The 57671-nt window shown below is 55.5% G+C and carries 46 protein-coding genes and 1 pseudogene (1 of these 47 running past the window's edge); 26 read left to right on the forward strand and 21 right to left on the reverse strand.

Annotated features, from left to right (window positions below):
* Positions 1-460: 460 nt before the first annotated feature.
* From rsgA to VV869_RS13935, 3 genes are all read right to left on the reverse strand, one after another.
* The gene (rsgA, locus tag VV869_RS13925; protein WP_337735521.1) at positions 461-1504 is read right to left on the reverse strand and encodes a ribosome small subunit-dependent GTPase A; all 1044 of its coding nucleotides are present in this window, start codon (positions 1502-1504) and stop codon (positions 461-463) included.
* Between the two features lie 502 nt (positions 1505-2006).
* Entirely contained in the window at positions 2007-2990 is a 984-nt protein-coding gene (locus tag VV869_RS13930) for a DUF2860 domain-containing protein (protein ID WP_337735522.1), read from the reverse strand.
* 387 nt (positions 2991-3377) lie between these two features.
* Positions 3378-4109 carry a glutamine amidotransferase-related protein gene (locus VV869_RS13935; RefSeq protein ID WP_337735523.1) on the reverse strand — a complete coding sequence of 244 codons (732 nt, stop codon included), beginning with the start codon at positions 4107-4109 and terminating at the stop codon, positions 3378-3380.
* Positions 4110-4207: 98 nt separating this feature from the next.
* Between VV869_RS13935 and VV869_RS13940 the strand changes: the two genes are divergently transcribed.
* A complete protein-coding gene (locus VV869_RS13940) occupies positions 4208-5104 on the forward strand; it encodes an AraC family transcriptional regulator (RefSeq protein WP_337735524.1) in 897 nt (298 codons plus the stop codon).
* A gap of 231 nt (positions 5105-5335) precedes the next feature.
* Here VV869_RS13940 and katG read toward each other — a convergent pair whose 3' ends face one another.
* Together katG and VV869_RS13950 are read right to left on the reverse strand one after the other, a co-directional pair.
* Positions 5336-7528, reverse strand: coding sequence for a catalase/peroxidase HPI (gene katG, locus VV869_RS13945; protein WP_337735525.1), 2193 nt, complete (start codon positions 7526-7528; stop codon positions 5336-5338).
* Between the two features lie 148 nt (positions 7529-7676).
* Positions 7677-9407: an ABC transporter substrate-binding protein gene (locus VV869_RS13950; protein WP_337735526.1), complete on the reverse strand. Its 1731-nt coding sequence runs from the start codon at positions 9405-9407 to the stop codon at positions 7677-7679.
* A 91-nt stretch (positions 9408-9498) separates the two neighbouring features.
* Between VV869_RS13950 and VV869_RS13955 the strand changes: the two genes are divergently transcribed.
* Positions 9499-10710, forward strand: coding sequence for an MFS transporter (locus VV869_RS13955; RefSeq protein WP_337735527.1), 1212 nt, complete (start codon positions 9499-9501; stop codon positions 10708-10710).
* A 51-nt stretch (positions 10711-10761) separates the two neighbouring features.
* On the opposite strand, the gene VV869_RS13960 is transcribed toward VV869_RS13955, so the two are convergent.
* Entirely contained in the window at positions 10762-12153 is a 1392-nt protein-coding gene (locus VV869_RS13960; RefSeq protein ID WP_337735528.1) for an aminotransferase-like domain-containing protein, read from the reverse strand.
* Between the two features lie 102 nt (positions 12154-12255).
* Here VV869_RS13960 and VV869_RS13965 point away from each other — a divergent pair, with 102 nt between their 5' ends.
* Positions 12256-13167: an EamA family transporter gene (locus VV869_RS13965; protein ID WP_337735529.1), complete on the forward strand. Its 912-nt coding sequence runs from the start codon at positions 12256-12258 to the stop codon at positions 13165-13167.
* A 117-nt stretch (positions 13168-13284) separates the two neighbouring features.
* A complete protein-coding gene (locus VV869_RS13970; protein WP_337735530.1) occupies positions 13285-14199 on the forward strand; it encodes a DMT family transporter in 915 nt (304 codons plus the stop codon).
* Positions 14200-14354: 155 nt separating this feature from the next.
* On the opposite strand, the gene VV869_RS13975 is transcribed toward VV869_RS13970, so the two are convergent.
* From VV869_RS13975 to VV869_RS14010, 8 genes are all read right to left on the reverse strand, one after another.
* The gene (locus tag VV869_RS13975; RefSeq protein ID WP_337735531.1) at positions 14355-15002 is read right to left on the reverse strand and encodes a DsbA family oxidoreductase; all 648 of its coding nucleotides are present in this window, start codon (positions 15000-15002) and stop codon (positions 14355-14357) included.
* A gap of 192 nt (positions 15003-15194) precedes the next feature.
* Positions 15195-16172: a nucleoside hydrolase gene (locus VV869_RS13980; RefSeq protein WP_337735532.1), complete on the reverse strand. Its 978-nt coding sequence runs from the start codon at positions 16170-16172 to the stop codon at positions 15195-15197.
* Positions 16173-16438: 266 nt separating this feature from the next.
* Positions 16439-17866, reverse strand: coding sequence for an aspartate kinase (locus VV869_RS13985; protein ID WP_337735686.1), 1428 nt, complete (start codon positions 17864-17866; stop codon positions 16439-16441).
* 48 nt (positions 17867-17914) lie between these two features.
* On the reverse strand, positions 17915-18304 hold the full coding sequence (locus VV869_RS13990; protein ID WP_337735533.1) for an ectoine synthase: 390 nt from the start codon (positions 18302-18304) through the stop codon (positions 17915-17917).
* 15 nt (positions 18305-18319) lie between these two features.
* On the reverse strand, positions 18320-19585 hold the full coding sequence (gene ectB / locus VV869_RS13995) for a diaminobutyrate--2-oxoglutarate transaminase (protein ID WP_337735534.1): 1266 nt from the start codon (positions 19583-19585) through the stop codon (positions 18320-18322).
* A gap of 19 nt (positions 19586-19604) precedes the next feature.
* Positions 19605-20153, reverse strand: a complete 549-nt coding sequence (ectA, locus tag VV869_RS14000; protein WP_337735535.1) for a diaminobutyrate acetyltransferase — start codon at positions 20151-20153, stop codon at positions 19605-19607.
* Between the two features lie 169 nt (positions 20154-20322).
* Positions 20323-20940, reverse strand: coding sequence for a DUF502 domain-containing protein (locus VV869_RS14005; RefSeq protein WP_337735536.1), 618 nt, complete (start codon positions 20938-20940; stop codon positions 20323-20325).
* A gap of 394 nt (positions 20941-21334) precedes the next feature.
* Positions 21335-23353: a hypothetical protein gene (locus tag VV869_RS14010; RefSeq protein ID WP_337735537.1), complete on the reverse strand. Its 2019-nt coding sequence runs from the start codon at positions 23351-23353 to the stop codon at positions 21335-21337.
* 179 nt (positions 23354-23532) lie between these two features.
* On the opposite strand from VV869_RS14010, the gene VV869_RS14015 reads away from it, so the two are divergent.
* The 18 genes from VV869_RS14015 (at position 23533) to dsbD (ending at position 43959) form a co-directional block, all read left to right on the forward strand.
* Positions 23533-28452, forward strand: a complete 4920-nt coding sequence (locus VV869_RS14015) for a hypothetical protein (protein WP_337735538.1) — start codon at positions 23533-23535, stop codon at positions 28450-28452.
* A gap of 95 nt (positions 28453-28547) precedes the next feature.
* Positions 28548-28724: a Flp family type IVb pilin gene (locus VV869_RS14020; RefSeq protein ID WP_337735539.1), complete on the forward strand. Its 177-nt coding sequence runs from the start codon at positions 28548-28550 to the stop codon at positions 28722-28724.
* Between the two features lie 43 nt (positions 28725-28767).
* Positions 28768-29637 (forward strand): Flp pilus assembly protein CpaB, encoded by an 870-nt coding sequence (gene cpaB, locus VV869_RS14025; protein ID WP_337735540.1) that lies wholly within the window; start codon positions 28768-28770, stop codon positions 29635-29637.
* Positions 29630-31045 (forward strand): type II and III secretion system protein family protein, encoded by a 1416-nt coding sequence (locus VV869_RS14030; RefSeq protein ID WP_443147319.1) that lies wholly within the window; start codon positions 29630-29632, stop codon positions 31043-31045. Before cpaB ends, VV869_RS14030 begins: the two co-directional genes overlap by 8 nt.
* 7 nt (positions 31046-31052) lie before the next feature.
* The gene (locus tag VV869_RS14035; RefSeq protein ID WP_337735541.1) at positions 31053-31679 is read left to right on the forward strand and encodes a CpaD family pilus assembly lipoprotein; all 627 of its coding nucleotides are present in this window, start codon (positions 31053-31055) and stop codon (positions 31677-31679) included.
* An 11-nt stretch (positions 31680-31690) separates the two neighbouring features.
* Positions 31691-32506, forward strand: coding sequence for an AAA family ATPase (locus VV869_RS14040; protein ID WP_337735542.1), 816 nt, complete (start codon positions 31691-31693; stop codon positions 32504-32506).
* Positions 32506-33858 carry a CpaF family protein gene (locus VV869_RS14045; protein WP_337735543.1) on the forward strand — a complete coding sequence of 451 codons (1353 nt, stop codon included), beginning with the start codon at positions 32506-32508 and terminating at the stop codon, positions 33856-33858. Before VV869_RS14040 ends, VV869_RS14045 begins: the two co-directional genes overlap by 1 nt.
* A gap of 2 nt (positions 33859-33860) precedes the next feature.
* Complete coding sequence (locus VV869_RS14050) at positions 33861-34805, forward strand: type II secretion system F family protein (RefSeq protein WP_337735544.1); 945 nt, start codon at positions 33861-33863, stop codon at positions 34803-34805.
* On the forward strand, positions 34805-35683 hold the full coding sequence (locus VV869_RS14055; protein ID WP_337735545.1) for a type II secretion system F family protein: 879 nt from the start codon (positions 34805-34807) through the stop codon (positions 35681-35683). Before VV869_RS14050 ends, VV869_RS14055 begins: the two co-directional genes overlap by 1 nt.
* Positions 35680-36489, forward strand: a complete 810-nt coding sequence (locus tag VV869_RS14060; RefSeq protein WP_337735546.1) for a tetratricopeptide repeat protein — start codon at positions 35680-35682, stop codon at positions 36487-36489. Before VV869_RS14055 ends, VV869_RS14060 begins: the two co-directional genes overlap by 4 nt.
* The gene (locus tag VV869_RS14065) at positions 36486-36932 is read left to right on the forward strand and encodes a TadE/TadG family type IV pilus assembly protein (RefSeq protein WP_337735547.1); all 447 of its coding nucleotides are present in this window, start codon (positions 36486-36488) and stop codon (positions 36930-36932) included. The genes VV869_RS14060 and VV869_RS14065 overlap by 4 nt, the downstream gene beginning before the upstream one ends.
* Positions 36929-37567, forward strand: coding sequence for a tight adherence pilus pseudopilin TadF (gene tadF / locus VV869_RS14070; protein ID WP_337735548.1), 639 nt, complete (start codon positions 36929-36931; stop codon positions 37565-37567). The genes VV869_RS14065 and tadF overlap by 4 nt, the downstream gene beginning before the upstream one ends.
* A complete protein-coding gene (locus tag VV869_RS14075; protein WP_337735549.1) occupies positions 37557-38771 on the forward strand; it encodes a TadE/TadG family type IV pilus assembly protein in 1215 nt (404 codons plus the stop codon). The genes tadF and VV869_RS14075 overlap by 11 nt, the downstream gene beginning before the upstream one ends.
* Before the next feature lie 107 nt (positions 38772-38878).
* On the forward strand, positions 38879-39343 hold the full coding sequence (locus tag VV869_RS14080; protein WP_337735550.1) for a TlpA family protein disulfide reductase: 465 nt from the start codon (positions 38879-38881) through the stop codon (positions 39341-39343).
* Positions 39340-39984, forward strand: coding sequence for a DUF4266 domain-containing protein (locus VV869_RS14085; protein ID WP_337735551.1), 645 nt, complete (start codon positions 39340-39342; stop codon positions 39982-39984). The genes VV869_RS14080 and VV869_RS14085 overlap by 4 nt, the downstream gene beginning before the upstream one ends.
* Positions 39985-40005: 21 nt before the next feature.
* On the forward strand, positions 40006-41232 hold the full coding sequence (locus tag VV869_RS14090; protein WP_337735552.1) for a DUF3570 domain-containing protein: 1227 nt from the start codon (positions 40006-40008) through the stop codon (positions 41230-41232).
* A complete protein-coding gene (locus VV869_RS14095; protein ID WP_337735553.1) occupies positions 41222-42103 on the forward strand; it encodes an FAD:protein FMN transferase in 882 nt (293 codons plus the stop codon). The genes VV869_RS14090 and VV869_RS14095 overlap by 11 nt, the downstream gene beginning before the upstream one ends.
* A 14-nt stretch (positions 42104-42117) precedes the next feature.
* Complete coding sequence (dsbD, locus tag VV869_RS14100) at positions 42118-43959, forward strand: protein-disulfide reductase DsbD (RefSeq protein WP_337735554.1); 1842 nt, start codon at positions 42118-42120, stop codon at positions 43957-43959.
* Positions 43960-44049: 90 nt separating this feature from the next.
* On the opposite strand, the gene VV869_RS14105 is transcribed toward dsbD, so the two are convergent.
* Positions 44050-45423: an alanine/glycine:cation symporter family protein gene (locus VV869_RS14105; protein ID WP_337735555.1), complete on the reverse strand. Its 1374-nt coding sequence runs from the start codon at positions 45421-45423 to the stop codon at positions 44050-44052.
* A gap of 558 nt (positions 45424-45981) precedes the next feature.
* Between VV869_RS14105 and VV869_RS14110 the strand changes: the two genes are divergently transcribed.
* Positions 45982-46197 (forward strand): hypothetical protein, encoded by a 216-nt coding sequence (locus VV869_RS14110; protein WP_337735556.1) that lies wholly within the window; start codon positions 45982-45984, stop codon positions 46195-46197.
* A 196-nt stretch (positions 46198-46393) separates the two neighbouring features.
* Positions 46394-47577, forward strand: a pseudogene (gene cqsA, locus VV869_RS14115) (alpha-hydroxyketone-type quorum-sensing autoinducer synthase).
* A gap of 132 nt (positions 47578-47709) precedes the next feature.
* Here cqsA and VV869_RS14120 read toward each other — a convergent pair.
* The 3 genes from VV869_RS14120 to VV869_RS14130 all read right to left on the reverse strand — a co-directional run bounded on the left by VV869_RS14120 (position 47710) and on the right by VV869_RS14130 (position 52556).
* Positions 47710-49683: an ATP-binding response regulator gene (locus VV869_RS14120; RefSeq protein WP_337735557.1), complete on the reverse strand. Its 1974-nt coding sequence runs from the start codon at positions 49681-49683 to the stop codon at positions 47710-47712.
* A 225-nt stretch (positions 49684-49908) separates the two neighbouring features.
* On the reverse strand, positions 49909-51246 hold the full coding sequence (nhaA, locus tag VV869_RS14125) for a Na+/H+ antiporter NhaA (RefSeq protein WP_337735558.1): 1338 nt from the start codon (positions 51244-51246) through the stop codon (positions 49909-49911).
* 95 nt (positions 51247-51341) lie between these two features.
* Complete coding sequence (locus tag VV869_RS14130) at positions 51342-52556, reverse strand: MFS transporter (protein ID WP_337735559.1); 1215 nt, start codon at positions 52554-52556, stop codon at positions 51342-51344.
* Positions 52557-52679: 123 nt separating this feature from the next.
* On the opposite strand from VV869_RS14130, the gene soxR reads away from it, so the two are divergent.
* Positions 52680-53132: a redox-sensitive transcriptional activator SoxR gene (gene soxR, locus VV869_RS14135; protein ID WP_337735560.1), complete on the forward strand. Its 453-nt coding sequence runs from the start codon at positions 52680-52682 to the stop codon at positions 53130-53132.
* A 104-nt stretch (positions 53133-53236) separates the two neighbouring features.
* Positions 53237-54922, forward strand: a complete 1686-nt coding sequence (locus VV869_RS14140) for an alkaline phosphatase D family protein (protein WP_337735561.1) — start codon at positions 53237-53239, stop codon at positions 54920-54922.
* An 83-nt stretch (positions 54923-55005) separates the two neighbouring features.
* Here VV869_RS14140 and VV869_RS14145 read toward each other — a convergent pair whose 3' ends face one another.
* From VV869_RS14145 to VV869_RS14155, 3 genes are all read right to left on the reverse strand, one after another.
* On the reverse strand, positions 55006-56070 hold the full coding sequence (locus VV869_RS14145; RefSeq protein ID WP_337735562.1) for a c-type cytochrome: 1065 nt from the start codon (positions 56068-56070) through the stop codon (positions 55006-55008).
* Positions 56071-56079: 9 nt separating this feature from the next.
* Positions 56080-56691 carry a c-type cytochrome gene (locus VV869_RS14150; RefSeq protein WP_337735563.1) on the reverse strand — a complete coding sequence of 204 codons (612 nt, stop codon included), beginning with the start codon at positions 56689-56691 and terminating at the stop codon, positions 56080-56082.
* A gap of 155 nt (positions 56692-56846) precedes the next feature.
* Positions 56847-57671 carry the 3' end of a tetrathionate reductase subunit A gene (locus VV869_RS14155; RefSeq protein WP_337735564.1) on the reverse strand. The gene runs 2268 nt beyond the window's last position, so the window shows 825 of its 3093 coding nt (coding positions 2269-3093); its start codon lies off the right edge, out of view; the stop codon is at positions 56847-56849.

The following is a 57671-nucleotide window of genomic DNA, read 5'->3' on the forward strand; positions in this document are numbered from 1 at the left end:
CTATGCAACAAAATGGTTGTGGTTCTACAATCATGAGCGACCACACAAGGCCAACGGAGGGAAACCACCTTTGATGGCTGCTTAACTTCTACTTTTAACTGAGGTTAAAAATGGGAGGATTACCCCCGTAACGGGGCGGTTTCCATGTTGGCGACACATCTAAGCATCAAAGCTCTTAGAAGTTGTGACTGGTTATAATCATTTTTATGCTTATTTCGGACCATTCCACAGAAATTCCGCTTTACCATTAGATTATCTATTGCAACTAATTGGCTTCAAATGGTTGGTATTTGTACTCATTAACACGAAAATGGGGCATCACCTTGTTGCAACCACCCGCCACCAATCCCAAAACACACCTGCCCCCGCTTCAGCGAAGCGAAGGCGGGCGTATGAGTTAACGGCGAGGCCGAGCGACCTCGCCAAGGGCTGAATCGTCCCTATTGGTGTTGCTTGTCGTTCAGTATCCCTTCTTCATCAGGCGTTTCTCCGACACGATGACGCGGTTCGATTTGTGAATCTGCTTAAATCGGGCGCGTTGTTCATGCAAAGCACTGCTATTTCTCGCTTGCTCGCGGAGCAGTTTGAAATAGTTGTTCAGTCGGCGCTGGTCAAGGGTGCCTGTTTCCAGTGCATCCTGAATGGCGCAGCCCGGCTCGCTTTGGTGCTGACAGTCACTGAATCGGCACGCTTTGCTGAGCGCTTCGACGTCGGCGAAGGTTTCACTCACACCGGTTTCGCAGTCGGCGAGCTGCAATTCGCGCATTCCGGGGGTATCGATCAGTACCGCGCCTGATGGCATGAAATGCAGCGACCGCGACGTCGTGGTGTGGCGTCCCTTGCTGTCGTCTTCGCGGATCGAGCCGGTTTGCTGAATCGACTCGCCCATCAGGGTATTGACCAGCGTGGATTTCCCCACGCCGGACGAGCCCATGAAGGCGACGGTTTTGCCGGTTTTACACCAGAGGCTTAAGCTATCGCCGCTGGTTGGCTCCAGCGCATTGACGGCTTCCACCATCAGCATCGGGTCGATGGCTTGCACTGCGGCGCGTTTGTCATCCGCGTCGTCACACAAGTCGGCTTTGGTCAGCACCACCACGGGCTCGACGTTGTATTCGCGGGCCAGGGCCAGGTAGCGCTCAATCCGGCTGAGGTTAAAGTCGTCATTGAGCGAGCAGACGATAAACAGGGTATCGACGTTGGCCGCGATATACTGCTCGGCCACTTTGCTGCCGGGCGCCCGGCGGCTGAACAGCGAGGTTCGCTCCAGTTGCCGGACAAACTGGTGGTCGTGATCGAGCAAGATCCAGTCGCCGACGGTCATCGCGGGCAGGCGATGGTGGATCGGGAGTTGGTGCTCACCTTGCTCGGTCTGAACCACGTAGCCGCTGCGGTGATGGGCCAGGATCCGACCGGTGATGCTGGTTTCCAGATCGTCGAGTGTCAGTTGTTGTTGAAACACAGGTTGCCAGCCAAGTTGGCTGAGTGTCATGGTTGAATTCATTGCTTTTCCCTACGCATGCAGAATCGCATTGCAAAGCGCGCTGCGCGCAATCAACAGAAAGTATGAGGGTCAAATGAATAGGCATAGACCCCGGTCAAGAAGCACCGGGCAAGAGGGAAGGAGAGAGGGGAAGAAGTTGCTGTTATACCAATCAAAGTCAGTCAGTGATCAGAAATAGCGCAGGAAAAATGTTTGAGAACAAGGCAGAATTTTTCGATAAGTAGTTATTCTACAATCAAAAATTCTAACGCAGTTATCGAGCATTTTAACAAGCTAGGATGACCAGTGATTTACTGCGATTGGTATTAGTTCAGCGTTGAGTGTCCGCTCTGCTTCTCAATCGTTGCCGGGTGGGTTTTGAATACAATCATCAGAATCTCCTTACAGGTATGGATGGGTGTGTGCAGATAGTAGCACATTTGTTACAAGATGCCAGCCATTGGCTCAAGGTGCGTGTGTTGGGCAACACCGGCACCTTAAGCGCATGCGGTTCAGAGCCGGATTAAAACTTATAGCTCAGACCGACACCCAAAAACAGCTGGGTTTCATTGTAGAAATCGATATTGGAGTCGACCACACTGTAGCCGGCCAGGGCGTTCAGGCCCCAGTTTTCCCAGTCCATGAACTGGTCGTATTCGTAGGCGAAGTTGAGCCCGATTTCATGGTCTTCCTGCGTTTTGCCAAACACCGGATTAGCTTCATCATAATCGGCCAACGCATAGTCTCCGGAAATCGCGTAACCGTGGCGTCCTTGCTTGGCCAGATAGGTTAAACCGACGCCGTAGCGGGTCATCGACATCGCATCGCCATCGGCAGAAAAGCGATTAATGGTCAGCTCAGGTTGGAGGGTTGAAGTGCCCCCAGTGCTCATCGCCCAGGCGATCCGGGAATAAATGCCGTCGCCGTCACGCTGAAGTCGGTTGATATCGTTCGGGGTCAGCCCGGGAATACTGGTGCCGGATTGTTCGCTGTCAATATCCCGGTTATAGACGGCCAGATCGAGCGAAATCCCCTGGTCCAGAATATTGTTGTACTGGAATCTCAGCGCATTACCGGAAACATCGGTTTCTTTTCTGGCCTGATTGACGAGAAAGGGATCCTGCCAGGTTTCATCTTTCACAATGGTCGGCAAGACAGAAAAGGCCATGGTCGAGTTGTTGGTGGTTTCAAATTGATAGCCAATTTCGAAGGCGATTAAGCCGGTGGCAATATCTTCCCGCGACGTCCCGAGGTAGACCTGCTGGTTGTTTTCGGCCCCGAAGGTGTAGCGAAACTGGCCCAGCGGGAACAGGGTGACGCCGGATTCAGTGTCAGCTTCGCTGTTGAGCGGTGCTTCTTTCACGGCATTATCGGTATCAAAATTGGTTTCTTGCTGGGCATATCCAAGCAGTAGCGAGACTTCGCCACTGAGCCCGGGTGGCCCGAGTGCGGCCGTCGCCTGAGCGCTGACCATGGCGGTGAGCCCTGCTAGCCAATAATATTTCATATGGTCTCCAGTTCATGGTTCACAAAAGCAATTCGTTTATTCAACAAAGTGCCTAGATATACGTGATCCAGGGCAAATTGAAAAGTGTTTGCGCCGCGCGAGAATATAAAATCTAACCCGGTATACGTTTTGAGCCTTCTTTTTGTTTCTTATCGTATTTGCATTTGCCGAGCACTGGGTGTCGTCTTACTGACGCTATATTCTCAGCGCTCCGGACAAGGCGTAGCGTCCGTCTGACGGTGTAATCCAGCGAGTCATACCGCGGCAAAACGGCTGATACCGGATGTTTCCGTATCAGCCGTTTTTGATGGTGAGCTGACTGCTCGGCTGTTGAACTGACGAATTTGTTAGTCCATTCACAGATGGAACTACTGAATGTCCAAGCGGTTACGCCATGACACTGGTATGGATGCCTTGATAAGCCTGCACCAGCTGGTCAAGAAAGTCGCCCAGTAACAGGTTCATTCGCTCAGGCGCATGGGCCAGAATGGCATCGGGCGCCTGGATATAGGGTTTTGACGTAGCAAACGTCGCAGCGTCATGTTCAATCAGCGGCGGCAGGTCGGCGCGCTGAAATTCAAGGTGGCACTGAAAACCGTACACCAGATCGGCATAGCGGACGATCTGCCGCGGGCATCCGGCACTGCTGGCCAGCACAGTGCTGTGCGGGGTCAGGCCGGGCATGTCGTTGTGCCAGTGGCCGACGATTTCTTCATGTGCCCATGCTGCCAGCTTGAGATCGGCCTGACCGGCTTTGGTAACCTGGATGGGAAAGTAACCCACTTCAGGCTCGGGACTGACGGCATAGCGTGCGCCGAGCGCTTCGCCAATGAGCTGCGCCCCCAGACATACGCCAACCACGGCTGTCTGCCGGTTGATTGCCTGACGGATCACTGCCTGCTCTGCCAGGCTGTCAAAGTGCGGGCATTCCGCAACCGATGTGCTTGGGTTTTGCGGACCGCCGAGGATCACCAGCAGATCGAATGGTGCGTCATCAGCAGGTAACGCCTCACCCAGATACAGCCGGGTAGCGCTGAGGGTATAGCCATGGCGGGTGGCCCAGGTGGCAAAATAGCCCGGCCCCTCAAAGGATTCATGGATCAGAAAGTGGATATGCATGGTTTTCTCCCGGATTGTGATGCATGGTGGCAGGGTTGCCGATGCGCACTATGGTACGATGGACGCCGAATGACCGAATAAGGCCATATGGACGATAAATGATGCCAAACAGTCAACACTTGCCGGCCAACGAATTCATGGCGCGTTACCCGAATGTGCCGGTGTGGGTAAAGACCATCGCCATGCCGAGAGGCTGGGTGGATGAAATGCACAGCCATGACTGGCACCAGCTGATCTTTCCGGTGCGCGGGATTGTTCAGACTCAGGCCAATCAGCGCCAGTTTCTGGTGCCCCATACTTCCGCGCTGTTCGTTCCGGCGGGCGTGCCGCATGAGTCGGTGGCGATCACCGAGACGAAGTTTATCGGGCTGTATCTGAATCCGGCCTATGGGCGTCGGTATGCTTCGCAGTTAAGAGCCGTGGAGATGACTCCGTTCTTCAAAGCCCTCGTGCTGGAGTTGCGACAAACGTGTCAGGTTGTGCCGGACGAGATACCGGACGAGATGTCAGATGAGAGACCAGAGCGGAGCACGACCGAACCGGCACAAGTGAAGTATGATGAAAGTAAGTACAAACCAACACTGCGGTTGCTGGATGTGCTGCATGATCAAATTCACACCGATACGTCCTGCTCTTTCCAGTTGCTGCTGCCTGAAGATCGGCGGGTGAAGCTGATGTTTGAGCGGTTGACGGCGGAGCCGGACCTGAACTGGTCGCTTGCGAAATGGGGGGAAGTGGTCGGTGCGTCGGAGCGAACCTTGTCGCGGCTGTTCCTGAAAGAGTTCAACACCACGTTTGCCTTGTGGCGTCAGCACCTGCGACTGGTGTATTCGCTGTCGTTGCTGGATTCCTCGCTGCCGGTGCAGGCGATTGCCCATCAGGTGGGCTATCAGAATGACTCTTCTTACATTAAGGCGTTTAAAACCCGGTTCGGGATGACGCCGCAGCAGTTCCGGCAACAAGGCCAGCAGGCGGCGGCGATCCTGCCCGGCTAGGGTATTTGGCTAGAATTGTTGGTTAGCATGGTTGGTTAGTATGGTCGGTTTGCATGGTTGGTGAGGAGCGCTGGCGAGGGGCTTGGGCAAGGAGAAGGCTGAACCGTCAGGCTGAAAAAACGGGCGTCTGATCCGGACGCCCGGTTTGGTTAGCAAAAGCTTAGTTAGCAAAAAGCCCTGTCAGCCAAAAGCTCAGTTAGCAACATGCACTGACACTAACATGCATTCTGGTTACAACAGGTCAAACCGATCGGCATTCATCACCTTGGTCCAGGCACTGACGAAGTCGTGAACGAACTTCGCTTTGGCATCGTCACCGCCGTAGACTTCAGAAATGGCTCGCAGCTGCGAGTTGGAGCCAAACACCAGATCCACCCGGGTCGCCGTCCATTGAACTGAACCGGATTTGGCGTTGCGCCCTTCGAATAGTGCCTCTTCTTTGGATGTCGCCACCCAGTTGATATTCATATCGAGCAGATTGACAAAAAAGTCATTGCTCAGCACGCCTGGCTTGTTTGTGAAGACACCATGCGGTGACTGATCGTAATTGGCATTCAGCACCCGCATCCCGCCGATCAGCACTGTCATTTCCGGTGCAGTCAGGGTCAGCAACTGGGCCTTATCCAGCAGCATCTCTTCTGCGGTGACGGTGAAGGCTTTTTGCATGTAATTGCGGAAGCCATCCGCCAGCGGTTCGAGCACTGCAAATGATTCGACATCGGTTTGCTCGTCGGTGGCATCGGTCCGGCCGGGCGAGAACGGCACATCGACCTGAACGCCGCCGTCTTTGGCTGCTTTCTCGATGGCCGCACAGCCGCCGAGGACGATTAAATCGGCCAGCGACACGGCTTTGTTGCCTGATTGCGCCGAATTGAAGTCTTTCTGAATGCCGTCATAGGTGCTCAGGACTTTGCGCAGCTGGGTCGGTTGGTTCACGTCCCAGTTGAGTTGCGGTGCCAGACGGATGCGGGCCCCGTTGGCGCCGCCCCGGCAATCGGAGCCACGGAAGGTGGCGGCAGACGACCAGGCGGTGTAGACCAGCTCAGAGATACTCAGGCCGGATTCCAGGATCACTTTCTTCAATTCGGCGATATCGCTGGCGTTTATCAGCTCGTGATCGACGGCCGGAACCGGATCCTGCCAGATCAGATCTTCAGCCGGGACTTCCGGACCGAGGTAACGGGATTTTGGTCCCATATCCCTGTGGGTCAGTTTGAACCAGGCGCGGGCGAACGCATCGGCAAACTCATCCGGATTGTCGCGGAAATGCTCGGAAATCTTGCGGTAGTCCGGATCTTCGCGCATCGACATATCGGCGGTGGTCATCATGATGTTGACCCGTTTGGATGCATCTTCCGGATCGGGCGCCTGATTGCTCTCGGTGATGATTTTCGGCTTCCATTGATGGGCCCCGGCCGGACTTTTGGTTAGCTCCCACTCGTTGCCGAGCAGCATGTTGAAGTAGCCGTGGTCCCAGGTGGTTGGGTTCGGGGTCCAGGCCCCTTCCAGGCCACTGGTGATGGCATCGCGACCATGACCGCTGCCGTGGGCGCTCTTCCATCCCAGCCCCATTTGTTCAATCGGTGCAGCTTCCGGCTCAGGGCCAACCAGATCCGGATCCCCGGCCCCGTGACATTTCCCGAAGGTGTGGCCCCCGGCCGTCAGGGCAACGGTTTCATAATCGTCCATCGCCATGCGGGCAAAGGTTTCTCGGACATCTTTCCCGGAGGCGACCGGGTCCGGATTGCCGTCCGGCCCTTCCGGGTTGACGTAGATCAGACCCATCTGTACCGCAGCCAGCGGATTTTCCAGGTCGCGCTCACCGGAGTAACGTTTGTTGCCCAGCCATTCGTCTTCTGCGCCCCAGTAAATATCTTCTTCCGGCTCCCAGATATCGGCCCGGCCGCCGCCAAAGCCAAAGGTTTTAAAGCCCATGGATTCCAGGGCGACGTTCCCGGTCAGGATAAACAAATCGGCCCAGGACAGGTTGTTGCCGTATTTCTGTTTGATTGGCCACAGCAAACGGCGGGCTTTGTCGAGGTTGCCGTTATCCGGCCAGCTGTTTAAAGGCGCAAAGCGCTGGTTCCCGGTCGCGGCACCGCCCCGGCCATCCCCGGTCCGGTAGGTCCCGGCAGCGTGCCAGGCCATGCGGATCATCAATGGCCCGTAATGACCGTAGTCTGCCGGCCACCAGTCCTGGGAGGTGGTCAGTACATCTTCAATATCTTTTTTGACCGCAGGCAGGTCGAGTTTCTTGAACGCTTCCCGGTAATTAAAGTCCGCCCCGAGCGGATTGGTTTTGGTATCGTTTTGGTGAAGGATTCTCAGGTTCAGTTGGTTCGGCCACCAATCGGTATTCTTGGTGCCTGCGCCGCCTAAATTCGTGTTACTACCATGCATGACAGGGCATTTGCCGTTACTCATAGAACACTCCTATTTGCTGCCAGTTCACAAATTCCACAAGAAAAGTGTCACTTCCATAACTCAGTAATGACTATAGACGCAGCTTGTCTGAGCCACTGATGTTTTTATCAATGGCGCTCATCGGATTTTTCTATTCGGGCCGCATGGGTTATGTCGATGGCTGTGGCGTGATCATCACGGTATTAAAATCGATCCAGCCATTGGCCAGCAGGTCGGTGGCGCTGACGGTTTCAGAAAAGTTCAGGTTCTGCCGGGCATGAAATACCGGGAGATACAGGTGCTTGGCGATGAGCTGTTTTTCCAGCTTCTCAAAGCCTTTCAGACGGTTGTCTATGTTGCTGCGTTGCATCAGGGAGAGGATGCTGTCTTTCAACCATTGGCGCTGTGCTTCATTCAGACAGATTTCCAGCGGCAGGTTGGCGCAAAACCAGTCCAGCCAGCTCATTTCCCAATCGTCGCCGAACACTTCGCCGGAGAGGATGATGTCGGCCGTTTTCAGGGTTGCCCGCTGATTAAAGACCGGGAACTCGACAACCTGGTATTCGCAGGCGATGCCGAGCTGGGTCAGTTCTGAAGCCAGATGTTGGGCCAGCTCAAGATGATGATCCAACTGATAGGTGAGCAGCTGGAGCGGCTGCTCCGGTTTGGGCACTGAGTGCAGGGCGTGCGCAGCGGCAGCTGGATCTGCTTCGGGGGCTGGGCCCGGAACGGAGAGCATGCCGGTGGCTTGTCCAATCCCGTCATCGCGAAGCGCGTCTGAAACACCCAGCGCTTTGAGCGCGGTCATCAGCGCTTTGCGGTGGGCCGGTTTTTTCAGCCAGCGGTGCGGGCGGTTGGGGTTGAGCAGCAGATACTCGGCGCCCCGCTCCCACTGGGTTTTGGCATCAAACCGTTCGGTACTTCGGTGTTTGAGGTGGGTACTGTGCACCACATCGCTGTTGAGTTCAAAATCCGTCGCCTGATCGCCAACGTTCCAGATGGCGACCCCGTCGACCCAGGGCCGGTAGCCGTGATAGTAAGGCGAGGCTTTGAGCAGGGTGCGCCACGGTGTCTGCTCGGCCAGGAGAAAAGAGCCGGAGCCGACCAGAGTACCGTTGCCGGGTTCATCGGTGAGTTTGGCGATCCCCATCGGGCCATTGGCGAGCAACTTTTCAAGCTGGGCTGCGAGCGCCTGGCTGGTAAAGGCGATGCGGTAAGGATCCAACACCTCGACCCGGTCGATAAACCGGTACAGGGCGGCGTTCTGGTGGCCGGAGTGGAGCAATCGTTCAAAGTGGGCCCGGATATCCCCGGCGGTGATCGGGCTGGCGTCATGAAACTTGAGTCCCTTGCGCAGGGTGACGCTGAGTGTATTGCCGTCGCGCTGCCAGTGCTGGGCCAGATCGCCCCGAAAGCGCCCGGTTGCCGGATCAAACTGCAACAGTTTGGCATACAGATAGCCAGCAATATGTTGCTCGGTACGGCGATTGATCGAGATGGGGTCTAAGTCGTGGGTGCCGCGATAAAACGGGATCTTAAGGATATCCTCTTGAGCGTTGGCGGTCTGGTACCGGGCGACATAATTGGCGATAAACGTATCACGCTGCGTTGCTTCGATGAGGGACAGCGCCTGCTCGACCTTGTCTTCTGCCAGCAGCAACCGGGCCTGTTGCACCAGTGTTTCCGCGACTGGCGTCAGTAGGGTGATCACCGGTAAATTGCCCCGGCCAATTCCGGGTTGCCAGTCGATGATGGCCTCCTGACACAGCCGTTTGATCACCAACTGGGCGTTGCGTTTGGTGCAGGCGAGGGCGGCGGTGAACGCATCCAGCGATAGATGTTTCGGCGTGTGGAGTTTGAGGTGATCGCGTAAGAACACCAAGGCCATCCAATAGCGCATAAAGGTGAAATCCTTATTAAATTTTTCTATTTTTATTCATCTTTTAATTTCGATAATAGCGGTATCTGAGATGAGATAAAAGGAATTACAGATGAATACGTTAGCGCAACCACACCGATCGATCTGGCGCAGTGAGCACTTTCTGATTTTATTCTCCAGCGCATTTTTTGTGGCTTTCGGCTCGAAGATTTATGACCTGGCGTTGCCGTTGTTAGTGTACGAACTGACCCAGTCGTCGGAAATGATGGGCTGGATGCGGGCGGTAGAATTCTTGCCGAATTTGTTGCTGGCATTGTTTATCGGCGTGTGGGTCGATCGGTTCGACAAGAAGCACTGGTCGCAGGCCATGTTGCTGGGGCAGATGCTGGTGGTGCTGTGCTCATACAGTGCGGTTCAGTGGTTGGCGGACCCATTGGTGGTGCTGTTTCCTTGCGCCTTTTTGATGATGGCGTTCAACTACGGCTATCACAATGCGCGCATGACCATGATGAAAAGCGCGCTGCCGCAAGATCAGCAGAATACTGCCACGGCCCGGATGAGTTCACTCTACAGCTTCATGGAAACTGTGGGGCCGGTACTTTCGGGTGCTTTGCTGTTGCTTTCGGCGATCCACAATGTCTTTTTGGGCGTTGCGCTGCTTCTGCTGCTGGCCTACTGGCAATTAAGCCGACTCGAGCTGCAACCGGCAGCACAACAAACGCACGCGCCGGTTTTCCAGGCGCTGAAAGAAGGCTGGCACATTCTCTACGCCAACCGGAATATGTGGTACATCACGTTGGCGGTGATGGTGATCAATACCACCGGGTCGGTGTTCTGGATCCAGGCGATTTATTATGCCAAGGCATCGCTGGCGATGACGGCGCTGGAAGTCAGCTGGCTGGTGGCTGCATCCGGGATTGGTGGTTTGCTGGGCTCTTTTACGGCCGATAAAGTGCGCCGACATATGGGCCTCGGCCAGTTGCTGATTCTCACGATTGCGCTGGAATCGGTCGGCTTCGTGATGCCGGTCCTCTTCGACGGCCAGTGGGCGCTGGTGCTGGCCTTCTTCTGGGTCTCTGCGGTGGGCCTGTACAGCAATATCTGCATCTGGAGCTACCGCCAGGAAGCGTTTGATGCCCAGCATCTGGGGCGCGTCACCGGGATCACCGGCTCGCTGTTCAAGCTGTTGATGCCGGTTGGGCTGGCATCTTCCGGGTATCTGGTCTCCGGGCTGGGCATTGAAGCGATCTTCGGACTCTGCTTCGGGGTTCAGCTGATGGTGGCACTGGTACTGGCCATGGGCCGGGTCCGGACGATTGCCTGAGTCGTAGATTGGCCGGACACTATCTTGTGTCCGGCGAGCTAGCGCAGGCCATCAGTGATGGCCTGTTTCCGTATACCGGTTCAGCAAAGCGATTAACTTATCCAGTTCTGGTTTGACTGTTTCATCCAGCGGATAACCGATATTGATCCGCAGGCAGTCCTGATAGTGGCCGAGCGAGGTAAACAACGGGCCAAGACGGATATCGACTTGCGCTTTCTCAATTGCCTGCGCCAGCCCCTCGGCATCCAGTCCGGGAATTTGCAGCCACAACACCAACCCGCCTTGCGGCACACTGATCCGGGTTTGCGCCGGGAGGTGCTGACGCAAATAGTCGAGATAAGCCTGCTTTTGTCCCAGTAACTGCATGCGCTTTTTCCTCAGAAACCGGGTGTAATGGCCGGTGTCGATGAAGTCGGCAATCGCCAGCTGGATCTGTGTCGCCACGCCGTAAGACCCGGCCGCGAACTTCGCCAGATAGGCATCTTTGAACCGTCCCGGCAAGCACCAGCCCAAGCGATAGCTGGGGGAGAGGGTTTTCGACACCGAGCCGCACCACAACAGATAGCCGTCTGCATCGTAATACTTGGCCGGCAGCACAAAATCCCCCTGATGAGAGAGCTCCAGGTAGACATCATCTTCAATGATCGGCGTCTGATAACGCCGGGCCAGCTCAGCCAGTTGCTGCTTCTGAGCCACCGACAGGGTGATGCCCTGCGGGTTCATGAACGAGGTGCTGAACAGTCCGGCCTGAATGGTGCCGGCTTGCAGGTGGTGTTCGAGCTGGACCAGATCCAGCCCGTCTTCCAGCGTCGGGATTTCGACGATATTCAGCGACATTTGCGCCAACAGCTCCAGTAATCCGTTAAAACACGGCGAATTGATCGCCACGGCATCGCCCGGCCGGGTACAGGTTTCGAGCGCGGTTTTGACCGCCGACAAACAACCGTGGGTGATCACCAGCTCGTCGGCTAGCACCGGGAAACCCTGGCCGGTTAGGTGTGTGGCCAGGCTTTGGCGCAGTGGGACTTCGCCCTGATAGTCCGGGTAGCGAGACAGGCGGTTGCCGATGCGTTTCAGGGCGCGGCGAAAACAGACATCCAAATCCTGCACATCCTGCTCACTGAGCGGCGAATGAGAAACCCCTAACGGCCCCCGCTCGACGGTGGTCTGCGTGCGGGCCGGGGTGGAGATCCGGCTGGCAAAGGAGCGCCACTCCGGGAGCGGGTGCGACGCGTCCACGGCGGTGATATAGAACCCGGACTGCGGGCGGGCACAGAGCCAGCCCAGGGCCGTCAATTCCTGATAGCAGCTGACGGCGGTGGAGACGCTGATCTGCTGTTGTCGGGCAAATTGCCGCAGAGACGGCATCCGGGTGCCCGGTTTGAGCCGTCCGGCCTGAATATCGGCGATGCATTTGTCCGCGAGCTGTTTATATCGAGACACGTCTGATCCTTAACTGTATTGGTTCCTTTGTTAAAAATTGTATCTGTACTGGATTTGATGCTCAAGCCACACTGCATCAAAAGGTTAAGGAGACAAATAAATATGACTCGGCGAGATTTGGGATGGATTGCACTGGTGATGATGATCTGGGGGTTTAACTTCTCGATGATCAAAATGGGTGTGACTGACGTGGATCCCTTGCTGATGGTTGCGGCGCGGTTTGGGCTGGCGGTGTTCCCGATCATTTTCTTTATCCCGAAGCCGGACGTGCCCTGGAAGTATCTGGTGGGTTACGGGCTGGCATTCGGGGTTGGGGTATGGGGCATGGCTTCGTGGTCAATTAGCGCCGGGGTGTCATCGGGCATGGCGTCGGTGCTGCTGCAGTCGAAGGTGCTGCTCAGCATCGTCATCGGGGTGTTGGTTTACCGCGAAACCGTCGGCAGGGCTAAGGCGTTCGGCAGCATGCTGGCGCTGGCCGGGCTGGTGGTGGCCGTGACCGGCACCGAGGGGAATGTGACCCTGTCAGGCCTAGTACTGATCCTGATTGCCACGTGCTCCTGGCTGGCCGCGAACATGATTGTAAAACAAGCCAAGGTGACGCGGGTGTTTGCATTTAATGTCTGGGGCATGCTGTTTGCGCCCTTGCCACTGGTGGGACTGAGCATCGGGCTGAATGGCACCGAAGTGCTGTCTCAGGCATATCAGGCGTGGGATATGAAGACTTCCATTGCTGTGTTGTTTCAGGCGTATCCGACCACTTTGTTCGGATACTGGCTGTGGAACCGGATGATGCTCAAGTACCCGATGAGCACGGTCGCACCGCTCAGTTTGCTGGTGCCGGTGTTTGGTCTGCTCAGCGGGTGGCTGATTTATGACGAGGCACTGTCGGGGATCCAGATTGCGGCTTCCGCCATCTTCCTGGCCGGAACCCTGTTGATCACGGCCCCGGCTGGATGGATGGTTCGGTTCCGTAAAGCGCGTCCGTGTGAAGGCGACGCGGTGACTTCCGGCTGAAGGTGATAAGCGAACGGATCTGCCTCCGTCCGATTTAACGTTCTGATTCAACGGTTTGAATCAAATCAGTGAAACGGCGGGGGCACAGGATGGAAACGGATAACAGAAAAGGATGATATGAAAATTTACGGTGGATTACTGGCAGTGCTGGCTGCCTTGTTTAACGGCACGGTGGGGCTGTTTAGTGTGAATTTGTTTCAATTGGGCCTCTCCTCCGAAGCGGTGGCATTTTACAAATGCCTCATTGCGTTAATGACGCTGGGCGTTTGGGCGGTGTTGACCGGGCAACTGGGCGTGCTGGGTCGCTATCTCCGGGAGTTCTGGCCACGTATCGCAGTCTGTGCGTTCTTTGGTTTTTTCGTGCTCTATTATTTCGAAACGGCAGCTTACCAGCACATCAATGTGGCGGTGGTGGTGTTTTGCCTGTTTGGCGCCTCGACTATTGCCACTTTCCTGTTGAATGCAGCGCTTGCCCGTCGTTGGATCAACAAGCATGAGCTGGTGGCGATGCTGCTTTCGCTGGGCGGTTTGTATCTGGTCTTCGTCGAAACCCAGCAGCTCTCGGGACAGGAAAGTTCGGGCTTGCTGTTGGCTGTGGTGGCCGGGTTGGGTTATGCCTGCTTCCTGGTGCTGACCAAGAAACTCGGTCTGGGGGGCGGGCTGATCCCGGTGGCAGCACTATTGCTGTTCGGGGTGATTTATCTGTCGATCCCGCTGGCACTGTCCGGCTGGTCGGTGCCGTCAAGCGATAGCTTGTTTGCTTTATTGATGCTGGCGATCTTACCCACCATTGGCGGATTCTGGTGTACCACCAAGTCCCTGACGTTGATCGAAAGCCAGTCGGTGCAGTTGATTGAGCTGACCGAGCCCATCTTTGCCCTGATCATCGGCTTTGTCTTTTTGGGTCAATTGGTGAGCGGTCCCCAGATGCTGGGCGGCGGGCTGATCATGGCGGCTATCGTGATCCATGAGTTTGCGATATTAGATCGGTTGGATCGGCTTTGGGCGCGAAGCAAACGTGGTTATTCCTAGCTAAATCGTTCAAAGCCAAGCCATTCATCCTCAGATTATGAACGGGACAGACAGCCTGTGTGGAACACCGCTGCGGTCAGCTTGAGCAAGCGACCGCAGCAAGGTGGCTGTGAGGTAATTGTGTGTGCGAACCCGTGCCGGGTCAGAAGCGCCTTTTAATCTGCTGACAGAAACTCTTGCAGCAGCTGCTTATACATTTCCACCGGCTGGGCGCCGGTCAGGGCGTCGGTCTGGTTGAACACCACGGTCGGCACTGCCGTCACGCCGTAGCGCGGCCAGTCGTGCAGTGTCGCTTCGATGTCGGCGATGGTTGCCTGATCATCAAGCTGCGCCATGGCAGGCTGCGGATCCAGGCCGACGGCTTCGAGTTCTTTGGCCAGCACGGTGCGGTCGGAAATGTCTTTGCGTTCGCCGAAGAAAGCGGTGAACAGGCGCATGGCCAGCTCGGTCTGTTTGTCAAAGGCCTTGGCATAGTCGAGCAGGATATGGGCATCACGGGTATTGACGGTTTTCATCTCGTCAAAATAATCGAAAGCAAAGCCGAGCTCGGCACCCAGCTGGGTTAGCTGGTCCCGGGCATGCACACTGTCGGCCACGCTGGTGCCGTATTTCTTCGCCAGATGTTCGCGCAAGTTTTCGCCTTCCGGCGGGATGTCCGGGTTGAGCTGGAAAGGTTGCCAGGTGATGGTCACTTTATCCTGAGCACCCAACTCGGCAATGGCTTGCTCCAGGCGTTTAAAGCCAATGATGCACCAGGGACACACCACATCCGAAATGATATCTAACCGTAATTGTTCCGCCATTGTGTTCCTCTTCCTGTTATGAACCACTCTTTCATGTGCCGCAGCCTTTTATAACAGCTTAGTTGTTAAAATGCTTGTGTCGTTTGCTTGTCACAGGCGGGACGGAAAGTGTTGATTTTCAGCTCGGAAAAGCAAAACAGGGAGCCGAACTGTGGCTCCCTGAGAGGGGGAAACGGGGAATAAGAACGGCTGTCAGCCAGTTTTACCCTGACCATAGTTGATAATAGTCTCGCGATACAGGGCCAGCAGCGCTTCGCTGTTGACCTGAACGCCGACGCGCTGGCTGTGGTGGTCCTGCCAGTCGTCTGTCATGTAGCGGCGGCCATCATATTTTTGCAGCGTCATGCCTTCGGCGGGACCGTCGGTGACGACCCGGACCGGCCCTTCGCGCAGGGTAAACAGTGTCGGGTCGATGACATAGGCAATGGCGGATGGATCGTGAACATGACAGCCATCCATCCCCAGTTTCTGGGCATAAAACCGCAGGTAGTAGCGGCTGACATCCCAGATGAATTCGCCGACTTGACCGGCTTCGGTTTTCAGCGCATCTAAGTACGCCGAGGAGAACATGCTTTCTTCGGTGACATCCAAACCAATCACCACCACGGGCCAGTCGGCAGTCAGCACTTTGTCCGCTGCATGCGGGTCGTCATGGATATTGGCTTCGGCATACGGGGTGACATTGCCGCGGTGGCCGTTTTCGCCAAATGCGCCGCCCATAATCACCACTTCTTTTACCAGTTGGGTAATTTCAGGGGCGGCTTCTAGTGCCAGCGCCAGATTGGTCAGCGGACCGACGGCGACGAGGGTGATTTCACCCGGGTTGGCCTTCAGGCTGTCAATGATGTACTGATAGGCCGGACGGGGATCGGCCGTGGCGTGCTGTGGCTCGCTGGCATGGCAATCGCCAAATCCGGTTTCGCCGTGGACCACAACCGTTGCGCCGACGGGTGGACGAACCAAGGGTTTGTCGGTGCCTTTGGCAACGTCGGCGTTGAGCTGAAATTGCTCTTTCAGATACAGGGCATTGCGCGTGCCGTTGTCGATAGTGGCATTGCCGTAGACGGTGGTGATGCCGATCAGGTCAATGGCCGGGTGGGCCTCGGCAAACAGGATCGCCATCGCATCATCAATGCCCGGATCGGTATCCAGAATAATTTTTTGTCGCATAAGGGGAAGTGTTCTGTTTACGGTTATTGGTATGACAATTGTAATCGGTTTCGGATGATTCTCCTGTGAGTCAATTCACGGGAATGTGAAAAATTATGAGCTGTTTGGTTGGGTATTCGTGAGATGAGTCCGAATCTCAGAAGGCTGCTGGGGCGCGCGTGTTGCCTGTTTACCTGGTTCCGAGAGTACATGGAAAAAAAGCGCCCGGGTAAACCGGGCGCGAGGGCATTTGTTGCTGGCCGGGCGAACCGGTTTCTGTTGCTGGGCTATGCGGCCAGTGATTTCTTTTGTTTTCGGCCCGACTGATTGGCGATTAGGGTTTCGTGCAGGGTCCGGATGGTCACCGCATAATCTTCATCGGCCACCACAAACTGGACATCGACATTTCGCAGCGATGAGTGCGCTGCTTTCGGGGTGATGTTTTGTGCCATCAGCCCGCTCATGCCGCTGCGCAGCACTTCGTTGGTGTCGATACAGGCACCGATGGCCGAGATCAACGCGACCATATTGCCGGTGATTTGGGCGTCCGGCAGCATTTGCTCGGTCTGGGTCAGCACCCGGTTGTGGGAAGTCGAAGAGCCGGCCAGATAATAGGTGATCGAGTTGGCGTTCATCTCTTTGCCGATAAGCTGGACCCGCTCGTTGCGGATGATCTGCATCAGGTCATAACCGATGTTATCCGCTTTCCCGACCATGGATTGATCGAAAACATTCAATGCAAACACCTTGTCTCGACCGGCAATGATTTCAACTTTTTGAGTCTCCGGTTGGTGATCCGGAGTGATCCAGGTGCCTTTGTGTTCCGGCTCGAAGGTGTTTTTTACCACCAGTTGGATTTCCGCCCGGCGCAGGCCGGAGGCGGCATTGGGGTGAATCGCTTCCATCCCCAGGTTGGCGAGTTGATCGGCAACATCGTAGTTGGAGATCCCCATCGGCATCACCACATCCGGACCGACAATCCGTGGGTCAGCAGTACTGAGGTGATACTCTTTATGGATCACCGCTTGTTTGGCCTGGGTCAGCACCGCCAGGCGGCTGAAGGTCATCTCGCTGTAGCCGCGATCATAGGTCTTCATCAGCCCTTCATCGCAGTAGACATAGCCGGTGACAATCGGCAGCTCTTTGGACAGGTCAATGTCACTCATCGCCTGAGTGATCACGTCATCGAGTGAGCCTGCGGGTTTGTCGTCCCAACCCGACAAGTCGACAAACCGGGCGTTGACGCCGTGTTTTTTCAATTTCAGGACAGTATTAAATGCGCTGTGCGCTTCCCCGATCGAAGACAGGAACTCCCGGATTTGCGGCAGGTAGGCCGACAGGGAAAACTGCTTGAACTGGCAGGTCTCCAGAATATTGTCGATACAGTCCCGGGCCTGGCTCAACCGATCGGTGACGAACTTATCGGCCCGCTTGCGGCACAGGGGATCGGCAAAAATATTGTCGTTGATCAGCAGCATCCGCTGTTTCAGATTGTCGAGTTTTTCTTTCCAGATCGCATTGCGTTCGGCAATGTGCTGGTAGATGCCTGGCTCGCCGGATCGCTTACACTCCAGCAGGGCATCGGTGATCCCGCCGTACGCCGACACCACGAAGATGCGCTGGTAAGGGGATTGCGGGTAAAACATAATATTATCAAGCACTGCGTCGAACGCAGACATGGATGTACCACCGATCTTTTCGACGGTATGCATTATAAGCTCCTTAGTGGCTTTGGCCGTTGCCAAAGCCAGATTGATGAGAATTTATTCGCTCAGCGGATAAACGCCGTTTTTGTCATGCACTTCCTGGCCGGTCAGCGGCGGGTTGAAGACACACGCCATGACCATATCTTCGTCTTTATAGGCACGCAGCTGGTGCTCATCGTTCTGATCCAGAATGTACAGGGTGCCCGGCTCAATCGGATAGACTTTACCATCGGCCAGGGTTTCAATTTCCCCGCGGCCCGACACGCAGTAGACCGACTCCAGATGGTTCTTGTAGTGAATGTGGGTGTCGGTATTTTTGTAAATGGTGGTGATATGGAACGAAAAACCCATGTTGTCATCCTTGAGCAACATCCGGGTACTTTCCCAGTTCTCCGCCACCACGCGACGTTCACTTTGGCGACATTCTTCTAATGTTCTGACAATCATTGTGATCCCTTTTCTTTATGATGCTTTTTTCAGTCGTGATGAAATGGTTTTCTCAACCGCGTCGGTGAAGATGGCGATCCCCTGAGCCATCTCTTCTTCCGTAATGGTCAGCGGACAGAAAAACTTGAGCACTTCGTCTTCCGGACCGGCTGTTTCGATGATCATGCCGGCTTCAAAACAGGCCCGGGCAACCAAATGGGCAAACTGACCGTCGTGGCAGGCGATGCCCTGCATCAGGCCGCGACCTTTGATCTGATCGAAGTGAGCCGGGTAGCGTGCCAGCAAGGGTTCAAGGGCTGCGGTCAGCTGCTCGGCGCGGGCCTGGATATGTTGCTGGAACTGGTCATCCTGCCAGTAGGTTTCAATCGCCTTGGCGGCGGTGACAAAGGCGTGGTTGTTGCCACGGAATGTGCCGTTATGCTCGCCCGGCAGCCACTGATCCAGCTCGGGCTTGAACAGCACGATCGCCATGGGCAGGCCGTAACCACCGATCGATTTCGACAGAGTAACCATATCCGGTTGGATGCCGGCAGGCTCGAAGCTGAAGAAGTGGCCGGTGCGACCGCAACCTGCCTGGATGTCATCGACAATCAGCAAAATGTCATGCTGCTTACAGAGAGTGTCCAGCTTTTGTAGCCAAGGGGTCGAGGCGACGTTCAGTCCCCCTTCGCCCTGAACCACTTCCAGGATCACGGCGGCGGGTTTATCCATGCCGCTGGAGTTGTCGTTGAGCATGGTTTCGAACAGCGCCAGGCCATCGATACCGGCGTAGCCGTCATACGGCAGGCGGGTGACGCCTTGCAGCGGCATCCCGGCACCGCCACGGTGGTGCTGGTTACCTGTGGCGGCCAGTGCGCCGTACGATACGCCGTGGAAGCCGTTGGTAAAGGCGACAATGGAGTGGCGGCCGGTCACTTTGCGCGCCAGTTTCAGCGCGGCTTCAACGGCATTGGTGCCGGTCGGGCCGGTGAACTGCACTTTGTAGTCCAGGCCTCGGGGTTTGAGGATCGTCTGGTTCAATCGGGTGAGAAACTCACCTTTGGCTTCGGAGTACATATCGAGGCCGTGGGTCAGGCCGTCGGCATCAATGTAATCCATCAGGGCTTTTTTCAGGACTGAGTTGTTATGGCCGTAATTGAGCGCACCCGCACCGGCGAGAAAGTCGAGATATGCTTCACCGTCCGCGGTATACAGCCAGCTTCCTTTTGCCTTGTGAAAGACAACGGGGAAGTTTCGGGCGTAACATTGTACGTTTGACTCTTGGTCTTTGAAGATATTCATTTGAATTCCTATTCAGGTCTCATTTTCTTAATTGGATGCGATACAGGTATTCACTGTCATGCGCGCTGGAAAAGTGCCGGTGTTTATCTAAAAACGTCGTCACTTCACCACGCTGGTTCGACTGCGAGTTCAGTTTGTCGAACAGGGCCCAGGAACCTTTGTTGTCATCGGTAATGGTGGTTTCCAGAAACCGGATGTCACGGGTCGATTCCCGTCCCAGGATTTCGTTGAGCATTTGCAGGCCCAAGCCTTGGCCGCGTTCGGATGCGCTGACGGCTACTTGCCAGATGAACAGCGTATCCGGTGTGTCCGGGCGGATATAAGCCGAGGTAAAGGCGACGATGTGATTGTCGCGCTCGACCACCACGCAGGTGTCGCGAAAATGCGTGGTTTGCAAAAAGTTGCAATAAGCGGAATTGGTATCCAGAGGCGGGCATGATTCGATGAGTTCATGAATCCGTAAACCGTCCTCCTTGTTGGGTTTGCGAAAGCGATAGTTTTCCTGACTCGACGTTGATGGATTAGAGGTCATCACCCATGGTGCCATGGTAATCATTGGTCGCCACATTGTTTAGTGCTCTAATTAATTTGTTTAATATACTAACGATTATCTGATGCTTTTCAACCGGTTGATTTTGGGAAATCAAAAGATTTCATGTTAAATTATTGATTTTTAAGGGTATAAAAATGTGAGTTTTTTGCTGCGTGACGGCGGTGTGATATTTTTAATTATGGGTCTAATGATTGCGGTGCGATGAATGATCCGGTCCTGTACCGGTCATGCCGGCGGTCAGGGTAAACCGCATGGCTTCTTCAACCGTCATGTCGAGGGGGCGAATGGCGTTGCGGGGAATGAGAACGGCGTAGCCGCCAATCATGTAGCTGAGCGGCAGATAGACCAGGACGCTTTTATCATCGCGGAAAGAAGCGGGCAGGCGTTCCGGGATCGGCTGGGTGACAAAGCCGATCACCTGCATGCCGGTGTCGCCCAGAGTCACGGCGACCACTTGCTTGAACTCTTTGCGGGTGGTGGGGGAGAAATAATCGAAAAAGTCGCGGATGGCCGGGTACACCGAACGAACAATCGGCATGTGATATAACACTTGCTCACCTTTGGCAAACAGGCGCTGGACCAGATAGGCATTCATCATCAGGCCGGTCAGAAAAATCACCAGCAGCCCGGTGATCAGCCCCATTCCCGGCCAGTACCAGTCGTGCGGCAAAATCGCCTGGATCAGGCTGCCCAGCAGAGCTTCGGCGGACATTGCCAGCCAGTACAGCAGATACAGGGTTAAAACCACAGGAAGCAGGGTAATAAGTCCGGTGATGATGTTTCTGCTGATAAATCCAAACATGATTAAGCTCCCTTTGTCTGGACGGTAAGCCAGGGAAGAATATGGCCATTCCGAAATGGTGAGCGCTGTTTCTTCAGCGTTTCTGATTTAAGCATAGGCTGCCTGGAGGGAATGATTCTGCTTACAATGGGTTACATTGTCACATTGGTTGCACTGAATAACCCGGTTTCGTGCGGATCACACGGTGTTAGGTCAGTCGAGGTGGGGAGTGGTTTTGTAGGGATTTTATGGGTTTTGAGGGGTTTTTATGTCCAATGGTGTATTTTTCGGTGAAGATGGCGACAATGTATGAATGGGCTGAGTGACGGTTGAACGAGGTGGTGTCCTGTGCCTTGGTGAAAATGCGCCGGCGGTAAAGCCGGCGCTGTAGCATGGTAAACGTGGCACGACAGGATCAAAGGTGCTTGTACATGCTGATCCGTTCGCCGCGGAAGTAGCCGGACAGGACCACGGTTTTGATGTCGCTGGCTTTGGTTGCATTGGCAGGAAGCCATTCGACATCAAGATTACTGAAGTGGCTGCTGATTGAGGCTTCCGCTCCAGTTTTTTCAAGCAGGTAGCTCAGCGTGGTCGGGCTGAACGGGTTGTCGGCTGCGTCGGCCCAGGTTTCAATCAGTTTCCGGGTGATCAACTGGTAGCCGACTTTGGCCGGGCTGCCGATGAGGTTGCCGAATTGAATATAGTCCAGCGACCCGTAGTTGGAGATGATGACTTTATCGTTCAGCATGTGCATTTTCGCGCTGATGCCGTATGAGTATTTCGGCTGGTAAGCTTTCGACAGGATCACCTGGCGGCTTTGGTTGTCAATAAGATGCAGGCGTTTGTCGGTCAGTGCGGCGCTCAGCTGCCCGTCGGGGGATACGGCCAGACTCTTCACGGGCGCGCCCAGATTCAGTGTGGTGCTGGCATTGTCGGGGGCTGAAATTTCATACCAGTGGAGGAGCTCTTTGCCATCGCTGACAATCAGGCTGTTGTCATTGTTGGTAAAAACGGCGGCACGAATATCGCTGGTACCCAGGATCGCCTTCGGTTGCAGGGTTTTGCTGTTCAGGATCGTCGCTTGATTGACTGTCCCGTCAACCACCAGCAGCTGGCGCTGGCTGTGATCGGCAACCACCAACGGCTGAGTTGTGGAAAGCGGATAGCGGATCCCTTGCGGCGCTAAGGTTTTGCTGGAGAGCAGTTGCAATTCGCTGTGCTGGGCAGAGCCGTTGGTAAAAACGGTCACGAGCTGATCTTGCTTATACAGCGGTGTAAATGTATTGATGTGATTGTTACGGCACTGAGCGGAAGAGACCGGCACGGACGGTTGTTGTGTGACCGGCGGGAGCTGGCTGGATGCACCGCCGAAGCTGTCGATCTTCATTTCGGCCGGGAGCGGCTGCGATTGGCTGTTACTGCCGATTTTAGTGAGGAAAATTCCGTTCTCGCCGGTTGGGGTACAGGTGTTACTCACCGAGGTATTGCCGGTCAGCGAAGGTTTATACAGCAGATAAGCTTGCTGGTTTTCCTTACCTTGGACCGCCAGGCTCAGGACGGACGGCGGCAGAGCTGGATACCAGTCGTCGTCGTCATCATCGTCGTCGTCATCGTGATCAAATCCCTGGTAGCCACCGATCTCGGTCTGTGGCTGAGCCGCCGCATTTTCAACCGCCGGTGAAAATGAAGCGTAGGCACCGGTTGCCGTATCCATCTGCATCAGCTGATTATTTGGCAGCAAGGCAAGCAGCATGCCGTTGCCCGGATTCACCGTGACCAGGTCAGGCGAGGACAGCGCGCTGGTGGTGTAGGAGCCGGCCAGAAGGTAGCGCTTATCCAGGTTAATGAAATGGCTATCCAGGTCGGCTTGCGTCAAGCTGCCGGTAATGTCGAAGCTTCGCTCGCGGATCATCTTGTCGACGGCGGCGGCAATTTTGAGGTAGTTGGAATCCCCTTGCAGGGTGAGTGCATGGCGGAATGAGGCCAGGAGTTCATCGGTCAGGGTCTGTGGGCCGTGAATGCTTGAAAGCTCGCTGAAATTGATCCCGTACTTTTCACCAAAAATCGCCTGCAATTGTTGTTCGGCCTGAACCTGACTGCCGGCCACACTCGGGTTAAACATCATTTCGCTTTGGAGCAGGGTGGTAAACGGGCTGATGATACTGGCAGCTGCCGGTGCGGTCAGAAAATCATTGCCGTGATTGATCAGGTAGGGGGCAGACTGGCCTTGGATTTTTTGCTCCAGATTGGTTACAGACGTTTCCAGCTCACCACAGGTTCCACTGAGATCAGCATCCACGCAAATCGGATGTTGCTTGTATCCATAGGTTGCCGATTTTGTCTGAGGCGTGTTGTCATCACTGCCACAGCCAGCAAGTATCGTACAGCTGGTCACAAGCGCAGCTAATCCTGAACGTTTAAATTTCTTTTCCATATTTCTCTTTCTGGTTGATTTTTAGGTCTTTTTTGACCCATTTCACTAATTGAACATTAGGTTAATAAAGTAACGACTCAATATAATTGATAATCATTACTATTTCCATTATCATCCGGCCGTTTTTTGAAATTGTGCAATCTGTTACTCAATGATTCGAAAGGGAAAAGGTTAGTTGTATGATGCTGGAAGGGAAGAAAACCTCTTTTGCGCTGACGATGATCGCAAGTGCGTTATTGGTTGGATGTAATAGTTCGGACTCAGATCCAAAGCTGTCGACCGCCACAGAGAAAGAAGCTGCGACCGCTGAATTCTCGGGTGTCGCACTGGATGGCTATCTCAAAAATGCTCAGGTTTGTATCGATATGAACCACAACCTGAGCTGCGATACCGGTGACAGTCAGATTGTAACCACCGATGCGCAAGGTCGGTACACACTAGCCTACGACGGCATTGACTTGTCGAAGTACCATGTTCTGGTGGAAGCGCTGGCGAATCAGACGGTGGATATGGACTCCCCGAACGCGCCGATTCCGGATGGTTTTTCCCTGAGTGCCCCGGCAGATGCCGCTGCCGTGGTCAGCCCCCTCACGACCCTGACCCTAACCGTTGCCCGACAGAAGGGTGTTGATTTTCAAACTGCAGCTACAACGCTGGCACAAACGCTGAACGTTGACCGGACGCGGCTTACCTCCGATTTTCTGGCTGGTTCGCATCCCGCAGATAAACAGCTCCACGCTCTGGCCCAAGGCCTGACGGCGCTGATGCAGGAAGCTGAAAAAGCTTCGCTGGCCAATGGCGTGATTCTGAGTGATGTCCGCGCTGGTTTGCGCGTGAAACTGGGCCTGCTGGACGTGAAAGCCCTCAAATCTCAAACCGATCGCCTGGTCGGTACGGCCAGCCACACGCCGGATCAGATTCGCGATCTGGTCCAGGCCCATGTGCCGGATATCACCATCACCCGAGATGAAACGGAAGGGGCGCAGCTACTGGTTCAGCCGCATGCGCCGAAAGCACCTGATGCCGGGGCTCTGAATGTCAATGCCCGTATTTTCGACTGGCAATGGGTGGGACTGCTGACTTCTCATGAACATTATGAATTTTCGACTGATGCAGGTAAGCAATGGCACTCGGTCGCGCAAAAACCGCTTCATCTTGACCTGAAGGCTTACCCGACCGGTGATATTCAGGTGCGGGTGAAGGCGAATCCTGCCAAGGGATTTAAAGCAGGTCAGGTCCTGAAAAGTGAACAGCCATTGGCTCAGGCGCTGGTTCCTGCCGCTCCGGCAGCAGTGCGAGTGGATGATGCCCGGAATCAGTTCGACTGGGATCTGGTGTCGGGGCACGACCATGCCACGGCATATGAATATTCCGTTGATCGGGGAATGAGCTGGCAGAGCGTCAACGCGAAACCGCAACCGGTTGGGGATGTGATGATCGCTGCCGGGGATCTGAAAGTGCGAGTTGCGGCCGACAGTTCGGGGGCCAAGCCTCACGCCGCGGGACTGGCGGCATCTTCGACAGTTGCCTTTACTCACACACCTCAGCAGCCAGCCAAGCCGAGCGGCATTCAGGCCAGTGATGAAACAAACTTCGTAGACTGGGATTATGTCGCAGGCTTTACCGATTACGCCGACTATGAAGTCAGTCTCGATAACGGCCAAAGCTGGACAAGGGTGAGCCAAAAGCCACTGTCGGTTGGGAACCTTGAGATTGCCAAGGGCGCGGTACAGCTTCGCGTCGCGGCGAACTCTGAAAATGGAATGCCGGCAGGGGAGATTGCAGTCGTTAACCAGGCATTCACTCAAGAGGCCGATAAACCTGGGGCCCCGAGTCAGGGAACGGTGAATGATATCGCCAACCAGTTTGACTGGACCTTTGTCGCGGATTTTGACGATGCAGCGTTCTATGAGTTGTCGCTGGACAGCGGGAAAACCTGGTCGAATGTCAACGGCAAACCGGCGGCGATTCCAGATGAGTCGTATGATGCGGGTCAGGTATGCCTGCGTGTGAAAGCCAACGCAAAAGGCAATCACCCGGCCGGTGAGATCCTGTGCTCGTTAGCCCCATTCACGGAAACCCCGGCAACTCCGGTTGCGCCGACTGCGCCGCTGACAAACGACAGTGCCGATACGTTCGGCTGGGCTTGGACACCGGGCTTCACCCAAGCCACGGATTATGAAATTCAGATCCAGGGCCAGGACTGGCAACCGGTCAATGGGAATCCGCACGCGCTGATCAAAGACGGCGTCTTTGCCGCCGGTGAAATTAAAGTGCGCGTCAAAGCGGATCCGTTAACGGGGCGCGAAGCCAGTGCAGCATTGAGTAACACCGTCGCCTTCACCGTGAAGCCGGGTCAGCCGGCGGCGCCAACGCAACCTGTCACCGATGACACGGCGAATACGTTTGACTGGACGTTTGTACTAGCGTTTACCCTGATCGGTGATTACGAATATTCACTGAACGGCGGAAAAAGCTGGCAGGGTGTGAGCGCCAAACCGATTGTTGTTGGCGATGTGAATTTGTCAGCGGGTCAGGTGCAGGTACGTGTGAAAGCTAACCTGCAAAATGGCATGTCGGCGGGTCTGGTACTGAAAAATACGACTGATTTTATCTCCGGTGAACAACCGGATGCACCGACATCCCCGGAAGTGGTGAATAAAAATTTCGGAGACCATTATAACGAAGTCAAAACCAACGGGTTGCGTTGGGCGTGGACGGATTCCACCTATGACCGCGCAAAACATTATGAATTCACCAACGACGGCGGGACCACCTGGCACCCGGTGACGAGCAACCCGCAACATATCGGCCCTCAGGCTTATGACAAAACGCAAGTCGGGGTTCGCGTGAAAGCAGATGCCATTCAAGGGGAGTCCAATGCGCCGGGTCAGGTAATGTGGGCGACCGATGCGGTGGCGGATTTTGTTGCGTTGCGTGTTGTCCCGATGGTGACGTGGGAGCAGCCTGTATCGTTAAGTTCTTATAGTGGTAAATGGTCGGGTTCTGCGAAATGTTATGCCGAATATGATGTGGCAGGAAAAGGAGAACCGCAATTTTGGACAAATAAAGGGTATGTCAATCCTTCGAAAATAAGTGAAATTCCCGAGATAGTCGCTGGTGCTACATGTGGGTTATTGGGGTGGACCTTATTGTCTAAAGAAGCCACGATTGCCAAAAACACTGCTGATTCCAGCCATATTCCATCGAATATGGATGATGGATTTATCATCAATGATAGTTATCCGAAATACTGGGCAACTTCGACTGAAAACGGCCAGCAGACTTTCGTCGCGGTACAGAACGGTCAGGTCGTAGACCTTGCGACGTATTCTGCTGCAGATATCGTCACGACCTGGTTCCTGCCGGACACCGCGACATTGCTGAGCCAGGCCGTAAACCTGCGTACGGATTTGCAAAACCAGCAAACCGCGACCAATGCGCAGTGGACTTCTGTCTCAGCCACCGCTGTCAGCTTGATTGACCGCATTAAAACGGCGACGCAAGTGGAACGGGCAACGCTGTTGTCGGATATTGCGACGTTCGGTCATAACACCGAGAGCGTTGTCAACAACCTGCAGCAGCAAATCGATGCCAATGCGACACGGCTGACGGTGTTTGCCTTGTACCAGCAAATGCTGAATACCCGTATGGGGATTGATGCAACGCAGAAACGGACGATTCTTCAGGACATTGAAACGGCCCATTTGATTCAGGCTGCCCTGGTCGAGAAGCAACAGGCGTTGGCTGCCGTACAGAGTATCGCGTCGCCAATGACTGCCGTCACCAATGTAAAGGTTGCACATGCGGCATTACTGCTTCAAGCGCAAGCACTGGAAAATGCCGGCGTGGGCAGTGATATCCACGCACACAGCCTGAGCCTGTATGAGGCAATTGCTGCACTTTCACCGCTATTGGATCCCCTGGCGCAGTCGAGTCAAGCTTTGCAAGCGGCATTGGCATCTCTGGCAGCCGGCACAGATCAAGCCCTGCTGGATGCACTGAAAGCACTGGAAAGTCTGGTCCTGACACAACCTGATGTGGACAGTGTCGCCGAATATACCACCAAGGCGGAAGATGGCTTAGTCCGTGCCCACCATGCGGGTTATGTGGTTGCGAAAGCGGATGCGCTGGTCGGGCAACATTTCACCAAGCTGGATATTCATGGTCGCTACCTGCCGACATCGACCACTTACGCACAAGGCTGGCGTTGTGTGCTGGATAATCGCGACCCGGCCCGGGCACGAACCTGGACTTTACTGAAGGATGGTGTACCGGAAGGTCAGGACGATCTGGCGTTCGATGCTTCAGCATCCGGTCTGCCGAGTGTGCTTGGGACTGGTGGGTTGGTGGAAGCGGCGAATGCAGAAACCTACTGCGGGCGTACGGATTGGACACTGCCACACCCTGCTCAGCTGCAAACGCTGGAAACAGCCACGGTGAACGGTAAGAACACCATTGATACGTCAGTATTCCCGCATCATTTGGCAATGCTGGCGGAATACGACAAGCCTCAATTCGAGGGGGGGATATCTTTCTATTATTGGACTTCGGTGCCTTCACGTTGGGCCAGTGATCAAAACATCTATCGCCACCCAACAGTCCATATGGACAGCACGGTCACATACGGCAATAAGTACGGTAGCGAGGGTAAAGTCGTCTTTGGCCGACTGTTGTCCGAGCACTTACCTTCCTATCAATTGCTGGATAAAGACGGCAACGTTGTCACAGAGATTGAGCAGGCGAAGTGTGCTTATCAGCCGGACAGCAAACTGACCTGGCAGTTGTTTGACAGTAATGGTTATGAGCGCAGGTTGAAATATAGCGGTGTCCAGGCGGAAGTGGATACGCAAAATACTGCGTCATTGTGTAACAAGACAAACTGGCGTGTGCCGGCGCTGACAGAACTACAAAGCCTGTTGCCAATCAACACCTCCGTCTTCCGACATAACGAATCGGATAACCGTTTTTACCGTTGCTACTTTACGGATCAACCATCCGGCTCCGGTCGCCAGGTGTGTTACGACATGACTGACAGTAAGGTTACGACTGCGGATTCCTACTCGTCATACATGTACCGCTTGGTGGCATCTGACTAATTTTTAACTCCCTTGAAAAAAATCGTGACTCACCCGGGGTCGGGTGAGTCACACCTATTGTTTGACGAAAATCCTTAGGAACCAATGAAATGAAAATGAAATTAAAAAAACAGCGCGGCGCGGCTGCGATTGAATACGCCATTCTGGCCGCAGCAATGTCCCTGATCATGATGAACTTCCTGGGGCGCGACGGGGAGCTGACGAATGCGATTAATAGCACTTATGAAGAAGTCATTAATAAGCTGGGCTCAATTCAGGGTGATGAATCCTGAGGCTTCTGACCGCACCTTTTATTTCGCAAATACAGAATAAAGCATGAAAGCAAAACGAATTGTTTACTTGTCGCTGCTGATGTCCCTGGCGGGGTTGGCCTGGCTGGGCTTGCAGCTCACCGCGTCGGCGCCGAAGCCGGAAACACAACAGGCAGCGCCCACCCAGCTGGAAGTGCTGGTCACGGCCCGGCCGGTGAAAGCCGGACGTCAGTTCAGTACATCCCTGTTTAAGTGGAAGACGGTCGATGCCGAAGCCTTGCAGCACCGACTCGATTATATCGACAGAGCCAAATTTGATTTGGCTAGGTTGCGTCAAACCGTACTGGCCGGTGATTTTGCGGCCGGGGAAGTCCTCAGCGTTGCTGATTTTATCCAGCCGGAAGCGGGCGGGTTTCTCTCGGTGATGTTGCGTCCCGGTTATCGCGCCGTCTCGGTGCCGGTCGATCAGGTGACTGCGCATTCGGGCCTGATCGGTCCCGGTGATTATGTCGATGTACTGCTGCTGGCCTCGAAAGAGCAGGAGCTGAGAACCCGCGGTAATGAAACCCACAGCCTGTATGCCAAAACCATTGTGCAGAAAGCGCGGGTGCTGGCATTCAATGATGCCGTGCAAGCGGATCGCTATCTGGAAGCGCAGGAAAAGTATCAAGGCTTTATTCCAGAAAACAGCGCTGTGACGCTGGAAGTTTCTCCTGAGCAGGCCAATAAGGTGCTGCTGGCCAACCAGCTCGGCATGTTATCGATGGCGCTACGCAGCAAACATGACCAGGCACTGGATTGGGCAGAACCCCAGCAAGTCCATATTGACGATATCTTCCCGGAAGCCAAGCTGGTCCAGCCCGATGTGGGGCTGGTGGAGTTTCGCGCCAAAGACAAGCGGGTGATGAACAAAACAGGGATGCAAGATGATTAAACAAGTTCTTGGGCCAGTGCTGGGAAAAGTACTTGGCGGGATCATGCTGCTGATCGCGAGCGTAGCGGTGCAGGCCAAGGCGTTGAATGTGGTGCTGGATCAGGCGCAACTGGTGACCCTGCCGCAACAAGCAAAGTCGATTTTTATCGCCAATGCCAACGTCGCGGATTACCAGGCTCTGACCAACACCAAGATCATGGTGTTTGGTAAGCAAGCCGGTTCGACTTCCCTGTACGTGCTCGATGCCGGTGAGCGGGTGATTTATTCGGCCACGATCAAGGTCAATCATGATGTCGAAGGACTCAATGCTTTGATTGGCAAAGAATTCCCGGATGCGCTGGTCTCGGCTGAATCACTGTCCGGTAAGTTGTTCCTGAAAGGTCAGGTGCCGACTGCCGTGATGGCGGAGAAAATTGTCCGTCTGGCGGAAGGGTATGTGTCGCAGCCGCAAGTGTCTGCTTCGAGCGGCGATGCCGCTCAATCCGGGCAGGCAGGAGCGCCCGGGCCGTCGGTTGCACCACCGACCGGTGGCAACAAGGATGAGCTGATTAACCAGCTGGCCGTCACCATGCCGAATCAGGTCAACCTGAGGATCCGTATCGCGGAAGTCTCCCGCAAAGTCTCGAACAAGCTGGGGATCAAATGGGGCACGCAGGGCACCGGGCTGGGGACCGGCACGTTTGGATTTTTTGACAACTACGGCGGTGTCGCCGGTGCCGCGAACCCGGCATCCTGGGCGGATCTGTCGGTGATTGTCGATGCGCTGGCCAGCAACGGCATGATGTCGGTGTTGGCCGAGCCCAACCTGACGGCGCTGAGTGGCGAGGAAGCTTCGTTCCTGGTCGGGGGAGAAGTGGCCCTGCCGCTGGTGTTCGGCGACACCGCCAACGTCATGTTCAAATCATTCGGGGTTCAGCTGAACTTCAAACCCACGGTGCTGAGTGAAAACCGGATCAGCCTGCAGGTTGCACCGGAGGTCAGCACGGTTGCCTCTGAAACCACAGCGGTGAACGGCACAACGTTCCCATCCTTTGTGACCCGTAAGGCATCCACCACGATTGAGCTGGCCAGCGGACAGAGTTTTGCGCTGGGGGGACTATTGCAGTCCAAAGATGTCGAGCAACTGCAAAAGATCCCGCTGATTGGCGATGTACCGGTACTGGGCAGCCTGTTCCGCTCGAATGAATTCCAGCGGGAAGAGACGGAACTCATCATCATTGCGACGGCCTATCTGGTGCAGCCAACGCGCGGCGATACATTGCCGCTGCCAACCGACGGCCTGATCCCGCTCAGTGATGTGGAGCGTCTGCTGGCCGTGCCGCTGCAAAGTCCCGAAGCGCGCTCGGACGTGTTGCGTTCTGATAATCGTCAGCCTCGCTTGCTGGGCGACAACGGATTTTATTACTGAGGTGAACATGCGAATCGTATTCATGATCGTACTGAGCGGATTGCTGAGTGCCTGTGCTGCCGACCCGATCGCGCGTCAGCCGCAAGTTCAGGTGGAGGCCGTGACGCACCGGATGTCAATGCAGCTGCAAAGCCAAACGCTCAACCCGCAAGATCGCGCTGCCGTCGCTGATTTTATCTACCGTCTGGGCGCGCCGTCGGCGCTGCGCGTGGTGATTGAAACCCACAACCGCCGGGGTGCCGATGCGCTTGCCGCACTACAACAGGTGTTGCAGCAACGCGCGGTGTACCTGAGTCAGGTCAGCAGTCGCTATGCGGCACCAGCTCAGGACTCTGTCGCAGATTTCACCCTGGTGGTGGAGTCTTACCGTAGCCTGGCCCCGACTTGCCATGCCGGCAAAGAGCGAAGCCGGTTCTCGAAGCGGTTTGTCGGTTCAGACAATTTTGGCTGTGCCAACGCCAGTGCGCTGGCACAGATGGTGGCAAATCCACGCGATCTGGTGATCGGCGAAGCGCTGGATCCGATGGAAGGGCGTAAGGCCGTTTCCGCCATGGAGGCGTATTACCGGGCTGAAGCGCCGGAGGCACCGCGCGCACCACAGTCGGCCACCACGGCAACCTCGGGGAATCAATGATGGAAAAATATATGACTCAGCAGGCTGAAGTAACGGCATCTGCGGTGCAGTCCGGGAAGCGGATTGCAGTTGCCAGTGCTAAAGGGGGCGCGGGGACGACGTCTCTGGTGGCCAATATTGCCTGGGGGCTTTCGACCCATTCGGATACCCAAGTGGCTTGTGCGGACCTGGATTTTGTTACCGGCGATCTCGACCTGCAGCTGAGCGTGAATGCTAACGGGGCCTTGCAGGAAATGTTGCAGTACCCGACACGCCTGGAACCGCTGATTTATGCACGCAGCGGCGTGAAAGTGACGGAAAACCTGCATATTTTCACCGGATACAGCGCCCGGCTGACGCAGGCGTTCTGGCCGGATGAACTTGAGTTTGAGGCATTTTCTGCCTTTTGCCAGCGTCAGGCTGATTTTCTGATTTGGGATATTCCTGCGTTTAGCCTGCGTGATCAGGTGGGGCTGAATGCGCTGTGCGGCAGTGACATCCAGGTGCTGATTGTTGAGCCAACGCTGGCTTCGATTCGGCGGACCCATTTGCTGTTGGATGCGCTGAAAGCTTCAGCAGAAACGCAGACGATTCTGGTGCTGAATCACACCAAGCCGGAAGGAACTTCGTTGATCACGGCCGCGGATGTCGCCCGGGCGCTGGGTCGCCAGCCGGATATCGAGATCCCGTTTGCCCCGGATCACATGGTGGCCAGCGCGACTCTGGGGCAGCTGGCGATTGCGAAAAAACACCGGGCCGGCAAGGCGCTGCAACAGCTGGTTAATCTGATCCGGGGGGAGCAGGCTGCCACCGGACGCGGCCTGCTGCGCTGGTTGAAGGGGGCATAATGTTCAGACGTAAAACCTCGGTTGAACGCTCGCCACAGCCGCAACCGGCATCCGAACCGGCGGTGGTGTCCGGTGCTTTGAGTGCCTCCAGTGCTTCGCGGGAGCGCTTCAGCGCGATTCGCCGTGAAGTGATGGCTGCCATTGAGCCTTCGGTGGTGGTTCAGCTCTCGAAATCCGAACTGGAAAACCGGACTTTTGAGGCGGTGGGTGAGATTGCCCAGCGGATGCAATACCCGATTGGCCATGCTGAGCAGGCTCGCATCACCCAGCAACTGGTGGATGAGTTGCTGGGCTTGGGACCATTGCAAAGCCTGATGGACGACCCAACCGTGACCGACATTATGGTGAACGGTCCCAACGCGGTGTTCATTGAACAAGGGGGCAAACTGAAATCGGCTGCTGACGTGGCATTTCGGGATGAGGCTCATGTGCTGAATCTGGCGCGGCGGATTGTCAGCCGTGTTGGCCGCCGGGTGGATGAATTGAACCCGATGGTGGACGCCCGCCTGCCGGATGGCAGCCGGGTGAATGTGATGATCCCGCCGTTGGCGCTGGATGGCACCTGTATCTCGATCCGCAAATTCAGCGAGCACAAGCGCAGTCTGGCGCAGTTGGCTGAGTTGGGGGCAATGTCGCCGCAGATGGCGACCTTGCTCGATATTATCGCCCGCTGCCGGGTCAACGTGTTGATCTCCGGCGGCACCGGGGCTGGTAAAACTACGCTGCTCAATGCGTTGTCGTTCGGGATCGCACCGGAAGAGCGGATCATCACCATTGAGGATGCGGCGGAGCTGAAACTGCAACAGCCGCATGTGGTCCGCGCCGAAACCCGTCCGGCCAGCTCGGAAGGAACGGCTGCGGTCGACCAACGCAGTTTGCTGCGCAATGCCCTGCGGATGCGTCCCGATCGCATCATTTTGGGTGAAGTTCGCGGCGCAGAAGCGTTTGACATGATGCAGGCGATGAATACCGGTCATGACGGCTCGATGTGTACCTTGCATGCCAACACGCCTGCCGATGCGCTGATCCGTCTGGAAAATATGTTGCTGCTGGCTGAGGCCCGGTTGCCGCTGCCTGCGCTGCGGCGTCAGATCGCCAGCACGCTGGATGTGGTGATCCAGATTGAGCGGATGCGCGACGGGCGGCGCCGGGTAGTCGGGATCACCGAAGTGGTCGGGCTCGAAGGCGATCAGTATGTCCTCAATGATCTGTTCCGGTTTGAGTATCAGGAGCAGGATGCGCAGGGCAATATCCAAGGTCGCTTTGTCTCGACCCGGACGCTGCCGCGCTTTAGTCACAAAGCTCGGTATTACCAGCTCGAAGGGCAGCTCAAGCAAGTGATGGGAGTGTAGTCATGCCGGTGTTATTAGGGTTGCCCGTGGCGCTGATCGTGCTGGCGCTGCTGCTGATGTTGGTGACCAGCGGTGGTTTGCTGATCCGCCATCAGCGGCTGCGTCGTCAGGTCAAACAGCGTCTGGTGCTGGTGACTGCGGCAAAGGCCAAACCATCTGCCTCGCGCCTGTTTCAGTGGGAGCAGCAGGGCGGTTGGCTGTCGGTTGTCTGGCGTCGGTTGCAGTTGAGAACTGATGCCCTGTTCGGTCAGCAGGGCCAGCGTCTCGGGCTGCTGGGCCTGAGCGCACTGGCGGTGTTGAGCTGGCAGGCCGGGGCTATCTTTCCACTGGGCTGGCGGGTGCTGTTGGTCACGCTGGTTGTCGGGACGGCAGCGCTCAGCGCTTACTGGCTGATGCAGTATCGCCAGCATAAGGCCTTTGAGGTTGCATTTCCGCAGGTGCTGGGACAGGTGTCCCGCGCCGTGGCTGCCGGGGTTTCCGTGCCGCAGGCCATCGCTCAGGTGGCGGCTTACCAGCAGGGCGTGCTCGGACGGGAATTTGCCCTGATCCGGGATCAGCTGGAAATCGGCATCAGCCTGAAACAAGCCCTGCATGAGGCGAGCTATCGCCTGCCGTATTCCGGATTTCACTTTTTTACAGTGGCGCTGCTGCTGAACGAGGAGAACGGCGGCCAGTTGCGGGCCGTCCTGCATAGCCTGAGCCGGACCTTGCACGCCAATGCGGCGCTGAAAATGAAGATCAAGAGCCTGACGGCAGAGCCGCGGATGACTGCGGTGATCCTGGCATGCCTGCCGCTGCTGCTCATCGGTGTGATGTTTTTCAAAAATCCGGCCTCATTTGTCAATCTCACCGGAACGGAGATGGGGCAGTGGGTGCTGGGATATGTCAGCGGCAGCATGCTGCTGGGACTCCTGGTGATCCAGCGTCTGACGAAGGTGAGGTTGTAATGTCGGTATCAATATGGATTGGCGTGTTTCTTTTGGTGGCGGGCAGCGTGCTGGCCGTGCTGGCTGGGGGGCGAGCCCAGCGCCGGGAGTTGGTTGAGGCCCGACTCGCCTTGGTTGCCGTGGGTCATCAGCAGCCTAAAGACATGGGGCTACACCGGTTGGTGAGCTGGCTACCGACGCCGAAAGCCAGTGATGCGATTCAGCGGCTGCTGGTGCAGGCCGGGTTTCATCACCCACAGGCAGCTCGCGTGTTTATGGGGCTGAAAGCGATGAGCATGGCCGTGTTTGGCGTGGGCTGGCTGCTGGCGAAGGACGAAGGCGTGAACTCGCTGGTGCTGGCAGAAGCACTGGTGTCAGCCATTTGTGCCGGTCTGATGCTGGAGCATGCCCTGAAATGGCGTGCCCGCGAGATCAACCAGCGCATCGCCCGGTCATTGCCGGATGCCCTGGATTTAATGGTGGTGTGTGTTGAATCGGGGTTGACGCTGGAAGCGGTGTTTGAGCGTGTGGGGCGCGAAATGGCTCGCGTTGCGCCTGAACTATCCCGGGAGTGGCTGATCACCGAAGCGGAACTGCGCTTGCTAGATACACGGCGGACGGCACTGGAGAACCTGGCACGGCGGACTGCGCTGGCGGAAATCGAAAATATGGTGGTGGCGCTGTCACAAACGGAGCAGTACGGCAGCCCGGTTGCCCAGACCATCCGTCTGCTGGCCGCCGATACCCGGCAGTATCAGTACCTCAGGGTGGAAGAGGCGGTAGGGAAGATCCCGGCCAAGATGTCCATTCCGGTGGTGGTGCTGGTGATGATGCCGGTGGTGGTGCTGATTGTGGCACCGACCGTGATTGCTTTATTAGAAAGCCTGGGGGGGCTATGAAACAGCGACTGTTCAGTTATCTGAAACATCACCTGAAATTCGGCGTTCTGATGCTGGCGGTCAGCGGCGTAACTGGTTGCGCGACCCTGCAATCGCATGCAATTGACGAGGCGGAGTGGCAGCAGGATCGCCGTCTGGCGGACGTCGCGCTGCAAAGCGGCCGGCCGGAAAGTGCGATCACCATTTACCGTCAGCAACTGACGCAAGCGCCGGAAAACACCGAGCTGATGTACCGTCTGGGCGCAGCATACAACCAGAGCGGTGATACCGAGCTGGCGCTGCACTTTTTGCACCGGGCGGCAGACAAAGCCGGGGATGCGAAAGCAGCGGCAGCGGATACGGCCTGGTATGGTCATATCCTGCGCGAACTGGGCCGGGCGAATCTGGCTCAGGGAGATGCCGAAGCTGCGGCATCGGCCTTGCAGCAGGCCGCGGACCTGTTGCCGCAGGATGCTGAAACCCTGAATGCGCTGGGGACCTGCAGGGCATTGCAGCAAGACTACGCCCGGGCCAGAACCGCGTTTGTGGCCGCCGTGGCCGTTGCGCCGGATCACCTGGAGTACCGCAATAACCTGGCGATGAGCTGGATCCTGGATGACCGACCACGTAAGGGGATCGAGATCCTGCATCCGTTTTATCTGCGCGGCACCAGCACGGTAAAGATGCGTCAGAACCTGGCGCTGGCATTTGCCATGACCGGGGATTTGGTGACCGCCCGGACGATTGCCAAACAGGACCTGAACCCGGCTGAACTGACGAACAATATGGACTTCTATCGTCAGTGGCAACAAGGAGAGGCGCCATGAGGCTTCAGCGAGGCAGCGCCAGTCTCGAATATATCGTCACGCTGCTGCCGTTTATGGTGATGGTCCTGGTGGTGATTGAAGTGTGTCGCTTCATCATGACCGCCAGTGTGCTGGATGCGGCGCTCGCCAGCGCCTCACGCGGCATTATTACGGTCCGCGCGCATCAAGACACCGTGACCGAACTGCAATCGGCCTTACAGGCGCAGTCTTTGCCGCTAATTGACAGCTCGCGGTTGACAATTGAAGGCGCTTATTTTGAGTCGCTTAAGGCGCTGAAACAGGGGCAATCTACCATGACGTACCGTCAGCAGCCGTTCGCGGAGTATCGGGTGACCTACCCGTACCGGGTGCTGTTCATTGCGGGCTGGTCAGATGCCTTTCAGCAATTGACCCGGTTTGAGCGGACACTCTTGATCGCGCATGAACAGGAGAGTGGCCTATGACGCGTCACTTGAACGGGCTTCGGCACTGCCACAGCTACCACCAACGCCACAGCTACCGTCCACGTCACAGCCAACGCGGCAGCAGTGTGATTGCCTTTCCGGTCATTGCGCTGGTGCTGACTTTGTTGCTGCTTTTCGTCGTTCAGCTGGGGTATGCCCTGAGCCTGAAATCCAAACTGGACCGGGTTGCGTATGCCTTGGCCACGGTGGTGACCAGCGAGCAACTGGAGGTGCCGCTGGCAGGGGCTCACGATGAGATCACGGCCGCGATGACGTCAGATTTGCAGCGGGTTGCCCAACGTTATTTTGCGACGAATGAATCGGCCGGGCTACAGGTCAGCCTACTGCTGGAGCAAATCAAGTTTGATGAGCGGGGCGACGTCCAGTTGTATCGCGAGAAGCATGCCGGACTGGCGTGTCAGGCCCAGCAAGCGTTACCGCAGCTGTCCATGCTGTCACCGGAGGGCGGTGCATCGGGGGCAAATTTAGGAGAGAAGGCCGATCTGTTTCAGGTCTCGGTGTGTCTGAGCGCGATACCCATGTTGATGTCAGATATTTTTCCCGGGCTGAAAGGGCTGGGCCAGAACTATTTTACCAGCTCCGCCGTGATGATCGGGAGGCAGTATGCGCCGTAGACCGACAAAGCGTGCGTGCGTTGGTAGCTTTGTCCGCCAGCGTGGGGCGATGACGCTGACCTTTACCCTGTTGCTGCCGTCGTTGCTGGCGATGATCGCGCTGGCGCTGTTTGTGGCGATGTACAGTCAGGCGGTGATCCGGGCGGGTCAGGCATCGGACGCCGCGTCGGTGGCCTGTGCCTGGCAGCAGCGCGCAGACAGTCAGGTGACCCAGGGTTATCTGGATTACTACCGGCCTGGCTTTGTGCCGGAGGCGTTGCTTGGCACGCCTCAACTGGATGCGACCCAGCGCTGCGAAGTCAGTGCTCAGTATCAGTTCAAGCCCGTCATGGCCGGAGTGATGCCTGTCGTGACGGAAGAGGCTCGGGTGAGTGCCAGCGCACAATCGAGCGCCCGGCTGCTGACCCAAGTGGCAAGCAAGCCCACGGATATTGCCCTGGTGCTGGATATTTCCGGCTCGATGTCACCTCATCTGGCCAAGCTCAAAGGCATTATTACGCGGATCATTGAGGGGATTGACCCACGAAACCATCAGGTGCGGTTTTCTGTGGTGCCGTTTAATACTGGGGTGAGTGTTCGGGACGCGTCCTGGCTACCGGCGTCAGCTGGGGTCACGAAATGCGTGGATGGCTTGTCGTATCTCGGCGGTCGCTGGGATCCGCAACAAACCGTAGCCGATTTAAATGCGCCTGCGCAAAGTCTGAAAATAAAGGATGTGAGTGCCAGTTCGTGGTTGGATGCCTGTAGCCCTGAAGCAACGATCTTACCGTTGACGGATCAGCTCAGCACAGTGACTGAACATGTGAAGATGCTGTCGACCAGCTATGCAACCGCTTCGTATCAAGGGCTCATCTGGGGTGTGCGTACCCTGACCCGTCAATGGCAGCAGGAATGGCAACTGCCTGAAAATGGCTCCGTTGCCGCGGTTCAGCGGTTGGTGTTGTTTACCGACGGTGAAGATAATCGCGAGGATATTTTGAATCAGATGATTGATGAAGGGATATGCCGGAAAATTCGCGATGAGTTAGGGATTGAAATGCGTTTTATCAGCTTTGGCGTTTCGCAGAATCGACTGGCACAGTTCCGGCGTTGCGCCGGTGCTCAGGATGCGGTTTATGACGCCCGAAACACTGCGGAGCTGGAAGCCTACTTCCAGTCTGCGCTGGATGTGGAAACGAGCACTCGGATTGTATTGGGGGAGTAAAAAAAGAAAGACAAACAGTAGGTAGAACGGCAGGTTTGCTGAATCAGCGAATGCAGTTTTATGAATTTAAATAGAAATGGTTATTAGTTGCTTTATCAGAGGTGTTTATGTTTAAGAAGTGGGTGTTCACCGTGGCGTTGTTGCTCTCGACGCAGGCTCAGGCTTACGAGCAGGGGGATAGTTTGACGCCTTTCGCGCAGCAAACCCTGGGCTTGAATCCTGATGTGGTTACCGTGATCGACTTCTTTGCCGAGTGGTGTGTGTCCTGCCGTGTCGAGCTTCCGGAAGTGAATGCGCTGGCGAAAAAACTGGACAGCACCAAGGTGGTGGTTCTGGGGGTCGACGTTGATGAAGACGTCGAGTTGGCACGGGCCTTCCAACAGGAGCTGGGGCTGACCTTTCCGGTGATTAATGATCCGGAGCAGACCCTGATCGAAGATTTCCAGCCAGTCGGGATGCCGGCGCTGTATTACGTCTACCAGGGCAAAGTGCTGAAAGTTCGCTTTGGCGCCATTGACCGCATTGGTGACGTGATCCTGAAAGATCTGGCTGCGATTGGAGTGACGCTATGATGCACCGAGCTGCTTACACGCTGGCGGCTCTGGGGGTCGGCTGGGCGCTGACCGGTCAGGTGCAGGCGGGCGCAGAGACCTCTGCGAATTATCAGGTGTCCGAGGCGGTGTCGGGGACGGTTTACCGGAGCCAGCAGCAGGCGAGCGACACCGGGGCCTCAACTGGGGAGAAAGGTGCTGCGATGGCTCCTGCGAGTGCGCCGGTTCCTGCTGTTACAGCGACAGCAATAACGACATCGACTGCAAAAACGACAGCGACTGCAACGGTCACGCCAGTGAATCAACCGAAGGGTTCAGCTGAAGCGGCCCCGGTGGTCACTACGGTCACCACATCAGTGAAAGCCATCGCCCCGGTGACGCAGACATCTGTCACCTCATCGGCATCAAAACCCACGATACCGAACCCGACGCAAGCCCGTCCGGCGAAACAGCCGGAGGAAGAATCTTTGCTGTCGTTTATCGACAATTGGTTGGGGATAAAACCGGTGAAGCCGTGGCAAAAAGGCACCCTGGCGAAATCGGAAATGAAACCCGGCGGGGTAGTGCCGGAGTTCGATGTGTTCTCAGAAAAAGTCTTCTCCTATAAACAAGGCTCTGTCGGCGGCAATGGTGTCGGTGGCGGTGGCTGCGGCTGTAACTAATCAGAACGATCAGAATCATTCATGAGTAAAAAATTACCTTTAACCTTGCTGGGAACTCTCGCAGTTGCTGCGCCGGCACTGGGCGCCGATCATATCTCGATTCACCATATGAATTTTGAGGAGTACGGCGACAAGATTAAGGCGGGCGATAACATTCTGTCTGTTGAGAAAAACTTTGGTGTGGACTGGACCATTACCGGGGAATTGGGCTACGACTCGGTTTCCGGTGCCTCACCGGCTTGGGGACCGACCACGCCGCTGTCCAGCGCGGCAGATCTTGAAGAGCGGAGACGCCGGATGCAGGCGGCGCAGGAGGCAACTTCCGAAGTGATCCGGGCCGGGTATGATCCCCACCGCAGCGGCTATCAGATTCAGCCTTATGATCTCGATGATAAGCGCTATTCCGGGAGTATGAATGTGACCTACCGGGATGCCGAGCGTCGCGAATGGTCGTTTGGCACCAATTATTCCGAAGAAGAAGATTACGAGAGCGTGGGCACCAATGCTCAGGTCTTGTTTTATGCTGATAAACGCAAAAATCGCTCCTATACTCTGGGCGGCTCGTTGCTGTTTGACAAAACCAAGGCGTTCGAGAAGCTTGAGCAGAGTACCAATGATCAGAAATGGGAAGACATTTTTACCGGGAGTCTTGAGGCGGGTTTGTCGCAGGTATTTACTCCGAATTTCTATAGCACCTTCACGCTTTACGGTGGTTATCGCAGCGGGTATTTGAGTAATCACTACCTGACCGTCTTGCGCGAGATCGACATCAACGGTGATGGCACGATTGGCAGCGATGAAGTTTTTCTGGCGCAGGACTCCCGGCCAGATACCCGCATCTCCGGCGGGTTGAATGTTCAGGCGTTTTACAGTGTGAATCAGCGGGTGGTGGTGCGCCCGAAGTATAAATTCTTTATTGACGACTGGGGCGTGAGCTCACACCAACTGGGCGGCAAGATGAATATCCATCTGACCGACTGGCTGATGCTGGCACCGGGCTATTTCTGGTATCACCAGGAAGGGGCCAATTTCTACCGGGATCCGGGCGCGGACGATCCGACTTTTGCCGCAACAGGGTACGCAACGTCAGATTTACGCCTCGGCGGTTTTACCGCCAATGCGTATGAGCTGGGTGCCAGCCTGAAAGTCACGGCAAAACTGCGCCTGAATGCGTTGGCGGCTTACTACGAGCAGAGCAATGGCTACGAAAGTCGTTGGTGGGTACTGGGAGCCACCTATGAATACTAACTCACCGTATGTTCATACCTTTACGGCGATGACGGTGCCCTGCGAAGTACAGCTGTTTTCGCCCGATGCGGCACACATTGCCCGCCGCATCGAAGCCAATACCCGGCGGTTGGAGCAGATGTTCAATTTTTATGATCCGGCGTCGATGCTGTCCCGACAGCTGAACCAGCGGCAGGACAGCTGGGTGGCACTGGATGAAGAAACCCTGGCAATCCTCAGCGCAGTGCGCGCCCATAGCAGTGCCTGCAACGGGATATTTGATATCACTATCGGAACGGTGAAGCACTGGCAGCAGCAATCTCCGTCGTTGGCCAAGCAAGCGATTTATCAGCAAGTCAGCTCCTATATGGGGCTGGATGCCTGGCAACTTGAGGCGGGCGGGATCCGTTTTCACCACTCGCATACCCGGGTTGATCTCGGTGGCGTGATTAAGGAAGTGGCGGTGGATCAGGCGGTGGAGATCGCGCTGGCTGCACATGTGGATGGGATTTTGGTCAACTTTGGCGGCGATCTCCGGGTCGCCGGCGGGAAGCCGGACGGCAGTGATTTTGTGGTTGCGGTTCGTAATCCCCGCGATCCGTCGCAGCCACTGTTTGCACTGCCGCTGCGCGATCAGGCCCTGACGACGTCTGCGCATTATGCCCGCCAGCATCAGTTTTCTGATCAGCAAACGTCCCATATTTTAGCGGCGCAGGGCACCCATCATCAGGTGCTGTCCGCAACTGTAGTGGCACCCACCGCACTGCAGGCCGGTATTTTCAGTACGGCGCTGACGATTGATCCGACGTTGACGGTTGCTGAACCGGTCGGTTTTGCGCTGGTGGATCACCAGCTGAATGTTCATCAAGACACAAGATTTTTAACATCATGAAAAGGACTACCTCAATGATTTCACCTGCTGCCCAGTGGCTGGTCGGTCTCTTCCTGACGTTGTGCATGAGCCTGACGGCTTGGGCATCGGACGAGAAAACCTTCCTGCCGGTTGAGCAGGCCTTTCCGTTTTCCTATCACCAGCAAGCCGGTCCCGATGGCGGTGAACTGGTGGTGCAATTTGATACGGCTGCCGGATATTACCTGTATCACAAGCGCTTTTCGTTTAAAGCCGTTGACGAGACGCTGGAGCTGGGTGAGCCGCGTTATGCCTTGACGCCGGAGCAGCAGCAGGACCCGAACTTCGGGTTGGTGAAGGTATATCATGAGCCGTTGAGCATCACGATTCCTTACCGGGGAGAGGGGACGGCTAAAGTTCGCTTCCAGGGCTGTGCCGATGATGGCTTGTGCTATCTGCCGCAAACTAAGAAGCTGGCGCTGAACGCGGCATCTGCTCCGGCGCAGCCTCAAAGCCAGGTGAGCGCCCGGCCTGTAGCGCTGGAGAATAATTTAGCGCAGCAGAACAGTTTAGCGCTGGAGACTGACTTGGCCCAGGATACGCAGGGCCTGTCGGCAGTCTTGCAAAATGCCAGCTTCCTGCAAGCCATGGGCCTGTTTTTCCTGCTGGGGCTGGGCTTGTCTCTCACGCCTTGCGTGCTGCCGATGATCCCGATCCTGTCGAGTATTATCGGCGGTCAGGGAGAGTCGATGAGCGGCTGGAAAGGATTTCGGATTTCACTGGCCTATGTGCTGGGCATGGCGTCCAGCTATGCGTTGGCCGGGGTGGTGACCGCGACGATGGGTCAGGGCTTGAACTTGCAAACGGCGATGCAGCAAACCTGGGTCCTGAGCCTGTTTGCGGCGCTGTTCGTTGTGTTGTCGCTGGCCATGTTTGGGCTGTATGAGCTGCAACTGCCTTCCCGCTTGCAGGTGGCACTGAACAGTCAGTCGCAGCGCCTGAGTGGCGGCAAAGCCTTGACGGTGTTCGTGATGGGCGCGGTGTCCGCGCTGGTGGTTTCGCCGTGCGTATCTGCGCCGCTGGCCGGAGCCTTGTTGTATGTCTCGACCACGCAGGATTGGGTCGTCGGCGGAACCAGCTTGTTCGTTCTGGCCCTCGGGATGGGCGTGCCGCTGGTGGTGATCGGCACCTCGGGCGGGAAGTTCCTGCCACGTAGCGGTCCGTGGATGATTGCTGTGAAACACCTCTTCGGGGTGATGTTGCTGGCCGTAGCGATCCTGCTGGTGAGCCGGTTCGCAGCGGCTTGGGTGACACTGGGCTTGTGGGCAGCACTCTTGATTGGCAGTGCCATCCATTTCGGGGCGCTGGAAGCGGCGCAAAGTGGCTGGCAACGAACCCGGAAATCACTGGCTTTCGTGTCACTGGTGTACGGGGTGATGCTGTTTATCGGGATGATGACCGGCGCTGAAGATCCCTTCGATCCTCTGAGCCAGCTCGGCGGGGGCGGACAGCCGGCGGCTGCCGCGCAAGTCAGCCCGTTCCAGAAGACAACGTCGGTGGAGACGCTGGTTGCCGGGATCAAAGCCGCACCGGCAGGCCAGATCACCATGGTGGACTTGTATGCCGACTGGTGCGCTTCGTGTAAGGTGATGGACAGAACCGTGTTCCGAGATCCGCAAGTGCGCGACCTACTCGCCCAGTTGAACGCGCACAAGCTGGATGTCACGGCAAATACGGAGGCCCAGGCCGCCTGGCTGGCGGAGTATCAGCTGTTCGGCCCTCCGGCCATTCTGTTTTTTGACAGCGAGGGGCAGGAGTTAGACCAGCATCGGGTTGTCGGTGAAATGGATACGGCGCAATTTCTGGCGCATGTTCAGGGCGTTGTCACCCAAGGGTGATGCCGTCTTTCGGCATGCGGTCAGCAATCGCTGGCCTGAGACCAAAACAGCATCCTTCGGGATGCTGTTTTGATCGATATGCGGCTGAAATTATTCTGACTTCTGAGTGCTCTCTGCCTGGGCAGCAAAGTATTCGCGGGTCAGCTTGAACACCACCGGACTGAGCAGCAAAAGGGCAATCAGGTTCGGGATGGCCATCATGGCATTGAGGGTGTCGGCCAACAGCCAGATAAACTCCAGCGATCCGGTCGCGCCGATCGGCACCGCGATGATCCACAGAATGCGGAAGGGAATAATCGCCTTCACACCGAACAGAAACTGAACACATTTTTCACTGTAAAAGCTCCAGCCGAGAATAGTGGTAAAGGCAAAGATCGACAGCGAAATCGCGACCAGGTAATCGCCGACGCCGGGTAAGGTGGCGGCAAATGCAGACGAGGTCAGGGCAGCGCCGGTTTCGCCGCTTTGCCAGACTCCGGTGACCACAATCACCAGTCCGGTAATGCTGCAAATGACTATCGTATCAATAAAGGTTCCGAGCATTGCCACTAATCCCTGATTGACCGGGTTCCGGGTCTGAGCGGCAGCATGGGCGATGGGAGCACTGCCTAAACCGGCTTCGTTGGAGAAGATGCCCCGGGCGACGCCGAATCGGATGGCAGCCCAGACGGCGGCTCCGGCGAAACCACCTTGCGCGGCAACCGGGCTGAAGGCGCTGGTCAGAATCAGGCCGATGGCTGCCGGAATGTCTGCAATGTGGATCCCGAGGATCAGCAGGCCGGAACCGACATAGAAGACAGCCATCAACGGCACCAGTTTCCCGGCGACATCAGCAATCCGTTTGATCCCGCCGACCAGGACCAGGCCGACCAGAATCATCATGACAAAGCCGGACAGCATGGTCGGAACGCTGAAGCTACTGTGCATGGCGGCAGCAACGGAGTTGGACTGCACCGTATTGCCAATCCCAAACCCGGCAACGGCCCCGAAAATGGCAAAGGCCGTCCCCATCCAGGCCCATTTATGACTCAGGCCATTCTTGATGTAATACATTGGCCCGCCGACGTGGTTGCCGTCCTCGTCGGTTTCCCGGTATTTCACGGCGCAGACCGCCTCCGCGTATTTGGTCGCCATCCCGACCAGCGCAGTACACCACATCCAGAACAACGCTCCGGGCCCGCCAAGAAAAATGGCCGTTGCCACCCCGGCGATATTCCCGGTGCCGACCGTTGCAGAAAGTGCCGTCATCAGGGCATTGTACGGACTAATTTCCCCTTGCTTATCTTCTTCCGCTTTCGAAGCCCGGCCGGCCCACAGTAATTTGAATCCGGTACCTATTTTCAGAATGGTCATCAGCCTGAGACCAAAGGTCAGGAAAATACCCACACCGAGGATCATCACCAGCATCGGCACGCCCCATACCTGAGCGTTAATAGCGGTGATTAAATTCGTTAGTGCATCCATACGTTGTACTCACCTTTTGTTTTTCTAATCTATGCAAAAACATAGGTGTCGTTAGCCACAAATACAAACTTGTCGGGGGATGAGAGTGATGTTTGGTGTCATAAAAATGTCACATGATAGGCATAATCTCCGCCGCTGGGCGTGTCATCGCGGCAAAGACATCGGATGTGCATCAAGTGCAGTATGATCTGCTGTTCGGAACGAACTGAAATTGCGTGTTTGTGTGGATTTAAAGTCAGAAAAAACGCAGGCGGTCTGAAACTTGTGAGCTGGATCGTGTGTTTTCAATTGGCGTGTCTGAAAGGTTGATCTTCCATCAAAAATTGAAACGAAAACGGGGTCTGATTTTCAAAATTTATGACTGCGAATCAAATATTTAAAGTTATAGCACGCGATTTGTATTACATTGGCAACATATTTTTGTGCAACTTTCTGAAATATTAGTAAAAGTTGACCAAAACTATAGCCCTACACCAGATAGTGATTATGATGGGTGGGCGGTATCTACAACAATTAAAATAAAGTGTTTCACTTTTTATCAGTGACTGAGCAGGAACCATGATTAGACAATATGCTATTTTTTCCAATCAATTTCCCAACCTTCATCGGTTGTTTATTGTATTGATCGTCAGCATTTCACTGATGAGTAGCTATCTGGTGTTGGAGCACAATCATCTGCAGTATGCCTGGGGTATTATTCTGCCGGTACTGCCGTTTGCATTGTTTGCTAAGTCTTCGGATTATAAGAAAAAGTATATGCATACGGAAAAATAGCGCCATGCGCCGGTGTTTCGTATAGTTTCCGCTCACTTCAGCAAAAAAATTGAGATTGTAATCAATTGCATTGCACCTTGGTGCGTACATCTGCGCCTTGTTGTTTTATATTGGTCAATAGGCATAATGACAGTCTTGTCAGAAGATGAGACTGGAATATGCCTGTTATCGATATAAATAATCAATGAGGTATATTATGAACACTCTTATCCAATCCCCGAAAGCATTGCCTTCGTTCGTAAAAAAAAGATTGAATCTCATCTAACCGAGCTCATCTACCCCCGTAAAAACCAACAGCACCTGGTGCTTGGACAACAGCCGAGTGAAGGTGCGATTGTTTTACAAAGTAACGACTACCTGGCCATCTCGAATCATGACAAGATTCGTGACGCGTATTTTGCTGCTCTCGAAAAGGGACGCAAAGACGTGGTGATGTCCGCGATTTTCTTGCACAAAGACCTGGAAGTCGACAGCTTCGAACAGCAATTGGCCCAGTACACGGGCTATGAGCATTGTATCCTGTCGCAATCGGGGTGGGCTGCCAACATCGGGCTGATCCAAACGGTACTGCCACCGAATACACCGGTGTATATCGACTTCTTTGCCCATATGTCATTGTGGGATGGTGCCCGTCATGCTCAGGGGGAGATCCATCCGTTTCTGCACAACAATGTCCGTCAGCTGGGCAAATTGATCCGCCGCCATGGTCCCGGGTTGATTCTGGTGGATTCGGTATACAGCACCTTGGGTACCGTCGCGCCGCTCACCGAGATCGTCGCGTTGGCAAAACAGAGTGGGTGTGCCATTTTGGTCGATGAGTCACATTCATTGGGAACCCACGGGCCGCAAGGAGCCGGTTTGGTTGCTGAGTTGGGCTTGACCGACGATGTGGATTTTCTGACGGTCAGCCTGGCAAAAAGTTTTGCCTACCGGGCGGGCGCGATTTTATGTAGTCAGAAAATTGGACAGTGCCTGCCGTTTGTTGCCCATCCGGCAATCTTCAGCTCAGCCCTGCTCAATCATGAAATCGAGGTGCTCAAGGCCACCCTGGCGGTCATCAAAGCGGGAGATGCGCGTCGTGAGCGACTGTTTGTGCAGTCGGAGAAGCTGCGTCAGGGATTAAGAGCCCTGGGTTTTCATATTCAGAGTGAATCCCAGATCATTGCACTGGAAACCGGCCCGGAAGATCAGACGGAAATCGTACGCGATCATTTGGAAGCCTGTCAGGTGTTTGGCTCGGTGTTTTGCCAGCCGGCGACGCCGAAAAACAAAAACCTGGTGCGGTTTTCAGTTAACAGCGATGTCACTGATGCAGAGATCGATCATATTCTCTCGGCGTGCAGTCTGATTGAGCCGAAAGTGATGACGAGCCGAAAGTGATGACGGGCCAGCGCCGTTCGTGATGTCGTATGTCGCCGGGAAGGTGCAGAAGATGCAATTGCGGGTGATCTGATCCTTTCTGCGGCATAACACACAGCCCGGTATCTAGAATACCGGGCTGATTTCTGTCTTTCAGACCCAATCCGCGACTTTGGACAAGAGTTGTTCTTTAGGGGAGGGCTTGTTTAAAAAATCGTTAATACCCTGCCGCTTTAATTCATTTTGCTCATCGCTGTTGAGTCCGCCGGAATAACAAATGATCGGAACGTCTTGAGTGTGCCTGAATCGCTTGTCCCGGCGAATATGCCGGGCCGTTTCCACGCCGCCCATCTGCGGCATGTCCAGGTCCATCAAAATGACATCAATGGGGTTATGTTCCAGATAATTCAGGGCCATCTGACCATTTTCGGCATAGACAATCTGGTAACCGCTTTTTTCCAGTAAGATCCCCGAATATGTCCTTAGCGAGGCATTGTCATCCACGATCATCACGGTGTTGCTGACGGCTTTATCCGGGGCATTCAGCATCAGCGATGATGACGGTTCAAAAAAGCAGTTCGCAATCTCCTGTACCAAATGATTAATGTTTTTGCGATTCGGACTAAAGCGGCAATTGGGCGGAGGATTGAATGTCCCGTAATGCGACAGTGCCTGTTGGTGGAGATAGAGCGCGGGCTTTTCGGCATCGTTCAGGAGTTGGCTCAGAGATGTTAGTGCCCCTTGGCTCTGCATCACGGTATCGAGATCGACGATGATTAAATCCTGGCTGAGGGTTGTTGCGTCCAGTGCGGTGACGCCGGATGGGAACACCAGGCTAACTTTAAACCCGTTATAGAATGCCAGCCGCTGCAATGACAGATAAGCGTTGTTATTCTGTCCTACATACAGCAGGGATTTATTGGCCAGTAATTTGCGCTTGAAACTTGAGATGGTGTTGGAGTGGGATTTCGGCAGCGTGATGGTAAATTCGGTCCAGTGCCCCAGGCTGGAACGGCAATTGATGTGGCCTTTAAATGCCGTAATGACTTTCTTACAGAACGGCAGCCCGAGGCCGGTGTTGCTTTTTTTACCGTAGGTAAAAAACTCATCGAAAATATAGGGGAGGTGGTTTTTGGAGATGCCGACCCCGGTATCTTTCACCGTAATCACATTTTGGACACCGCTGGTTTTCAGGGTAATGGTGATCGCGAAATCCTTTTTTTTCTCGTAATGCAGCGCGTTTTTAATCAGGTTAAAGATGACGTAGCGAAGCAAGTGATCACTGCCGAAAAATATCGCATCTTTATCATAGTGAAAAGTAATGAGCTGTTGCTCGGCGGCACTTTTGTATCCGTAATTGCGAATGGCGTGCTCGATCACCCGGACCAACGAATAACTCTGGAACGAGTCGTTGGAAATTTTCTGGTTATTGATCGAGCTCAGCATCAGGTTGATGGTCTCATTGCCGCTGTCAATGATCGCCAGATCATTGTTGATGATGGCATGAATATGCGCCAGTTGCGTTTGTGTCAGGGCACAAGGCTGCTGTTTGTCAGGCTCGGGCAGTATTTCGCGGATAACTTCCAGAGAACTATATAAGGCACTGAGCGGATTACGCATTTCATGCGCAATCCCGGCACTGAAAGAGCGGGCGAACAGCATTCGGTTTTTGTTTTCTGCCTGATTGCGATAATTGAAAATCACCCCGGCGAAATAGGCGAAACTGAATACGACGACATACGACCACTGAAATCCGCCGACTTCAATGCCGCCGTCCAGCAGGAAAGCAAGACCGAATGCTGCCAGCAGGCCGAGGGATGAAATAATCAGGACCAGCAGCCAGTCATAGATCAAGAGAATCGACAGGAAGATACTGGCCAAAAATGACATCATCCAGATGATGGACCAGTCATTTTTGATCATCATAAAACAGAAGAAGAACGGCAGTCCGACGCCGACGGAAAAGGCAAAATGGAGGTATTTAAACCGGGTGAAAAATGCCGGTAAGTGATTTTTAATCACAAACGGAATAAATAATACGGAGCAGATTAAACGGAGCGTTAAATTCTCATAACCTTGCGGGAACAGGTGATGCCAGATGACGTAATAGGCGGGGAATCCGATCATTCCGAAGGTGCCAACGATAACTAAATTGGGTTCTACATACCGATAGTTATCTCTTAATCGACTCTTTAAATTCATGTATCCCGTCTGCCGTGCGCACCGTTGGCGCTGGTTTTTGATAATATACGCATTATTATATTAAACCAATTGCACCTAAGGCAGGGAGAAATTTTCTGACCTTGCGATAGACATCAAAGATGTTCTGCCCGCATCCGTTTCCGGGCGGGCTCAGGCGCGAAATCTAAACCACACATAACCGCCGATCCCGGCAAAAAGCGACGCGACGATAATGGCCGTTTTGGCCAACACCAGTGCTTCGTGCTGGCCGCTGAATCCCAGCTCACTGATGAAAATCGACATGGTAAATCCAATTCCACCAAGAAAGCTTAACCCGATGACATGGCGAAAGGTCATTTTCCCCGGCAACTGTCCCAGCCTGAGTTGCAACGCCAGGTAGCAAAACAGCGAAATCCCGATGGTTTTCCCGAACACCAGCCCGGCGATGATCCCCAATGCCAGCGGGTGAGAAACAATATTGAGGAGGAGATCCGTCTTGATGGGGATCCCGGCGTTGGTCAGGGCAAATGCCGGTAGAATGAACAGGGCCACCGGCTGTTGAAGGACTTGCTCCCAGCGGCGCAGCGGTGTGGTGGCTTGCTCGGCCGCCTGATGGATATGCAGCGCGACTGTGTGTTGCGAGGGCTCCCCCAGGATCGGCGTATCGTCGGCGCGTTCTTTTTCCATGTGTTCAAAGCGAAACAGCAAATTGCGCAGCCGATGAATAAACCAGGCCGGTTCCTGTTTGGGGCGTGCCGGGACGGTGACTGCAACCAGCACCCCGGCAACGGTCGCGTGGATCCCGGAGCCCAGCATCGCAGCCCAGAGCCCGGCGCCGACGGCCAGGTAAAGGCCGGGCTTCCGAACGCCGAGCAGGTTGAACAACAGCAGGGTCAGCAGCAAGATGGCGCAGGCGAGCAGATGCGGCAGGCTGATCGCGTCAGAATAGAACAGGGCGATCACCAGAATCGCACCAATGTCGTCAATGATGGCCAGCGCGGTCAGAAAGATAAAGGCCGCTGCCGGAATATGGCGCCCCAGAAGTGCCAGAATACCTACCGCCAGCGCGGTGTCGGTGGCCATGGGGATCCCCCAGCCCATGCTGACCTCAGTGCCGAAGGTTAGCGACAGATAGAGCACTGCCGGAACCAGCATGCCGCCCAGTGCGGCGGCGGCAATCGGCAGAAAGGTGTTCAGGCTGTTGATATCGCCGACCAGGATCTCGCGCTTGATTTCCAGCCCGAGCAGGAAAAAGAAATAGGTCATCAGACCGTCGTTGACCCAGTGTTTGAGGCTCATGGCAAAGGTATGATCGCCGAAGATAAAGCCGACCGGGGTATCAATGAGGGCCTGGTAGCCCGGAGCCCAGGGAGAATTCGCGATCACAAGGGCGATGAGAACGCAGATCAGTAGGAGCAGGCTTGCAGTCGTCTGGCTCTGGATAAAGGCCTGAAACGGGTGATAGAGTTTTTCAAAGCCTTTCTCTAATGGCGTTTTTGTCAGTGCCATGGCCAGCCCGCTTTCCGTTTAATACTTGCAAATTCACAGTATAGCTGTCTCTGACGTTTGGCTGGGGGCGCTTGGCTCCCCAGCTTCATGTCCTGTCAGGCCGCTTGCGGGGTGGCTGTGCTGAGATTGGTCTGATGGGCGCCGCGGCGATAGAGCTGGATCATCACCAGGGTGCTCAGCAGCATGACCAGAGCAATGCTGAGAAAACCGTAGACCGTCAGATCGTAATGCGACAGCAGGGCAATCAGGACGTAGCTGGCACTTTGAGCCAATGTCGAAAACAGTTTCAGTCCGCCGTCGATTCTGCCGCGCTGGGCAATGGCTATTTCATGGTTCATTTTGGTGATCCGGGCGATGCGGTTGAATGAATTGAAGAACCCAATAATGACTACCAGGACCACCATGATTTGCGGAGACAGATAAAGCGACATGGCGATCAACAGCAGGCTCATCGCCATCATGGAAATCAGCATCGCCCGCTCGAACACCACGGTGCGGAGCAGCTTTGCGACGATCAGACCGCAGATCAGTGCCCCGATGCCGTAACTGACATTCCAGCTGGCAAACCACATGCCGCTGATCCCCCGTTCGGCAAAGTAGATCGGTACCAGTTTGGCCAGGTAGGTCAGCATCGGATAAGAAAGACAGGACAGGGCCAGAAACAGGTAAAAATGAGGTTGCAGCCTGAACAGGTGGCCGGTTTCCTTGAGTTGCTGGCTGAAGGGGATGCTCGCTGAAGCCCGGGAGAGCTTGCGATGATACGGGGTAAGCGTGTAGCACAGTGCGGATAATCCTGAGGCAACCACGGCAAACAGGGCAAACTCGCTCATCGACCACAGTTCAAGCAGGACGATCCCGGCCCCGCCGGCGCCCAGCATCGTCAGCTGCATCACCACTTCCTGATGTCCGGTGATTCGGGCGTACTCTTCCCGGCTGTAGTTTTCCTGGGTAAAGGCATTATTGGCCGACCAGGCAACGTCATTAGTGATCCAGAAGATCCACTGTGCCGCAGCCAGCAACCAGGGGGAGGCGAGCTGGTTGAGCGCGGCAATCATCACCAACAGCGCGGTGGTGGTTTGGATCACCTGCACCCAGACCAGAATGGCTTTACGCGAGTGACGATCAATAAGAGTTGAAAGGATCGGGGTCAGCAGGAAAGAAGACAGGGTACAGATCAGCGTGATGAGGGCGACAAAGCTGCCGGAGCCGGATTCGGTGATCAGGATCCAGGGCAGCGCCATCATGAACATCCCGGACGAGATGCCGTCAAAGAAGCGTCCGCCGAGATAAGGGAGGGTTTTGTTGTACATTGGGAGGCCTTGTTCGTTTGAATTTGCTTTAGCCTAATACCTCAGGTTAACTTGAGGTCAACAGCAAATAGTTTAATATCTACGACAACCGAAATCGGAATGGATCAAGAAAGGGAGCAGACGATGGAATTGTCAGTCGGACAAGTGGCTAAACGGGGCGAGGTCAGTGTCTCGACGCTGCATTTTTACGAGGAGAAAGGCTTGATCCTCAGCCGCCGCAATGCCGGCAATCAACGCCGTTATGATCGCAGCGTGCTGAGGCGGATCGCGGTGATCAAAACGGCGCAACAATTGGGGATGTCCCTGGAAGAGATCAAGCTGGCGCTGGCGGCGTTGCCGCTCGATCATGCACCAACGCAGGAAGAATGGGAGCATCTGGCACGGCAATGGCAGCACCGGCTGGATGACAAGATCCGCCAGCTTCAGCGCTTGCGTGACGAGCTGGGGGAATGTATCGGTTGCGGGTGCCTGTCGATGAAAAAATGTTACCTGAGAAACCCGCAAGATACGCTGGCACAGCAGGGAAATGGCGCTGTATTGTGGCAAACGTCGGTCAATGCGCTGGAAAAATCGTAAGATTCAAAATTCTATCAAATAACTGTCACCCAATTGTCATCAAATCATGTGAGTCTCGTCGCACTGGTTAGACCAGGTAACTTCATAATAACAAAGGAAAGATTATGTCTTTGTCGCGTCGAGACTTCATGCGGACCCTGTCATCCGGAGCGGTGGCTGCCACTTTGCTGGGATGTGAGAATGAAAATACCACTGCTCTGAGTAGGAGCACTGCTGCGGTTGCATTTGAACATGGGGTGGCCAGTGGCGATCCAACGCAACAGGCGGTGATTATCTGGAGCCGGGTGACAACCACCGCGCGTCAGGCGACGGTGAGTTGGGAAGTCGCCACGGATCGCGATTTTCATCAGCTGGTTCGCAGTGGTGAGGAAAATACGGACATTTCGCGGGATTTCACCGTCAAAGTCGATGTCGATCAGCTGAACCCTGCAACCCAATATTTCTACCGCTTTCGCTGCAACGGCGTTGACAGCCTGATTGGCACCACTAAAACCCTGGCAGAGGGGGCGCTCGACCGGGCGTCTCTGGCTGTGATTTCCTGCGCCAACTATCCAGCGGGTTACTTCCACGCCTACCGCGAAATTCTCAATCAACACCAGCAAGCGCCGTTGGATGCCGTGCTGCACCTGGGAGATTACATCTACGAATACGGCCTGGGTGAATATGCCACCGAAGATGCCGAGCAACTGGGCCGGGTGCCGAGTGGTGGAACTGAATGTCTGACACTGGAAGATTACCGTGCCCGTTATGCCCAGTATCGTCAGGATGCCGATCTGCTGGCGATGCATGCGGCTTTGCCGATGATCGCGGTGTGGGATGACCATGAAATTGCCAACGATACCTGGCGCGAAGGGGCGGAAAATCATCAGGCGGACGAAGGCGTGTTCCTGGAGCGTCGTGCCGCTGCGGCTGCTGCCTGGGTCGAGTGGATGCCGGTGCGGGAAAACCCGGCTTCCAGTGTATTGATCTATCGGGATTTCTCGCTCGGCAATTTGCTGGATCTGTATATGCTGGACACCCGGGTGGTGGCCCGTGATCAGGCGCTGGATTATTTCGCTCTGGACAATCCGACCCCGGCAGCAATCGGCGCGCTGGTGACCGAGGCCAAGACGACGCCGCGCCAACTGTTGGGGGCGGATCAGAAAAACTGGCTGCAAGGGAAAATGGCGGCCAACTCAGCCACCTGGAGCCTGATGGGGCAGCAGATCCTGATGGCGAAAATGGAGCTACCGAGCACCGTGATGCAGGCCATGCTGGGGTTATACCAAGCCACTGACGCACAACGTCCGGCAGCGATGCAGGCGGTCCAGCAGGCAATCGCGGCTTACCTGAACGATCCGTCCAGCGATCCGCTTTCATTGCCGTATAACTTAGATGCCTGGGATGGTTACTATCAGGAGCGCGAATGGCTGTACGGGGTGGCTTCCGGCCTCGGTAAAAAGCTGATCTCGTTGGCGGGAGATACCCATAACGCCTGGTGCAGTGAACTGAAAACCCACGGCGGCGATCCGGTCGGGGTAGAGTTTGCGACCAGCTCGGTGTCATCGCCGGGGATGGAAAAGTATCTGGGGCTGGAAACGGCGATGATCACTCAGGTGGAGACATTCATGCCGAACCTGGTTGGCGAGCTGTTCTGGACCAACCTGCAGCAGCGCGGCTTTATGCGCCTGGATGTAACGCAGGCTCAAGTCACCGCCACCTGGCACTTGCTCTCTACCGTCAAAGAGAAAACCTACACCACCACTACGCAGTCGGTGTCGACGACCGACGGACTGACGCTGAGCAGTTAACCTCCTGACGTCTGTCCTAGTGTCTGCTCTGTTCGTCCTGCATCCCGCAGGACGAACAGATCCCCTTCAGGTCCTTTCACGGCTCAGATGCTTGGCTGCGGATCGACCGTCGCGGTCGGATAGGCACGGCTGCCGAGCTTGTGACCGTCTATCGCATCGCCGTAGTAACCCTGATGCTTGTGATAGCGCTGGTCGTTGGCGTCCAGATCGCCCCGGTAGCGCGGGTCCTGTGGCCGTTCATGACTGTTCATGTACGCGGCGACATCCCAGGCCTGCTGCTCGGTCAGCTGAACACTTTTCCCCAACGGCATGTTTTCATAGATGAAGAAGGCTGCGGTATTGATTCGGTGCATCCCGGCGCCCCAGTTGAAGGCATCTTTGCCCCACAGCGGCGGAAAATACTGGGTGCCGTCCGCGCCTTTGATCCCCTGGCCATCGCTCGCATGGCAAACGGCGCATGTTGATTGGTACACCTGCTTACCGCGTGCAATGGAGGGTTCCTCTGCGGGTTTCGGCAGCTTTGGATAGCCGCGACCGGCAAGATTGCCGCGTTCGCTGACCGGAAAATCAGCCGCAATTTCAGCCGGTAGAATGAAGTCTTCGCGCTTGCCGCCGATGATCAGTTCAGCATCGCTCAGTTCCGGAACCGGCGTCTCGTGCAGGCCGTATTTATCGAGTAAACCACTCATGGTGAGCCAGTAGGCGTAGGCACTGAGCGCGACCAGCTCCGGCGAGTGATTGTCCGGCGGCACGCCGTTCATCGAATAATCGAAGCAGCCCTGGATCCGATCGCCGTAGGTGTTGACCTTATCGTTTTTCTTACGGTATGCCGGATAGGCAGTATAGGCGGCCCACAGCGGCGCGGCATTGGCTTTCATCCCGGCCTGCATGTGGCAGTTGACGCAGTTTTGCTCGTTGCCGACATACCGGCCGCGCATTTGCTGCGAGTCGACAAACAGCGAATAGCCGTATTTGACTTTACGGCCGAACTCGGTGTCGGGGATCGCCGTCAGCGGACGTGGTTTGAGGTAATCGGTATTGGCCTTTTTGGCGACGGCCGGCAGTTCAGTTTGGCGATCTGGCAAGGTGTCGGCAGCAAGCGGGGCGCTGGCCAGCAGGGCAGCCAGCAGCGTGATACGGTAAGTCATCCTGGCTCCTTAGTAGCGTAATGAGGCGAAGTAAAAGGCTAAGTTGCTGATTTCATCATCGGTCAGCTGACGGGCGATGCTGGCCATCATGGCGTCGTGATCGCCGCTGCGGGTACCTTGCTTCCAAGCGCTGAGCTGCTTTTTCAGATAGTCCGCATGCTGACCGGCCAGACGCGGAAATTGGGCAACACCGGTGCCGCTGGCGCCGTGACAGGTGGCACAGGCCGGAATGTTGCGATCCCAATCACCCTGATAAACCAGCTTGCGTGGCTGGCTGTAAATTGCGGCATCCGCGCCACGTTTCTCTGGATGCGTCAGCAATTGGCTCGGAAGTGTGGCGAAGTAATCAATCACTTGTGTCCGGGCTGTCGGATCGGTCAGGCCATCGGCCATGCTTTTCATCATTGGATCCTGGCGTTTGCCGGACGAGAAGTGATCCAACTGGTCAGCGATATAATTCGGATGCAGTCCGGCAATCATTGGGGCCATGTTCGGCGCGCCCTGGCCGTCGTTGCCGTGGCAACTGACGCAAACTGCCGCCGCGGGTGGTGGGGAGGCCACGGCGCCGGTGCTCATCAGCACGATACCGAGCAGCGTGAAATGTAGGGTTCGTGTCGACATATCTCACTCATTTTATGTGGTTTTAGATTGAGCCACCGATTATCGTGATGGCTGTCGGCGCGGCTATTGTGGGTTTCCACATCAACGGGGAAACTGTGAGCTGCCCCTGCCTGCGGGACGCCTGCAGGGACAGCCAGATCACGCCGATGGGCGGCTTACACTTTGCGGATCCGGGCTGGCAGGGCGAGGCGGGCAGCCGCCCCGACCACCCAGTCGAGCAGGACGCCTTTGCCTTCCCGGGTCGGGTCAATCAGGCCGATATCATTGATGTTGATCCCGTCACTGGACTTCATCTTCACCGGTTGCTGTTGATCGCCAATCCAGTGGGCCCGCTCGCCCAGCTCCTGATGGCCGAAACCATGCTCAATGCCTAAGGTGCCGGGTTTGACGCCGTGAATGACCATCGCCAGCGCCCGGGTACTGGCACTTGGGGTTTCGATCTCAAAGGTGTCCCCAGTGCGGATCCCCAGCCGGGCGGCATCGTCCGGATGGATATAGACCGGGTTGACTCCTTTGATCGAATTCAGGCGCGGCGAGAGGTTTGAAACCGCACTGTGGATATTTGATTTAAAGTTGGTCAGGGTGAACGGCCATTCTGTTGCCGGATAGCGTTCCGCCAAGGGCGTTCCGTCCGCCAATTGTTGCGGGTACCAGGTCGGGCAGCCGCTGTACAGCTTGCCGGATAAGGTGTTGCGCGAGGTGCCGACCTTTTCGTTCCAAATCGATAGCGGCCTTGTCCATTGGTGACGCATTTGCGTGTCGCGGTACGCCTGATCGGCATTCTCGAACCGCCCGCCGCGGGCGAAGATAAAGGCAACCCGCTGGACTTCTTCCGGGGTCAGCACGTGTTGCATCGCCGGGAGCAGGCGGTCAAGTCCGGACCAGACGATATCCTCGGCACTGGCGGCCGGGACCCCGCCTTTGACGTACGCTAAGTTGGCCGCCGCCCGCAGGTAATAGTCGTCAGCGCTGTGGATCGG

The organism is Photobacterium sp. MCCC 1A19761 (genome assembly GCF_037389125.1).
Taxonomy (GTDB): domain Bacteria; phylum Pseudomonadota; class Gammaproteobacteria; order Enterobacterales; family Vibrionaceae; genus Photobacterium.

Excerpts from the sequence above, each read along its gene's own strand:
- VV869_RS14075 (WP_337735549.1), top strand. The coding sequence starts at position 37,557 with ATGCGCCGTAGACCGACAAAGCGTGCGTGCGTTGGTAGCTTTGTCCGC.
- VV869_RS14060 (WP_337735546.1), top strand. The coding sequence starts at position 35,680 with ATGAAACAGCGACTGTTCAGTTATCTGAAACATCACCTGAAATTCGGC.
- VV869_RS14150 (WP_337735563.1), bottom strand. The coding sequence starts at position 56,691 with ATGTCGACACGAACCCTACATTTCACGCTGCTCGGTATCGTGCTGATG.
- VV869_RS14035 (WP_337735541.1), top strand. The coding sequence starts at position 31,053 with ATGCGAATCGTATTCATGATCGTACTGAGCGGATTGCTGAGTGCCTGT.
- VV869_RS14140 (WP_337735561.1), top strand. The coding sequence starts at position 53,237 with ATGTCTTTGTCGCGTCGAGACTTCATGCGGACCCTGTCATCCGGAGCG.
- VV869_RS14090 (WP_337735552.1), top strand. The coding sequence starts at position 40,006 with ATGAGTAAAAAATTACCTTTAACCTTGCTGGGAACTCTCGCAGTTGCT.
- ectB (WP_337735534.1), bottom strand. The coding sequence starts at position 19,585 with ATGAATATCTTCAAAGACCAAGAGTCAAACGTACAATGTTACGCCCGA.
- nhaA (WP_337735558.1), bottom strand. The coding sequence starts at position 51,246 with ATGGCACTGACAAAAACGCCATTAGAGAAAGGCTTTGAAAAACTCTAT.
- cpaB (WP_337735540.1), top strand. The coding sequence starts at position 28,768 with ATGAAAGCAAAACGAATTGTTTACTTGTCGCTGCTGATGTCCCTGGCG.
- VV869_RS13975 (WP_337735531.1), bottom strand. The coding sequence starts at position 15,002 with ATGGCGGAACAATTACGGTTAGATATCATTTCGGATGTGGTGTGTCCC.
- VV869_RS13980 (WP_337735532.1), bottom strand. The coding sequence starts at position 16,172 with ATGCGACAAAAAATTATTCTGGATACCGATCCGGGCATTGATGATGCG.
- soxR (WP_337735560.1), top strand. The coding sequence starts at position 52,680 with ATGGAATTGTCAGTCGGACAAGTGGCTAAACGGGGCGAGGTCAGTGTC.
- VV869_RS13965 (WP_337735529.1), top strand. The coding sequence starts at position 12,256 with ATGACTCGGCGAGATTTGGGATGGATTGCACTGGTGATGATGATCTGG.
- tadF (WP_337735548.1), top strand. The coding sequence starts at position 36,929 with ATGACGCGTCACTTGAACGGGCTTCGGCACTGCCACAGCTACCACCAA.
- VV869_RS14020 (WP_337735539.1), top strand. The coding sequence starts at position 28,548 with ATGAAATTAAAAAAACAGCGCGGCGCGGCTGCGATTGAATACGCCATT.
- VV869_RS13935 (WP_337735523.1), bottom strand. The coding sequence starts at position 4,109 with ATGCATATCCACTTTCTGATCCATGAATCCTTTGAGGGGCCGGGCTAT.
- VV869_RS14050 (WP_337735544.1), top strand. The coding sequence starts at position 33,861 with ATGCCGGTGTTATTAGGGTTGCCCGTGGCGCTGATCGTGCTGGCGCTG.
- VV869_RS14120 (WP_337735557.1), bottom strand. The coding sequence starts at position 49,683 with ATGATCGGATTCCCCGCCTATTACGTCATCTGGCATCACCTGTTCCCG.
- VV869_RS14010 (WP_337735537.1), bottom strand. The coding sequence starts at position 23,353 with ATGGAAAAGAAATTTAAACGTTCAGGATTAGCTGCGCTTGTGACCAGC.
- VV869_RS13970 (WP_337735530.1), top strand. The coding sequence starts at position 13,285 with ATGAAAATTTACGGTGGATTACTGGCAGTGCTGGCTGCCTTGTTTAAC.
- VV869_RS14145 (WP_337735562.1), bottom strand. The coding sequence starts at position 56,070 with ATGACTTACCGTATCACGCTGCTGGCTGCCCTGCTGGCCAGCGCCCCG.
- dsbD (WP_337735554.1), top strand. The coding sequence starts at position 42,118 with ATGATTTCACCTGCTGCCCAGTGGCTGGTCGGTCTCTTCCTGACGTTG.
- VV869_RS14015 (WP_337735538.1), top strand. The coding sequence starts at position 23,533 with ATGATGCTGGAAGGGAAGAAAACCTCTTTTGCGCTGACGATGATCGCA.
- VV869_RS13955 (WP_337735527.1), top strand. The coding sequence starts at position 9,499 with ATGAATACGTTAGCGCAACCACACCGATCGATCTGGCGCAGTGAGCAC.
- VV869_RS14055 (WP_337735545.1), top strand. The coding sequence starts at position 34,805 with ATGTCGGTATCAATATGGATTGGCGTGTTTCTTTTGGTGGCGGGCAGC.
- VV869_RS14130 (WP_337735559.1), bottom strand. The coding sequence starts at position 52,556 with ATGTACAACAAAACCCTCCCTTATCTCGGCGGACGCTTCTTTGACGGC.
- VV869_RS14110 (WP_337735556.1), top strand. The coding sequence starts at position 45,982 with ATGATTAGACAATATGCTATTTTTTCCAATCAATTTCCCAACCTTCAT.
- VV869_RS14080 (WP_337735550.1), top strand. The coding sequence starts at position 38,879 with ATGTTTAAGAAGTGGGTGTTCACCGTGGCGTTGTTGCTCTCGACGCAG.
- VV869_RS14095 (WP_337735553.1), top strand. The coding sequence starts at position 41,222 with ATGAATACTAACTCACCGTATGTTCATACCTTTACGGCGATGACGGTG.
- VV869_RS13950 (WP_337735526.1), bottom strand. The coding sequence starts at position 9,407 with ATGCGCTATTGGATGGCCTTGGTGTTCTTACGCGATCACCTCAAACTC.
- VV869_RS14085 (WP_337735551.1), top strand. The coding sequence starts at position 39,340 with ATGATGCACCGAGCTGCTTACACGCTGGCGGCTCTGGGGGTCGGCTGG.
- VV869_RS14005 (WP_337735536.1), bottom strand. The coding sequence starts at position 20,940 with ATGTTTGGATTTATCAGCAGAAACATCATCACCGGACTTATTACCCTG.
- VV869_RS14045 (WP_337735543.1), top strand. The coding sequence starts at position 32,506 with ATGTTCAGACGTAAAACCTCGGTTGAACGCTCGCCACAGCCGCAACCG.
- ectA (WP_337735535.1), bottom strand. The coding sequence starts at position 20,153 with ATGTGGCGACCAATGATTACCATGGCACCATGGGTGATGACCTCTAAT.
- VV869_RS13990 (WP_337735533.1), bottom strand. The coding sequence starts at position 18,304 with ATGATTGTCAGAACATTAGAAGAATGTCGCCAAAGTGAACGTCGCGTG.
- rsgA (WP_337735521.1), bottom strand. The coding sequence starts at position 1,504 with ATGAATTCAACCATGACACTCAGCCAACTTGGCTGGCAACCTGTGTTT.
- VV869_RS14105 (WP_337735555.1), bottom strand. The coding sequence starts at position 45,423 with ATGGATGCACTAACGAATTTAATCACCGCTATTAACGCTCAGGTATGG.
- VV869_RS13930 (WP_337735522.1), bottom strand. The coding sequence starts at position 2,990 with ATGAAATATTATTGGCTAGCAGGGCTCACCGCCATGGTCAGCGCTCAG.
- VV869_RS14065 (WP_337735547.1), top strand. The coding sequence starts at position 36,486 with ATGAGGCTTCAGCGAGGCAGCGCCAGTCTCGAATATATCGTCACGCTG.
- VV869_RS14040 (WP_337735542.1), top strand. The coding sequence starts at position 31,691 with ATGACTCAGCAGGCTGAAGTAACGGCATCTGCGGTGCAGTCCGGGAAG.
- VV869_RS13940 (WP_337735524.1), top strand. The coding sequence starts at position 4,208 with ATGATGCCAAACAGTCAACACTTGCCGGCCAACGAATTCATGGCGCGT.
- VV869_RS14030 (WP_443147319.1), top strand. The coding sequence starts at position 29,630 with ATGATTAAACAAGTTCTTGGGCCAGTGCTGGGAAAAGTACTTGGCGGG.
- katG (WP_337735525.1), bottom strand. The coding sequence starts at position 7,528 with ATGAGTAACGGCAAATGCCCTGTCATGCATGGTAGTAACACGAATTTA.